This is a genomic window from uncultured Aliiroseovarius sp. (genome assembly GCF_947497285.1).
Taxonomy (GTDB): domain Bacteria; phylum Pseudomonadota; class Alphaproteobacteria; order Rhodobacterales; family Rhodobacteraceae; genus Aliiroseovarius.
In genome coordinates this window covers 629,564-686,258 of sequence record NZ_CANMFT010000001.1, presented here as the reverse complement: position 1 = coordinate 686,258, position 56,695 = coordinate 629,564, and the positions used below count along the sequence as shown (strand labels likewise).

Sequence of the window (56,695 nt, the reverse complement as noted above, 5' to 3'; positions counted from 1 at the left end):
AAGTTCGTTTCAACAAGCGGAAAAGTGCGGAAGTTTTCCTCCAAAAATGTCTCGCCTGCCCAAGCGGGTGACGTTCTGATTGTAATGAGTGATCTTCCTAACGGCCGTGCACTAGGTAAAGCTTATCTGGTCTCGCAAGGAGAAGAAATTGCGGTAAACCAGCGTGTTTGTGCCCTTCGCGCAAAGCATGGAGAACCAGCGTTCTACTTCTACTTTCTTGACCGGAACCGCTACTTTTTGGATTTCGATGACGGCATCAACCAAACACACCTCCTGAATCCTGTATTTGAAGAGTGCCCGATTGTTGTGCCCCCGCTCCCCGAACAGCGCAAGATCGCCGAGATCCTGCGGACCTGGGACGAAGCGCTCGATAAGCTCACTGCCCTCTGCGCGGCGAAGGAAAAGCGCTTGGGTGCTCTTCGCTATGCGATGCTCTTCGGCGAATTGCGGCTCGACGACACCCGCCGCAATTGGGCGCCGACGCGTCTTGCGGCAGTCACCCATGAGCTGACCTCGCGAAACGGGGCGAATGGGCTGGGCCGCGACTTCGTGATGGGCGTCACAAAAGCCCAAGGCGTTGTACCCATGCGCGAGCAGACCATCGCCGGTGACATCAGACGCTACAAGCGCCTTCCGCCGCGGGCCTTCGCCTACAACCCGATGCGTATCAACGTCGGCTCCATTGCGATGAATGAGCGCGATGAAGAGGTGCTGGTGAGCCCCGACTATGTCGTCTTCACCTGCAACGCCAATGACCTCGACCCCGATTACCTCGACCACCTGCGCAAGACGTCCTGGTGGGCCCATTACATCAACAGCGGCGGCTCCGGCAGTGTCCGCCAGCGGACCTACTACGACGACCTCGCCGCGCTGAAATTGCCATTGCCGGAATTGGGCGAACAGAAAGCCATCGCCGCCGTCCTCAACACGGCGCGCGATGACCTCGCCGCAACCGAGCGCGAAATCGAAGCCGTCACCCTGCAAAAACGCGGCCTCATGCAGAAGCTGCTGACGGGCGAATGGCGGGTGAATTCAGAAAAGGAATTGGCATGAAGGTTCTTGGATTTCGCGGCGACCCGAAGGCCCCCCGCTACGCAGTCGTGTCAGAGGTTGGCGGTGCCTATGTGTTGGAAAACGCCACCAGCGACAACAAGCTGTCCGTCCCCGCGTCGATCACCGAAGACGCGGATGCCGAGCGGCTGGACTGGATGTACCGCGAGCTTCTGGCGGTCTTCGATGCGCACCCGGGCATCGACAAAGTGATGATCAAGCAGAACGAATTCACCCGTCAGGACACAAAGGCAAAGCGCCGCTCTGCTTACAACGACGCGGCCGTTGTTCTCGCCTGCGCCCATCGCGACATCCCGGTCGAAATCAAGATCTACGGCTCGATGGGGACGACCAGCAAGGACACCAAGCGGCACGCAGAGAGCCGTGTCGGCAAGACCGACAAGTATTGGGACACCAAGATGGCAGACGCCGTGAACGCGGCATGGTGGGGGTTGCGTCACCCATGAACCAGCTTGTCCCCGTCACCCTCACCCCCGGCATGAACCTCTACAAGTACCATCTGGTCAGTAAGATCGGGGCGGGCAGCTTCGGCGAGGTCTGGCTCGCGCATGACGTAGCAGTGCAGCGTGAGTATGCCGTGAAAGTCCTCCAGCCGGGGGTGTCGGTCGACGAGCGGTTGCGCGAAGCCCAGATCGGAAATCGGCTGGAACACAACAACCTCGTGTACGTCCACCAGGCAGATGTCGTTCCCGTGGCCGGGGATCATGCTGTTATCCTCGCCATGGACTACCAACCTAACGGTTCGGTCGAGACGTTGGCGAACCCGGCAGGCTATTTGCCTCTCCCTGCCGTCCTGCGGATCGCGCGGGATATTCTGCAGGGACTGGAGTATCTCCACGCCCGCAGTTTCTATCACAACGACATCAAGCCGGGGAACATCCTGCTGGGGCCCCAGCAACAGGCCATGCTGTCCGACTACGGGATCACTGGCGTTTCGTCCAACGGCGCACCGGTCGCGGCCCCGAACGCCTATGTCCTGCACCGTGCACCAGAAGTCGTGGCCACGGGAAATATCGGCGTCAGCTCGGACATTTTCCAAGTCGGGATGACCCTGGCAAGGCTGCTGATACATCTGGACCACCTGCGAGCAGTCCGCGCCAGCATCGGCTCGGCGCAGTACGAACAGGACATCGCATCGGGGAAGCTGCTTCAGGCGAAGGACTTCGGGTGCCACATCCCGGCAGCCGTTCGTCGCGTCATCCTGAAGGCTGTCCATTCTGATCCAGCCAAACGGTACACCAGCGCTCTTGAGATGCGACGCGCGCTCGAAAAGCTGGACTACCCCGGGCACTGGACCGTCGATGGGGCCGGCAACGAGGTCGGCAAGTGCGGGACCTACGAGTACGCGCACTCGGTCTCGCCAGTGGCAGGCGGGAAGTTCGATGTGACCTGCAGCAAGCGCAATGTGGTCTCAGGAAATACTCAGCGCGTCACTCAGTTCTGCAAACGGGGTCTTACCCAGAAGCAGGCGGAAAAGCTCGTCGCGGGCTTCAAGCAATTCGTGGTGACTGGAAAATGACCTTCAACGCCGCCGAAAAACACCAATCCCAAGTTCCAGCGCTTCAGTTGCTCGTTGCGCTCGGGTTCACCCCGCTCTCACAAGAGGAGGCGTTTCGCCTGCGCGGCGGGCGCCTGCGGAACGTGGTGCTGGATGACGTGCTTGCCGACCAGCTGATGCGAATTAACCGCTTCACGCATCGGGGAAGAGAATACAGCTTTGACCTTGAGGACGCGCACGAGGCGATGCGGCGGCTCAAACCCACGCCGGACCGTCTGAAGGGGCTCCGTGGGACGAACCAGGACATCTACGACACGCTCGTCCTCGGGACGACGATCACAAAGTCCATCGACGGCGACTCAAAGAGCTACTCGTTCCGCTACATCGATTGGGACCAGCCTGAGAACAACGTCTTCCATGTGACTGCCGAGTTTTCGGTGGAGAGGACCGCGTCAAGCCAGACCAAGCGTTGCGACATCGTTGCCTTCGTGAATGGTATTCCAATCCTGGTGATCGAAAACAAGCGGCCGACCGAAAGCCTGAAGAAGGCGGACAGCCAGCTGATTGGCTACCAGAACGAAGACAACATCCCGCAGCTCTTCCACTTCGCCCAGCTGCTGGTCTCTATGAACCGCAACAGCGCGCGCTATGCGACGGTCGGGACCAAGTCTAAATTCTGGGCCGAATGGCGCGACGAGGAAGACACCGACGAGGCCATCGAGCCCTTCGCCAACCGCGTCCTTGCGGCGGCGGAAAAAGACTCGATCTTTTCTGGCGACTTCGTCGGCGCGCGCGTCTACTTCGACTCAATGGAGACAGAAGGAGACCGCGCGGTCACGGTTCAAGACCGGACGGTGTACGCGCTGTGCCGACCCGCGCGGCTGCTCGATCTCATCCGCCGCTTCACCGTATTCGATGGCGGCATTCGCAAGGTCGCGCGCCACCAGCAGTTCTTCGGAATCTGCCGCGCGGTCGAGACGGTCAAGCAGCACGATATCAGTGGCGCGCGCAAGGGCGGCGTGATCTGGCACACCCAAGGTTCAGGCAAGTCGCTGACAATGGTCATGCTGGGTAGATCGCTCGCCCTCGAACGCAGCATCGAGAACCCGCGCATCATCATCGTCACGGACCGCGACGATCTCGACAAGCAGATCAAGGACACCTTCAAGTCCTGCGATCTGGAGCCAGTCCGTGCGACGAGCGGGTCTCACCTACTGGAGCTTGTCCAGAACAAGGCTCCGCTGGTCACCACGATCATCAACAAGTTCGACACTGCGCTGAAGCATAGCAAACTGGCGGACGACGATCCGAACATCTTCGTGCTGGTCGACGAGAGCCACAGGACGCAGACAGGGCGCTACGGCGGCCACAGCCAGTTCGCCGCCAAGATGCAACGCCTCCTGCCAAAGGCCTGCTATCTCGGATTCACCGGAACGCCTCTCCTCAAGAAGGAGAAGAACACGCTCTCTACCTTTGGGCGGCTGATCCACCGATACGCCATCGACGAGGCTGTGGCTGACGGCGCAGTCGTGCCGTTGCTTTACGAGGGGCGGCTTGTCGAACAGCAGGTTTCGGGAGCCGTGATCGACCGCTGGTTCGACAAGATTAGCGAGGGGCTGACCGAAAATCAGAAGCGCGATCTGAAGCGTAAGTTCTCTCGGATGGACGCTCTGGCCAAGACCGACCAGGCCATTCGGGCAAAGGCCTTCGACATCTCCGAGCACTATCGCCAGCACTGGCAGGGAACCGGGTTCAAGGCTCAACTCGTTGCGCCATCGAAGGCGGCGGCGGTTCGCTTCAAGGAGGTCCTCGACGAGATCGGCCACGTCTCGAGTGCCATTGTTATCTCCCCGCCGGACGAAAACGAGGGCAACGAGGAGGTCGATCAGGAATCGAAGGATCTCGTGCGGAAATTTTGGTCGAAAATGATGGCGCAGTACAAAACCGAGGACGAGTACAACCGCCAGATTATCGATGCCTTCAAGGGCTCCGGCGATCCGGAGATCCTGATCGTCGTCTCAAAGCTCCTCACCGGGTTCGATGCACCTCGGAACACGGTGCTTTACGTCTGCAAGTCTTTGAAGGAGCACAACCTCCTGCAAGCAATTGCGCGCGTGAACAGGCTGTATGAGGACGGCGGCACAGAGAAGCAGTTCGGCTTCATCGTCGACTATGAGGGGCTGCTGGGCGAGCTGGACAGTGCGCTGACGACATACAGCGCCTTCGAAGGCTACGAGGCGGCCGACCTCGCCGGAACGGTTCATGACGTCCGCGAGGAGATCCGCAAGCTGCCCCAGCTGCACGACCAGCTCTGGGACCTTTTCAAGCCTGTCCGGAACAAGAAGGACATGGAGCAGTTCGAGCAGCACCTCGCCGATGAGGCGCTGCGGCACGAGTTCTACGCGCGCCTCAAAGCCTTCAGCCGGTGTCTGCATATTTCGCTCTCGTCGGACAAGCTGTTCGATGTCTTCGATGAGGCCAGGATCGATGCACTCAAGCGGGACTGGAAGCAGTTCTCTGAACTGAAGCGGTCTGTCCAGCTTCGATACCAGGAGACGGTGGACGTCCGCGAATTCGAACCGAAAATCCAGAAACTGCTGGATGACCATGTCGTTGCGATGCCGGCGGAAACCATCATCGAGGTGGTGAACATCAACGATCCCGACGCTCTGAAGGCAGTCGTCGAAGAGACCGGGGTCTCCGAGGCTTCAAAGGCCGATCGCATCGCCAGCGCGACCCGCCGGGCTATCACCGAGAAGATGGATGAGGACCCGACGTTCTACAAACAGTTCTCCGAGCTGCTCGAAGAAACCATCCGGGCCTACCGCGAAAAGCGGCTCTCGGAGCGCGAATACCTGAACAGTGTCGTAGATCTCGCGAGCAAGGTGGCCCGCAAGGATCGGGGGCGGGATGTTCCGGAGAGCATTAGGGGCGATGAGGATGCTCAGGCCTTCTTCGGCGTCCTGGATGGTCAGCTCAAGACCAAGGGCGATGAGCCCGTGACCGGCGTCGAGGTCGCAGCGATCGCACAACAGATCATCGACATCATCAAATCGCACCTGATCGTGGACATCTGGTCGAACGAGGTGGCCCAGAACAATCTGCGCAACGCCATTGATGACTACTTCTTCGATGTCCTGCGCGACGAGAAGGACATCGACCTTCCCGTAGAAGTGCTCGACGATCTCGAACTCAAGATTATGGATCTTGCCCGGGCCCGGTTCGCAGCATGACACGGGAGTTGCACTGCCTGCGGTACGGCGAGCAGGAGATCCAATACGAGATTGTCCGGCGCCCGAGGAAGACACTGGAGATCGCCGTCGAGCCGGATGCGTCGGTGGTGATCGCGGCCCCGGAGGACGCGACACTAGACGCCATCGAAGCCAAGCTGCGGAAGCGCGCGGCATGGGTGACAAGGCAGCAGCGGTACTTCTACCAGTTCCTGCCGCGCACGCCGGAGCGCAGGTTCGTCGCCGGGGAGACTCATCTCTACCTTGGGCGCCAATACCGGCTGAAGGTCGTCCCGCATGTTCAGGAAAGCGTGAAGCTGATCCGCGGCTTCATCGTCGTACAGACTCACCGGCCGACCAGGCCGGAGGTGACACGCGAGCTGGTCGAGGCATGGTACCGGGAGCGGGCCCACATCAAGTTTCCGGAACGGATCGAACTCTGTCTCGGTCTGTTCCCGGATCCCGAGGCATTCAGGCCGATGGGTCTCATCGTACGCCAGACCCGGCAGCGATGGGGGTCCATGTCACCGGCCGGACGTTTGCTACTCAATCGTCGTCTGGTTCAGGCCCCTGTCGACGCCATTGACTACGTGATCACCCATGAACTCTGCCATGTGGCCGAGCCTCATCACGGGGCGGCGTTCTTTGACCTTCTCGACAAGGTGATGCCCGATTGGGAGCGTCGGAAGCAAAGGCTCGAACGGGCCATGGCCTGAGAAATTCCGAAACCGGTCGCAACAAACGCAAACGCGACTTCAATCCAAGCAATTTTCGACGCTGGATTTTCTTTATATCTTACATGGACTTATAAGAAATTCACCAAATCGGCGTAGTCATGAGGTCCGGAGAATATCAGCCCGTAGAGAACGCTTTGGGCCCTCTTCGCACCGGGGCCGGTGAACAGCCCCTCGTGCATAACCCTCGAAAACAACGGAAAAATCCGGCCGCAGCCGGATCGGGAGAACGCTTTCTCAAGGGCAAGTGGCGGAGCGGAAGGGATTCGAACCCTCGAGACGGTTCCCCGCCTACACACTTTCCAGGCGTGCGCCTTCGACCACTCGGCCACCGCTCCGCCGCCGTTGCTACAGCAAAAGCCCAAGCGGGTTCAAGCGGTCATTGCAAATTTTGTGGTCGGCATTCTGAGGGGCTTTAGCGGTGTGCGAAAAGCGAGAACGACAGGGGCAACCAGCGCTTGTCGGGCCAGCCATACATCCCGTCGCCGGTGGGTGTCAGGCAGCTGAAAAGTGGCCATGGCACGCTGTCATGTTCGTTGAAGCATTCCAACGTAAGCCCAGCCCCGATGATCGCGTTCAGGATGTCCGAAAGCGTGTGATCAAACCAGTATTCGTGGCCCGCCTGAAGCGTGGGGAAATCGCCGGTATAGTCGCGCGGGGCGTCATCTTTCCATGTTTTGCGGTCGAAATATGGGGCCAGGTAGCCGGGGCGCCCGTCAGGTAACGCCATGGTTTCGTCGTCAAACACCATTGCCGCCGGGTGCCCTTCGGCCAGATAGAGCCGCCCACCGGGCTTCAGAAGCCCCGCGACAATCCCGGCCCAACGCGGCAGATCGGGCAGCCACCCAACAGCCCCCCACGTGATGAACACCAGGTCGAACTGGCCAAACCGGGCCAGCGCGTCTGGGGCGTCATACAGGTCAGCCTCTACGAATTGGGCGCGGGGTGACAGATCCAGCTCCTCTGCCAATGCCTTGGCCAGCTCTACGGCCTTGGGCGAGAAGTCCAACCCCACGACGTCGGCACCCTGTTGCGCCAAGGTTAAACTGTCACGCCCGAAATGGCATTGAAGGTGGGCGATCTTCAGACCCGCGACGTCGCCGATATCGGCACGTTCGATCGGGTGCAGGGTTGCACGACCTTCGCGCAGCGGCGTCAGGTCATAGGCGTCCGCCTTCAAATGAATCGCGACGCGCTCATCCCACGTGGCCTTGTTGGCGGTTGCCCAGTCGTCGGGGACGTTTCTACGATCTGCCATTGTTATCCCCTTGCGTCTGAGTTCCGTTTCAATCGTCAAGATGGATGCTGAACCGCCGGTTCAACCGGCTTTTCTTTTCCACCTTGCCAAAGCGAATGCGGCCAATCTCGGCGCTGCGGGCCACATGGGTGCCGCCACAGGGTTGCAGATCGACCTGTTCATCATCGGTGCCAATACGCACCAGTCGCACGCGCCCAGCCCCCTTGGGCGGCTGCACGGACATGGTTTTGACCAGGCCCGGATTGGCCGCAAGCTCGGCATCTGTGATCCATGTTTCGGATACCGTCAAATCGCGCGCAATCAAGGCGTTCAACGCGTCTTCCAGCGCCTGTTTGTCCTCGGGTGGTTCCTCCATCGCGAAATCAAGGCGCGACTTCTCCGCCCCGATCTGTCCCCCCGTGACCGGCAAGGGGATGACAACGGACAACAGGTGCAAGGCCGTGTGCATACGCATGTGGCGCAGGCGCAGATCCCAATCCAGCGCTTGCGTGACTGTGGCACCGACGGGCGGCAATTCGGCGCCGTCCTCCGGAACCAAGGCAATCGCGTCTCCGTCACCCTTCAAGGTGTTTACCACTGTGGTCGTGGTGCCTTCCCAGCTGATCTGCCCACGGTCGCCCGGCTGACCACCCCCGTTGGGATAGAACAGGCTGCGATCAACAACGATGCCGCGGTCCGTGTGGGCCAGCACCCTGCCCTGCGCCTCGCGCAGATAGGCGTCATCGCGAAAGAGCGGCTCAGTCATCGCCATCTCCGTCGTCGCTTTCGTGCATGTCTTCGACAGTCAATGCCGAAACCGCAGGGGGTTCATTGGTCGTGGCCGGAGGTGCGGCGGGCGCTGTTGGTGCGGCCAGAGGTGCGGCCGCGGCGGCTGTCAGAACCTCTGGGTTACGCAACCAGATGTCACGCTGCGCATAGGGAATTTCGATCCCCTCTTCCACAAAGCGGCGCGCGATTTCGTGGTTAATCTCACTTTTCACCGTCAGCATGTAGTTCACGTCGCTCAGGATCGCGCGGATCTCGAAATCAAGGCTGTCCGCCCCGAAACCCTGAAACACGACATTGGGTGGCGGGTTGACGGTGACCATCGGATGGTTCTCAGCAATCTCGCGCAGGATCTCTTCGATCCGGCGGGTGTCAGAGCCATAGGCAACCCCCACCGGCACGATCACCCGGCCGATGGAATTGCCGCGGGTGTAGTTGGTGACAACACCTGACACCAGATCGCTGTTGGGCAGGATCACATCGGTGCGGTCGAAGGTTTCGATCCGGGTCGCGCGCACGGAAATGTCACGCACATAGCCCATCTGTCCGCCCACTTCGATCCAGTCGCCTTCGGAAATGGGCCGTTCGATCAGAAGGATGATACCGGACACGAAGTTCGACACGATGGTTTGCAGACCGAAGCCGATCCCGACCGACAGCGCGCCGGCGATAATGGCAATCGAGCTCAGGTCAATCCCGGCCGATGTGATCGCGATCACTGCCGCCAGAAAAATGCCGACATAGCCGACACCGACGGAAATGGCGTTCTGCCCGCCCTTGTCCAGCTTGGTCTTAGGCAAAATCGAAGCCTTAAGCGCCGATTGTGTGGCCCGCGTCGCGGCATAGCCGACGCCGAATATCAACGCGAACACCACGAAGGTGCGCGGCGTGACACGCGCCTCGCCCAGCTGGAACCCTTGCAGGAACGTGGTCCACAGCTCGGTCAGGTCCGTAGGACGCGCGCCCCACACAAGCGCAAGAAGCGGGAGTGACAACAACACCAAAACGGTGGTCATCAAGACCGGCAGAAGCGCCTGACCCGCCTCTTCTTCACTAAGCTTGCGCACCACACCATAGAGGTTGGTCAAGAAGACGTGCAACAGTGCCAGCACCGCAATGATACCCATCGTTGTCACTGTGGGGAACATGGTCGATACGGCCAGACTGGTATACCCAATCGCCGCCAAAACAGGCGAGGCGATGCCCACCAGTTCGCAGCTGCGTCCGATCAGCACGACGATACGTTCGCGGAAGGTCTTTCCTTCAGTGCCGGTCTGTTCGTCGGCATGGCGGCGCAAAAGGCGGCCGATCCGCACGAGCAGATAGCCAGAGCCGACCAGGATCGGGAAAACCAAAACGGCGAGCGTCCCGTCAGAGTAGTTTTCGTTCTTGGCCAGCCGGGACAGCACCACCCAGACGCCAAGCAAAAGCCCTAGAAGCGCGACATTTACCCGGGCCTCGGCACGTTGTGCGACGCGCGGCAGTTCAATCAACGACCCGCCGCTTGTTTCGGCTGAGAACAACCGGGTTCCAATCCACAACCCGCCAAACAGCAGGAAGCCGAACCAAGGCAGCGCATCCACGATGACCTGCCCGCGAAGCCCAAGCACACCGGCAAGGTTCAATGCCTTGATCAGTGCGAAGATACCAATCAGTGGCGCGACCACCTGCCCCAGCGACATGGCAAACCCCACAACGCCGCGCGACGGCCCGCTGCGCTGGTTCCTGACGCGGCTGCCAAGGCGGATGATCCAGACACGGCTGAAGAAAATCAACACGAAGGCGATGATCAGCAGCAAAAGGGTCAGCGGCAAATCCGCGTTGAGGTCGGCGCGCTGCGCGTCACTGCCCCATGCTTTTCGCACTTCGTTGACCGCCAGGTCCAAAGAGGTCTTCAGATCCAAAAAAGCTTGTGGCCATATCGCCGGATTGACCGGGCTTGGACCCAGCTTCAGGATCTGATCCGCCTGACGCGCGCGCACCAGACTGTCTATTTCACGGATCAATACATCGGCGCGGGAAAACGCCTCTTCTGCCTCTTGCACCGGCAGTTGCGCAGAATTCAGCTTGTTGGTCAGTTCGCTGCGGCGCTGTGTCAGGACGGCAGGTTCCGACCCTGCGGTCTCGGGTTCTGGGCCAAGCGTCGAAAGCTGGGTCTTCAACGTATTGATACGGATAGAGTTTTCGGCCTGAGCATCCGCAAAAAGGTCACGCCAGTCGGACAGTTCCTGACGCAGATCCGCCAAGACCTGATCCGAAGCGCGCCCGACCTCGACCGCGCCTTCCACCCGCTCGGCCACGCGGTCCCATGCCGCATAGTCCGGCGCACCGCTGGTCGTCACCACATAAGACGGCGTGCGCTCCTCTTTCTCAAGGCGCGCGTCCTGCGCGAAGGCGAACGACGAAAGGGCCAGCCAGAAGGCGGCCAGAAAAAACGTAAGGCTGCGGGTCATTCGACCTCCTCGAACGCTTCCGGCAAAAAGGCGGGACCGCGATCAAGCCATTCAGGCACCGGCAGCTCTTTTTCACGCAGAAACTCGGGGTTGAACAGTTTTGACTGATAGCGCGTGCCATAATCGCACAAGACCGTCACAATGGTGTGGCCCGGTCCCATTTCCTGCGCCATGCGAAGGGCGCCTGCAACGTTGATGCCGGACGATCCGCCCAGACACAGACCTTCGTTTGCAAGCAGATCGAAGATGATCGGCAGGGCCTCTTCATCGGGCACCTGCCACGCCATGTCGGGGGTGAACCCTTCAAGGTTCTTGGTGATCCGCACTTGTCCGATGCCCTCGGCGATCGACCCGCCTTCCATCGCGATTTCGCCGGTGGTGTAGTAGCTGTAAAGGCCCGCCCCCATCGGATCGGCGATGCCGATCTTCACCCCCTTGGGCTGAAGCGCCATGCCGACACCCGCCAGCGTGCCGCCTGATCCGACCGCGCAGACGAACCCGTCCACCTTGCCGCCGGTCTGGTCCCAGATTTCGGGGCCGGTGGTTTCGACATGGGCCTGACGGTTGGCAACATTGTCAAACTGGTTGGCCCAGATCACGCCGTTGGGTTCAGTTTTCGCCAGCTTTTCGGCCAGACGGCGCGAATAGTGGATGAAATTGTTCGGGTTGCGATAGGGCGCGGCCGGAACCTGCACCAGTTCTGCCCCGGCCAGGCGCAACATGTCTTTCTTTTCCTCGGACTGGGTTTCCGGGATCACGATCACCGTTTTGAACCCCATCGAGGCACCAACCAGCGCCAGACCAATGCCCGTATTGCCCGCCGTGCCTTCCACAATCGTGCCGCCGGGTTTCAGGTCACCGCGTGCGACGGCATCTTTGATGATATACAGCGCCGCCCGGTCTTTGACGGACTGGCCGGGGTTCATAAATTCGGCCTTGCCAAGAATTTCGCACCCGGTCGCCTCCGAGGCGGCTTTCAGGCGGATCAGGGGCGTATTGCCCACTGTAGCCTCGAGGTCTTTCTTGATGTCCATTTTCTGCCCCTTGTTCGCGCGTTGTCCCTACAATCTGTAGGGGCTGACACCTAGGGGTTCAAGGGGGGGCAAGGGGCCGTTGACGGCGGAACCGTCAGCATCCGGCCCGAAGTCGATCACGGTTATGCGAGAGCCAAAGCGCGCTTAGAACCAATGGCCCGCAACCCGCCTCGCCGCTCTGCACCAGACCCATCAGCTTGTCGAACGCGATGACATGGGTTCGGATGTCTTCGGCTTCGTCCACGACACCGCCAAAACCGGCCACATCGTCGGGCAGGTCGCACAGGGCGACATAGGTGTAAAAGAATTCGGTGCTGGCACCGGGGCTGGGATAGTGGTGCGGCAAGGGCAGCAAGCGGTCTAGCGTCAGGCCGGCTTCCTCTTGCGCTTCACGGTGGGCGCAGGCCTCAGGCGTTTCGCCGGGGTCGATCCGACCTGCGATGGGTTCCAGCAGCCAAGGGGACGGATCGCCCCGCATATGCGGCCCCATGCGGAACTGTTCAATCACCATCACCCGATCGCGCACCGGGTCATAGGGCAAAACGATCACCGCATCCCCGCCGACAAAGGCGGATCGGGTCACTGTCTCGCTCATCTCGCCTGAATAGCGGCGAAAGGACAGGGTTTGCTCTTTCATGGCGAAAAAGCCGGTATAGGGCTGGGCTTCTGCAGTAACGCGCACATCCTGAGCGCCGTATGCCGCCCTGAGCGTGGTGGGCGAGGCATTGTTGCGCGCGCGCAACCGGCTGGCGGCACGCACACGGATCATCGCAAACCGCTCGGCGATCTGTTTGGGGGTCAGCGTGCCGAAGGTGCCCATGACCTCGCGCGCGGCCTCAAGCGTGAGATCACCCCACGCCGCAACCCAATCGTCCAACGACCATGGGTCACCGGCTGTCCAGAGGCCGGGATCGGGGAAATAGACCTGCGCCGATACGGGGGCTGCCTGCCCGTCAGGATGGACGGCAAGCGCCTGCAGCGTGTAGTCGAAACCACCTTCGTAGAAATCAAGCCGCGCTTTGGCTGTGTCCGACAGTTCTTCGACCAACAGCCCCTGCGCCACGGCGTCTGGATCGTTCGGACAAGCCTGGATCATCGGAAACGGCTGATCTTTGACCCAGCTGACCTTGTGCGCGGGCAAACAGGCCGGTTTCGCCTGATAGGACCGGCCTTGCAACACCAGCTCCAACAAGGGGCGGTAACACAAGGTTCCATAGAAAAACATGGCGCTCACGGGGTCAGCCCCACGCGCGCGCCGCCCGGAACGCACACCAAGCGCCGATCGCGCCGCCCAGAACGGCCGTGGCAATGACCTCGCCAGTGAAATATTCCAAAAACAGTTCGGTCCCGATGACAAAGATGTCCTGCACCGCTTCGACCGGCCCATCATAGGCTTTTCGCATGCTTTCCCCGATCATGTGGGCAAAGGCAAACACGAACAGCGTCACGCCGACCTGCACCAACGTCGTCGTCACCGCATTCGCGCCAACGCTGCCAAGGCGTCGATCTGCACGCGGGCCAAGGAACTTCCAGCCCACCGCCAACCCGATCGCGGCACAGATCGGCGAAAACTTGGACAGGTCGCGCCCCTCTTCCATCAGGGGTTTGATCATTTCGGCACAAAACCAGCCAGTGACGGCCAGGATAATCGCGGCAACAAGTTTCGCGGCTGTGGGCATGGGTCTCTCCTGCGCATGCGACGCTTTTTCAGGCACTTTTCTCAGGGGGGTATGGCCATTTTATGGCGCATTTGGCGCGAAGTTGCGCAATGTTGTCCTGACGCCACGCTTCCATGAGCCGTCTGACCGGCGTTCCCGTCAGGCCGGGTTCTTGAGCGTCACCTGCACCACATCGCAATTGCCCGAATGAAACGCCGCCGCGCAGGAGGTCAGATAAAAGTTCCACATGCGGCGGAAACGGTCGTCAAACCCCAGCGTGGCGACGCGCGCCCATTGGGCGTTGAAGACATCGTGCCACCGCCTGAGCGTCATCGAATAGCTTTCCCCGAACGTGATCTGATCACGGAAAGCCAACCCGGCCTTCTCGACCTCGGCGCGCAACGCGGTCTTTGACGGAAGCATCCCGCCAGGGAAGATGTATTTCTGTATGAAATCAACGCCTTTGCGGTAGGTCTCGAACCGCTTTTCCGTGATCGTGATGATCTGCAGGACCGCTTGGGCGCCGGGGCGCAGGCACTTTCGCAGGGTGCCAAAATAGACCGGCCAGTATTTCTCGCCCACCGCCTCGAACATCTCGATCGAGGCGATCCCGTCATAGCGTCCCGTCTCGTCGCGATAGTCCTGCATCTTGATGTCGACCAGATCCGACAGGCCGGCCTTGCGGATGCGTTCGACCGCGAAGTCATGTTGCTCCTGGCTTATTGTCAGACCCGTGACGCGGATGCCACGGCGCGCGGCATGTTCTGCAAATCCGCCCCAACCACAGCCGATTTCCAGCACATGATCGCCCGGACCCACGCCCATCTGGTCGATCATCGAGGCATATTTCTGCGCTTGCGCCGCCTCAAGACTGTCCTGTCCGCTTTTGAACAGGGCCGAGGAATAGGTCATCGTGTCATCCAGCCAAAGCGCATAAAAATCATTGCCCAGATCATAGTGGTAACTGATGTTTTTCTTGGCCCGCTTCTTGCTGTTGGAATTCATCAGATGGCGCATGCGTTCATAGGCGCGCAGGAATATCTGGCCGGGAAAGCCGTCATACAGCATGTCATTGTCATCTTGCAGCAGATCCAGAAACGCCTGCAAATCCGGTGTGGACCAGCCACCGTCGATATAGGCGTCGCAAAAGCCAAGATCGCCTTCGCGGATCAAGCGCGCAAAGACGTCGGGATCATGCACGCACAGTTCAGCCACATAGCCCGGATGCGCCCCGTCCGCACGAAAGCGGCGCCCGTCGGGCAAAACGAAATCAAGACGGCCGCGGTTCATCCGACACGCGGCGTCAAAAACGCTTGGGAAATAACGAGGCAGTCCATCCTGCCCCGATGTGCTTTTCAGGATCATCGCGCCCCCCATGGTCTGGCCCTGACAGGGAAAGGCTAGGCCCTCGTTGGCCGGGCTGGCAAGATGGTTGCCATGCAGATGCAGCGCATATGTGCTGCGGATGCGAAGGCGGCGGGCACACGCGCAACCGCGTTTCGCACCGTCTCAAGGCAAGCGATGTTGGCCTTTTCAAGCGCGCTATTCGCCCGCGCAGGGCCAGCGGGGCAACAGGCAATAGGGTGCAAAACGGTCCCTGCGCGTGCAGAAGATTGCCAGCATCTGGCGCAATAAATTGCCAGTCGCACCTGTTTCGGGGCGCCTAAAAAGTAGATCAAAAAGCGCCGCCAACTTCATGTTTTTAAGCCATTAACTTAAAGCACCTGATCCAGCGCAGTGATCAGTTTCGTCACTTCCGCCTCTGTCGTGTAATGCGTGAAGCTTACCCGCAGCACGCCGTTTGCAGGATCGACCCCTTGCGCGCGCAACGCGCGTTCAGCATAGAAATCTCCGCCGCCGGCCATGATGCCATGGGCCGCGAGTTTCTGTGCCAGCACAAGGCCCGGCACCTGCGCTGCCATTGCAACCGTCGGCGCGCGGTTTTCCGCCTGTGACGGCCCCAACACGCGCACCGAGTTTTTCGAAGACAGATAGTCCAGAAGGGGCTGCAACAGTCTCACCTCGTGCGCGCGTTGCAGATCATGGACCCCGGCGGTTCGCCCGGCCGTGTCCCCGCTTAGCCCGTGATGGTCGGCCAGAGCGTCGACATAATCTGCCATGCCGGCCGAGGCCGCGATTTGCGCATGGTCAGGTCCGGCAGGGGTGAACCGCTTGTAAAGCGCGCCCGCATTGAAGAAATGCCCCTGATTGGGCAGCACCTCCCCCAAGGCGCGGCGGATGACCATCAGCCCCTGATGCGGCCCATAGGTCTTGTAGGCTGAGAACAGATAGATATCCGCGCCCAGCGTGTCCACGTTAACAAACCCATGTGGGACATAACTGACGCCGTCGACGCAGCTATAGGCCCCTGCGGCCTTTGCCATGGCGCAGATGGTGGCGACGTCATTGATCTCTCCGACCACGTTGGAACAATGGGGAAAGCAGACCAGCTTGACCTTGGCGTCGCTCAGCAGGTCGGCAAGATCGGCAAGGGACAACTGGCCTGTTTCGGCGTCAAGCTGCCATTCGCGCACCTCGACCCCTTCGTCGGCCAGTCGCCGCCATGGGCCTGTGTTGGCCTCGTGGTCCTGATTGGTGACAATGATGGCATCGCCGGGCGCGAGGTGCTGCTGGAAGGCCTGTGCCAGAACATAGGTGTTCTGGGTGGTCGAGGGGCCAAAGCTCAACTCATCCGTGGCCACGCCCAACATGGCGGCCAGCTTGCTGCGGGCCTCGTCCATTTCCTCGCCTGCCAGCCGCGACGCTTCATACGGCCCATAGGGCTGCACCTTGCGTTGATGGTAAAAGCGGGTCAGCCGGTCAATTACGGGCTTGCATGTATATGACCCGCCCGCGTTTTCAAAGAACGCCTGCCCCTGCAGGCTTGGCTCGGCAAAGGCGGGAAACTGCGCCCGCACCCAGTTGATATCAAGTTCGGCCACGCCAAAGCTCCTTGCAATTTGAAACGCCCGCCCCTCGCAAGGGCGCGGCGACGGTTGACGTAACCCGCGCGCGGACCACATCGAAAAGCAGCCCCATCGCTAGGGGTCACCTTTGCCCTGGTCAAGAAAAAAGCCCCACCAGAGCGATCCGGCGGGGCTTTCGTTTGATCTTAGGTGGTTAGCGTTTCTCGGCCATCAGCCCGCGCAGGATTGACCAGCACATCAGCAACAGCACGAGTGTGAAGGGCAAACCCGTCGAAATCACCATCGCCTGCAAGGATCCAAGCCCCCCACCGATCAGCAATGCAATCGCCACAGCACCTTCGAAGATGCACCAGAAGACACGCTGCGGGACCGGGGCGTCAACTTTGCCGCCGGCTGTGATCGTATCAATCACCAGCGATCCGGAATCCGACGAGGTCACGAAGAACACGACGACAAGCACGATGCCGATGAAGCTGGTGATCTGTGCAAAGGGAAGCTCTTTGAGCATGGCAAACAGCTTCAGTTCCAGCGGGGCTTCGTTGACAGCCTGATACCCGTCCTGAACGAATTGGGTGATCGCGGTGCCACCAAAGACGGCCATCCACAGAACACAGACAAAAGTCGGGATCAGAAGCACGCAGATGATGAATTCACGCACCGTGCGGCCACGCGAAACGCGGGCGATAAACATGCCGACGAAGGGTGACCAGGAAATCCACCACGCCCAATAGAACGCGGTCCAGCCTTGCGAATAATTCGCGTCCTCGCGTCCGAAGGGTTGGGACAACGGAACGATGTTCGCGAAATAGCTGACGATTGAATCCCAAAACAGGGTCAGGATCGCGACGGTCGGTCCAACCAGAAGAACGAAGAACAGAAGCAAAAAGGCCAGCCCCATATTCAGTTCTGACAGCACCTTGACCCCGCCATCCAAGCCGCGGACGACCGACACAAGGGCTACCGCGGTGATCAACGTGATCAAGATGACTTGCGTTGTGGTGCCGATGGGCACGCCGAACAGCTCGTTCAAACCAGCATTCGCCTGTGTCGCGCCATAGCCAAGCGATGTGGCCAGACCGAACAACGTGGCAAACACGGCAAGCGTGTCGATGACATGGCCGGTCCAGCCCCAGACCCGCTCCCCGAAGATCGGGTAGAACGCCGAGCGAATGGTAAGCGGCAGCCCTTTGTTATAGGAAAACAGCGCCAGAGCGAGCGCGACAACAGCATACATCGCCCAAGGGTGTAGCCCCCAGTGATAGATCGTTGCGGCCATGCCCAGCTTGATTGCGGCCTCTTGATCGCCCGCAGCCGCCCCCAAGGGCGCCCAGTCGGTGCGCGCACCGCCTTCACTTGCCGTCCCGCCAAGTGAGGAAGAGAAATGGCTCATCGGTTCGGAAACGCCATAGAACATCAGCCCGATGCCCATGCCTGCGGCAAACAGCATGGCAAACCAGCCAGCATAGCCATAGTCGGGTGTCGCGTCCTCTCCGCCCAATCGCACGCCGCCCCACGGGCTTACGATCAGAAACAGGCAGAAAAGCACAAAGAAGTTGCCGGCACTGAAGAAGAACCAATCGAAATTCGACGTGAGCCACGGTCGCATCGCGCCAAAGATCGCTTCTGCCTGTTCCGGCAAGGCAAGCGCATAGAAAACGAATGCGACGATTGACAGACCCGAGATCAGAAAGACCGGGTTGTGAATATCAAGCCCGAACGGGCCCATTTGCGTTTGGATATTGTCCTGACCAATTTCGTAATCGGTATCGATGATGTCATACGCCCCTTCGGGCTCGGGTATGCCTTGTGGTTCGCTGGATTCAGCCATCACGGCCTCCTATATTCATTTCTGACATGTTTCTGATCGCATCGCGTTCAGCGGACCAGAAACACCGATGCCTTGGTGTGTGCGGCAAGCTTGGTGCCGTTGGATGGCCAAATGACATCCAACAAGCCCGGTGCATGGGTCGCCATGACCACAAGATCCGCGCCCGTTTCTTTGACCGCCTCGATCAAGGCATCATCGACATCTGTCACGACATCGTGGCTCAGCATGGATTTATGCACTGCGGCGTGGCCGCGTTTTGCGCTTTGCTCTGCAGCGAATGCCGCAAGTTTTTCATCGTATTCTTTGGGATTGTGCCCAAGAGGCGAAGGCGTTTCGGCGGTTACGCCGACGTAACACACTTCGATCCCATATTGCGCGGCAAGCTTCGCCGCACAGGTCAAGGATTTTTCAAGCTTGTCCGCATGGGCAAGATCGACGGGAACCATGATCCGATTAAACACATGTCCCTCCCTTTTTTCTTTGGTTGGGGTGTGCCCCAATCCATGGGCGTCAGTTCCCCCCCGGCCAAGGGCAACGAACTTTGATGACCCCGAAGTCGGGGCCACAACGAGGTTTTCACGAACCGGTTCGCAGGGCCACGCTACACCGAAAAGCTTCGAACTCGCAAACAGCCCCCTTCCGGACATCTCTGACACCGACCCAAAACCTTCGGGACTCTGGCCGGACAGGTGGCTTTTCGGATTTCCCAGCGCAGGGTTGCGGCGCGTCGCGCCTGCGACCTTGTCAGATCGCTTGGGCGACACCAGACCTGCAGCCGGAGCGCGTAGGTCTGACGCAGATCAAGGCGATTTCAGGCGAATTGATATACAATAATTGCATTGTCTGAAGATTAACCTGAAAGGAGGAAACAATGTCACAACGTGAATGGCTTCCGAAGATGTGGGGCGACTGGGGCGAAGACGAGGACAGCCCGTTTCATGCCTTACGCAAGCAGGTGGATACGCTGTTTGAGGATTTCGACAAGGGGTTCCCAGCCCGCGTGTCCGGGTTCTCTTTGCGCACAAATGTCAGCGAAACCGACAAGGAAATCTGCATCACTGCAGAGTTACCGGGCGTCGAAATGAAAGATGTCGATGTCGAGATCACGGGCGACAAGATTTCGATCAGGGGCGAGAAAAAGTCCGAGAAAGATGAGACGACCGAGAAAGACGGTCGGACATTTCATCGGATCGAACGAAGTTCTGGTGCATTCCAGCGGATGACTCGCCTGCCTTTCGAGATTGATCCTGAAACGGTGCAGGCAGGCGTCGCAAACGGCGTTTTGACCGTGACCATTCCGAAGCCCGCCAAAGAGCAGCAAAAAACCAAGAAGGTTGAAGTCAAGCAAGGTTGACGGGGCACTGGCCACTCCAAGAGGGCCAGCGCGCAACCAAAGGCGCCCGCGGAAGATCCCGCGGGCGCTGTTTCTTTGTTGTGCCCGATAAGCTTGACCTTTTGGCCTGTCTTACCCCGCCAGACACGCGGTCAAGGCGACGGGCGTTCTGGGTCTAGAAGCTCATCCGCGCGTCAGCGTCCAGCATCGCGGCAGCCATGGCGTCGGGCGCAGCGACGGTGACACCGTCAAGCAGCACCTCGGGCCCAGCGCCTTTGTTGGGCAGATAGATCGCGCAAACCTCAACCTTGGCGCCGGGCAGGCCCATGATCTTTTGCATCAATTGCTGGGGGCCAACGCCAAGCGGCTTTTGCGGGGCGGTCGCGCTTTCGGGTGCGTCTTTCAGCGCCAGATCAGCAGCGGGACCGCACAACATCACATGAGGCATGGCCCCTTGTTCGGCAGATTTCATGGTCAGCACCATGGCCATCATCTGGGTCTGGGCTTCGGGCGCGGTCAGGATCGTGACAAGCGTGTCCGCTTCATCGGCATGGGCCGTGCCAGCAAACGCTGCCAGCCCAAGGGCGGCGGCGGTCAGGGTGGTTTTGATCGAGAATTTGGTCATGTGATCTATCCTTGAAAACGGGTGAACCCGGCCCGGCGTCGAACAGACACGGAGCGGGCGAGGCTGTGCACCTCGCCTCATGACCTAGGCCTTACATTCCAAGAAAAGAATGCGTCATTTCGCACCGCGACCAACCGCCTCATGCAGAGGCACATGGCGGGTGGTCACAACAGCCGTCAGCCGTTCACATCGACAACCACGCGCCCCTTGACCTGACCTTTCAGGATATCCGCGCCAAGGCCCGGCAGGTCCGCCAGCGTTGCGGGTTGGACCATCGCTTCAAGCTTGTCCATCGGCAGATCACTCGCAATCCGTGTCCAGGCGCGCAAGCGGTTCTCGTAAGGCTGCATCACACTGTCGATGCCTAGCAGGTTCACACCACGCAACAGGAACGGGATGACGGTGGCAGGCAGCCCAGCGCCACCGGCCAGACCAACCGCCGACACGCTCGCCCCGTATTTCATCTGACCCAAGACGCGCGCCAGCATGTCGCCGCCCACGGCATCCACGCAACCAGCCCAAGTCTCGGCCTCAAGCGGGCGCTTGACGGTCTCGTTCAGCTCTTCGCGCGGCACGATAGTGGTGGCACCAAGGCCTTTCAGATAGTCCGCCTGATCGGGGCGCCCGGTGACGGCGGCGACCTCGTAACCCAGATTGGCCAGAATGGCGGTTGCAACCGAGCCGACGCCACCAGCAGCCCCGGTGACCAGCACCGGTCCCTGCCCCGGTTTCAACCCGTGATCTTCCAGCGCCATCACGGCCAGCATCGCCGTGAACCCCGCCGTGCCCACGGCCATCGCTTGGCGCGTGTCCAGCCCCTTGGGCAACGGCACCAGCTTGTCTGCCGCGATCCGGGCCTTCTGAGCATACCCGCCCCACGACACCTCGCCCACACGCCAGCCGGTTAGGACAACTTTGTCGCCGGGCTTGTAGCGGTCGTCATCTGAGGTCTCGACGGTGCCCGCATAGTCGATCCCCGGCACATGGGGATAATTGCGCACCAGCCCGCCGCCCTTGGGCGACATGCACAGCCCATCCTTATAGTTCACGGTCGAGTATTCGACGGCGACGGTCACGTTGCCTTCGGGCAGTTGATCCTCGCTGAGTTCCTTGATCTCTGCCGAGGCCAGCCCGTCGTCATTCTGCTCCATCACAAGTGCTTTAAACATCGTTGTTTCCCTATATCCAGAAAGTGTCATAGACGGTCGCGGCACGCGGCCCGTCAGGCGTCATCACATCCAGTTCGGTGCCCGTATCCCAATGGGTCATACGCACCATACCTATGGCGACACCGGTGTTGAAATCAGGCGAGTTCGCGGCCGAAGTCACCTGCCCCACCTGCTTATCCCCATCCATCAGGGGCCACGCCCGATCACAGGGGGGCACGCCACCCAAAATCTCGATCGCGCGTATTTGTTGCACCGGGCCTTCCTTGGCCACGCGCAAAAGTGCATCGCGCCCAACACAACCCAGCGCGCTTTGGGTCGAACAAAAGCGCCCAAGCCCGGCCTCGTGCGGGGTATTTTCGCGGGTCATGTCGTTACCATAGCTTAAAAGCCCGCCCTCGACCCGTTCGATCCCATTAGGGCAGCCGGCATGCACATCCATGCTTTTGCCCGCCTCCATCAGCGCGTTCCACAGCGGCATGGCGATGTCAGCGCCTTCGACGTAGATCTCGAACCCGCCCTGCTTGGAATAGCCCGAGCGCGCCACCACAAGGCTGCGACCTTGGAACGCCAGCCGCTTGTAGCGGAAGAACCGGATATCACGCACCGCGTCGCCAAAGACAGCCGCCGCCAGATCGTCGGACTTCGGCCCCTGAATAGCCAAAGGCGAGACGTCGGGTTCATCCACCAGCACATCCAGCCGAAACCCATAGGCCAGCCCCTTGACCCAAAACAGCAGATCACTGTCGGCAATCGAGATCCAGAACCGGTTGTCATCCAGCTTCACCGCCACAGGGTCATTCAGCAAGCCCCCGGTTTCATCCACCATAGGCACATAGAAACACTGCCCGTCCTGCATCTTTGACAGGTCGCGCGGGGTCAGCATCTGGATCAGGCGGGCGGCATCCGGGCCGCGCAGCTCGACCTGCCGTTCGCAGGCCACATCCCAGACCTGCACGGCGTCTTTTAGGTGGCGATAATCCTCTTCCACCGACCGAAAAACGGTCGGCAGCAGCATGTGATTGTAAACCGTATAGCCTTTCACCCCGGCAGCTTCGACACCGGGGCTGAAGGGCGTGCGCCGCAAACGGCGTGAGGGTGAGATCAGGGCCATGGGTCGCGCTTCCGTGCCAGAACTCCGGCCGCCTTAGCGACCGGGGCCTTTCCAGTCGATCTGGCAAATCTCGGCCGAGCGGCCATCGAAGTCCCACACCCGCCCATGCGCGCGCAGCTTGCCTTTGGTGGCTGTGGCGACGGTGATGTCCGGCCCCATCCAGTATTGGGTGTTACGGATGACTATATCCTCGTCGGGGTCCGCCCCGCCAACCGGATGCACCACACCGTCGATCTTGCGCCCCACCGTGATGTGGCGGGTCTTGCCCTCGGTCTCATACGTGACCGGTTGGCGTTCTGCGCCAAGGAATTCGCCCACCAGCATCTGGAACAGCCCTGTCGTGCCTTTGGCGGCACCCGAGAAGATCGTGACCAGCGCCTCATAGGCATCGTCACTGGCGCGCTCATCAACGAACAGCGCGACCTTCCAGTTGCCGCGCCCCATATTGCCGGGGATTTCGATCATCAGACCGAGGTTCAAGCCTGACAGGTCAATATCGCCGTATTGCCCGCTATCAATCCGCACCCCGCCCCAGGTCTGGCAATGCCCTTCGGTGGGCGGGTGTTTGCCAAGGCTCACCACGCAGGGGCAAAAGACCGTGCAATTGCAGTTGAGGATCAATTCCCCTTTGATGGTCCATTCGACCTGACCGACTTGTGTTCCGTCCATGTTATCCTCCTTGGACAAGCACCAAGACCCCGCCCGCAATCAGCGCCCAGCCCAAGGGGCGGGTCAGATAGCGGCCAAGATCGGGCAGTTTTTCAAAAATCATGATGAGCGTGGCCAGCCCCATAAAGGCAAGGTTCATCACCCCGCCGACAAAGCCCAAAAGCATCAGCGCCCAGCAGCAACCAAGGCAGAGCGCGCCAAGGCGCAAGCCCAGCACGGCGTCGTTCCACCGCGTCTCGCGCCAGTATTGCATGAAGAAACTCATCGGCTGGCGGCATTTCGACAGGCAGGCGTCTTTGAGGGTCGAGAACTGATAGGCCCCTGCCCCGATCAACAGCGCACCCGTGAGCCAAGGCGAGATGCTTTGCCCCAGAGGCGACAGAAGTCCAGCGTGGAAGAGCACCAATTGCCCGGCGGCCGCAAGCGCAGCGAACCCAAGCCAAATGACCAGATAGCCCGAGACCAACTCGGCAAATCCCCGGCGCGATCCTGCGCCCGAGGCGATCATGTCGTCATATGTGGCAAAGGTCGGCAATGCGGTCGGGGCCATCATCGCCGCCGACATCACCGCCCACATGGCGAAGAGCCCAAGGAACCCGGCCTTGTCAGGTTCAACCAGACAAAGCGACCGCCAGAAGTCCACCCCATAGATGCGCGACAATTCCAGCGCGCCCGGCGGAAGCGCCATCGCATAAAGCAGCCCCCACCCCACAAGGATCAACCCAAACAGCGCCAGCCAATGCGGCGCGCTCATGGTTCTTATCCTTGACGAAACGGACATGCTTCCCCCATCTTGCGAGTCGGAATGATAATGTCTGACAATTGCCGTTCGGGCAAATGAATTGTCAGACAATTAAGAGGCGACGTAGCGTGAAAACCGATCTGGACGACAATCAGGACCTCTCAAAGCAGATCGCCGAGGCCATTCGCGACGCAATTATCAACGGCAGCCTGCTGGTCGATCAGCGCCTGCCTTCTGAGGCAGAGCTGTGCGAGAAATTCAGCGTTGGAAGGTCCACAGTTCGCGAAGCGCTGAAACGTCTGGCCGCGCAGAACCTGATCCGCACCCAGCGCGGCGCCGCCGGCGGGGCCTTCGTCAACCGCATGTCGTTTGAAGAGGCGTATGGCCAGCAGATCACCACCTCGACCTTGCTTCTGTCGATGAACGAGGTCGATTTTGAGACCGCCTGCGAGGCCCGCTATGCGCTGGAACGTTCCTGCGCACCCCTGTCGGCCCAGCGGCGCACCCCCGACCACCTCGCGACCATGCGCGCTGAAATCCACCGCCAGTCACAGCCCGGCCTCACCGACGAGGCCTTCTGCGCCTCGGACGTGGCCTTTCACCGGGCCTTGGTCGATGGCGCGGGCAACCCGGTGCTGTCCTATCAACTGGCCGGTGCGGTTGAAGCCATGCAGCCCCTGATGAACATGATCACCTATACTCAAAGGGATCGGGAGCGGATCGTAGGGCTGCACACAAGGTTGGCGGATGCGATCGAGGCGCAGGTTGGCGATCAGGCCGCCACCATTCTGGGCGATCTGGCGGCGTATACTGCCGAATTGGGGCGCAGCCGCGCCTTGCAATCAAAGCGCGCGGATTAACGATCTGGCTGTGGCGCGCCGCCAATGCGGCGATAGATCTCGGTCAGCAGGGCGGCACCGATCAGGGTTTGTAGGACGACAGACACGGCCTCGATCAAGGCCGTCCACAGATCAAAGCGCGCAACACTGATCTTGTCGGCGTCATATGCCTGCATCAAAACCTCGCCCAGCCAGACTTGCACGCCAAACACCGCCGCCATCCCCGCCATCACGATCAGCGACGTCACCGCAAGCGGACCGGCCAGTGGGGCCGTTCGGCGATACCCGTCGCGCAAGGACATCGTTTCGCGCCGCAGGGCACCATGGGGCAGCACGTAACTGATCCGGTGCACCAGATAAGTTGCCACAAAGCCCAGCAATACGGCCAACGCGCCGACCAGAAGCGGCGCAAGCTGACCGTCGCGCAATGCCCCAAACGACAGGCCAAGCCAGGCGCCATCCAGAAAGGCCGCAAACCAGCCATCCACCCCCGGCATCATCGACATCGCCAACCCGAGCACGACAAGGCCCATGACGGCAATCAGCCCGACCAGAAAGGAAACGAGGAGCCATTTGAACGTATAGCGCCCGAGATCGCCAAAGGTCAGCCGCAGGTCAGGCGTGATCATCATCTCGGGCAGGACATGCCGATGCCACAACACAGCGATGACTGGGACCATAACGATATCCAGCAGTGGGATCAGCGGCGAACCAAAGGCTTCGGCGCGGTAGAGCCAAAAGCTGACGGCAGCCGAGATCACGACCCATGGCAGGCAAATCAGAACGGCGAACCGCGCGTGCTGCACAATGGCGCGCACCGCCCCGGTGAAAATCAAAACGCCGTCCGCAACCACATCCAACCCCTTACAAAAGCTCGCCACCCGCCCCTTTTCAAATACCGGCAGACCTCCTATATATGCAATGTCCTTTCGGGGACTATGGACATAAACGCGCTCGCAATAAGCGGATCGGACCCGGGGGCGGTACCCGGCGTCTCCACCAAACATCCTTCATTTGGGGATCATGGGGACGAAATAGGATCGACGGACGTCTAAAGGGGTTTGCTTTGTCTCGGTGAGTTACCACCGTTATCGGTACATTTAAGCTAGTTGCAAATGACAACAAAGCTCCGGCTATGGCTCTGGCTGCGTAAGCAGTTCGAGTTGCCGATTTAAGCCCTTGCGCCTAGCAGCGTAAGGCGGGGTTCGCAGGCACCTGGCAACAGAAGCCTGCACTTTCCAAACTGTCTTGCACCACCTGTCTGTCCCGTGATGGCGTCAGAAGAACAGAAGTTTTTCTCTCCTGCTCACACATCGTTAAGGGGTCGCACCCTAAACTGTGGCGATCGCAAAGAGCCCTTCAGGGCAACCGGAAGGCGACCTGCCTAAGGTGCCCACAACATCGCAAACGGACAGAGCATGACCCAGACATCCCTTGAGCTTTTGAATGAATGGTATGACCGCATCTGGGTGCGTCAGGATCTGGAAGCCATCAACCTGCTGTTCACCCCTGACACCGAAGCCATGGGGATGATGGATTTCGCCGTCGGGCCCGAGGATTTTCGCGTTCTGGCCGAAGCAATACTGGCCCAGATCGACGTAACCGGCGTGCAGTTTGAACGCGCCATTGAAATGGGCGACTGGGCTTGGGCGACTTTCACAGCGCAAGCGGTGGCCTTGCGCGACCGTAGCCCAATTGCGGTGTCCGGTCAGATCATGGCACGCGTCACCGATGGGCGGATCGTCGAAGCCTACAATCAGGTCGACTTTCTGTCGTTGTTCGAACAGTTGGGATATCTTCCGAAAGACAGCCTGGCGTTATGTCTTTCGGGTGAAGGGCTGGGGCTCTAACACCAAAAGACCCTTGCTTTCGGGTGTTCCACGCGGCCCTATCCGGCCATGAGACCGACAATTGCTGACCTTACCCGTGTTTTCGCCCGCATCGGACTGATGTCTTTTGGCGGTCCAGCCGCGCAAATCGCCGTCATGCACCGCGAACTGGTCGATAATCGACCATGGCTGAACGAGCGGCAGTTACTGAACGCCCTGTCGTTTTGCATGCTGTTGCCGGGGCCAGAAGCGATGCAGTTGTGCACTTATGCCGGATGGCGGTTGCGCGGTGTGCTTGGCGGGGTGATCGCGGGTCTTTTGTTTGTGCTGCCGGGGGCGGCGCTGATGCTGGCGCTTGCCTATGCCTATGCGACCTGGGGCCAGACCCCGATTGTCGAGGCAGTGTTCAACGGGATCAAAGCCGCGGTCATCATCGTGGTGATCCAGGCGCTTTACCGACTGGCACGCAAAACGCTGAAACATGCCGGCGACTGGTCCGTCGCCATCCTGTGCTTTGCCGCGCTCTTTCTCTTTGACATGCCCTTCCCCTTGGTGATCCTTGGGGCCGCCAGCTATGGCCTTGTGCGCAATCGAGGTGCTCGCTCCAAGCTGGCTGCAGACACGGTCGAGGCTCAGACGCAGCCCGCCTCCTTGCCGCGCAGCCTGATGCAGGTTGCGATCTGGCTTGCTCTGTGGTGGCTTCCCATTGCCGCGGCGGCTGCGTTCGGAGCGGACACGCTGGCCGAAATCGGGCTGTTCTTTTCAAAGCTCGCCGTGGTCAGTTTCGGCGGGGCCTACGCCGTTCTGGCCTATATGGCGCAAGAGGCCGTGACCACGCAGGGTTGGATCAGCCCCGCGCAGATGATGGATGGGCTTGGTCTTGCGGAAACCACCCCTGGCCCTCTGATCTTGGTGACCGAGTTCGTGGGCTACATGGCTGGTCACAGGGTCGGTGGCGTGGGGCTTGCCCTGGCGGCCGCATTCATGACGCTTTGGGCGACCTTCGTGCCGTGCTTTCTGTGGATCTTTGCCGCAGCCCCCCATGTCGAATGGTTGACCACGCGACCGCGCCTGACCTCGGCGCTGTCTGCGATCACCGCAGCTGTGGTCGGGGTGATCGCCAATTTGTCCTTGTGGTTTGCCCTGCATGTGTTTTTCAACCAAACGACCCCCGCTCCTGCGCCGTTCGCGACCTCGCTTCCGGTTCTGCACAGCGTGGATCTGGCGGCGCTGGCGTTGTCAGGGCTCGCGGCTGTGTTGCTTCTGTGGCGCGGTTTGGCTTTGCCGGTTACGCTTTTGATCATGGCCGCAGCGGGGGCTGGGTTGGGCGTCGTCTCGGGCTAAGTGCTTCTTGGCTTTTCTTCACGCCCGAATCCCCTATTCTGGACAAAACCGGCGGGAGATATTTTTGATGTCCGACAAGATCGACTATGGCAACCTGATGCATGACGCGATGCGCGACCTGATCCGCAAGGTGCTTGAGGACGTGTCAGAACACGGGCTGCCCGGACAACACCATTTCTTCATCAATTTTGACACCCGCCACGACGGCGTTGAACTTGCCGACTGGATGCAGGACCGCTTTCCCGAAGATATGACAATCGTGTTGCAGCACTGGTTTGAAAACCTGGCGGTTGATGCGAATGGCTTTGGCGTGACGCTGAATTTCGGCGATGCGCCAGAGACGCTTTATGTTCCGTATGATGCGATCAACACCTTTGTCGATCCCTCGGTCGAGTTTGGCCTGCGCTTTGAAATGCAAGACCCCCATCATCCGGACCTGCACATTGCAGGCGAAGAGGATCAGGCAGACCCAAGCGACATCGCAGAAGAAGCAGCCCCCGTTGAAGACCCCGAACGCGACGCTGGCGGGACTGCAGCTGAGGCGACCGCCAATGATGATGGCGAAGATGACAGCGAAGATCACCACGACGCCGAGATTGTGAGCCTGGACAGTTTCCGCAAGTAACCGCGCAAGCGGCGTCGGTTCGGGCGCTACCAGCATTGATCTTGGTGTACAATAGGGTACAACGGCGTCGGTTTATGCAGAAAAGGCGCCAAGATATGACCCAGACCCGCACCGAATCCGACAGCTTTGGCCCTCTTGAGGTTCCCGCAGACAAATATTGGGGCGCGCAGACGCAGCGCTCACTGATGAATTTCCCTATCGGCTGGGAGCGTCAGCCCGTCGCCATCGTGCGCGCCCTTGGCGTGATCAAACAGGCCTGTGCCGAAGCGAACAAGAAATCCGGTGCGATGGACGGCGCAATTGCCGACGCGGTTATTCAGGCGGCCTCGGAAGTGGTCGCCGGCAAGTTTGACGACAACTTCCCGTTGGTCGTCTGGCAGACCGGGTCCGGCACCCAGTCCAACATGAACGCCAACGAGGTTATCGCCAACCGTGCCATTGAAATCATGGGCGGCGTGATCGGGTCGAAAGACCCCGTCCACCCCAATGATCACTGCAATATGGGCCAGTCGTCAAACGACACCTTCCCCACCGCCATGCACATCGCCACCGCGATGTCTGTGCGCGACGTGCTGTTGCCCGGTCTGGAAAAACTGCTGGCGGGGCTTGAGGCCAAAGAGGCTGAGTTCAAAGACATCATCAAGATCGGGCGCACCCATACGCAGGACGCAACCCCCCTGACCTTGGGGCAGGAATTTTCGGGCTATGCCCACATGATCCGTCAAGGGATCGCGCGGGTGAAGCTTGCCCTGCCCGGCATCTATGAGCTTGCCCAAGGCGGCACCGCCGTCGGCACCGGGCTGAACACCAAGGTTGGTTGGGGCGAAGAGGTTGCCGCCAACATGGCGCGCATCACCGACCTGCCCTTCGTCACCGCCCCCAACAAGTTCGAGGCACTGGCCGCCCATGACGCGATGGTCTTCATGTCGGGCGCTTTGGCGACCGTGGCAGGCAGCTGCTATAAGATCGCCAACGACATCCGTTTCCTTGGCTCCGGCCCGCGCTCGGGTCTGGGCGAGCTGATCTTGCCGGAAAACGAACCCGGCTCGTCGATCATGCCGGGCAAAGTGAACCCCACACAGGCCGAGGCGCTGACCCAAGTCGCCGCGCATGTCATGGGCAACAACGCCGCAATGACTTTTGCCGGCTCGCAGGGGCATTTTGAGCTGAACGTCTATAATCCGATGATGAGCTATAATTTGCTTCAGTCGATCCAGCTTCTGGGCGACGCGACGGACAGCTTCACCGAACGGATGTTGAACGGCATTCAAGCCAACGAACCCCGCATCGACAAGCTGATGAAGGAAAGCCTGATGCTGGTCACGGCCCTGGCCCCGACGATCGGTTACGACAACGCAACGAAAGTGGCCAAGACCGCGCATAAGAACGGCACCACCCTGAAGGAAGAGGCCATCGCTCTGGGCTTCGTGGACGCGGAAACCTTCGACAAGGTCGTGCGCCCCGAGCAGATGATCGGCCCCAAGGCCTGATGGGGAAACCGGTCAGCCTGTCCAAACACCGCAAGGCGCAGGCGCGCTTGAAGAAGCGCGCCCAAGCCAATGAAAATGCAGTAAAGTTTGGGCGCACGCTGGCCGAGAAAAAGCTAAACCAAGCGCGGGCTGAGAAGTCGGCCCGCGACCTTGATGGCCACCAGAGCGACGGTGACACGCAGCCGGACAAGACATGAGCGCACGGCCGGAAAAACACTCCCTCACCCTGCACGGGCACCGCACATCGGTGTCTCTGGAGCCGGAGTTCTGGGACGCCTTCCGTCGCATCGCAAAGGCGCGCGGGATGCCGTTGAATGCACTGGCTGCAGAGGTGGACGAAGCCCGCGGGGTAGATGCTGGTCTTGCTTCGGCAATCCGGGTGTATGTTTTGACGCATTTTCAGGCCCAGCTGCGCTCGGATTAACCCCACGTTAATCTACGGCTGGCAGAGTGGCGGTATGACCGATATGACCCCCTTTCCGCGCCCCGAAACCTGGCTGATGCAGCTGTTCACCTCGCCAGCCGCGATGAAAGGCGGGATCGTGCGCCGCCAAACCTGTGATGTGGACAGCATCATCGGTCGCAAGCGCCTGTTGCAAGAAGTCGCGCGGCGTGGATTTCATGTGATCGAAAACGCAGGTCAGTATATCATTTTCTGCAATACTGATCCGGTGCGCGTATTGGCCTGACAGGCCCCCACGATCAGGCGCGCGGCGTCAGCCGCAGCCAGATACCGTCCTTGCCGCGCACCGTCAAATGCGCAACTGGAACGGCTGGACGATCATCGACCAGATCGAAATGGAAGGCGCGCACCAACATCGACAGGATCAGCGGCCCTTCGACCATCGCAAACCCGGCACCCGGGCAGACACGCTGCCCGGCGGAAAACGGCAGAAAGGCGTTGCGCAAACAGGCCTTGCCATTTTGGGTTTGAAACCGAGCAGGATCGAAAGCATCAGGGCGATCCCAAAGCCGTTCGTGACGGTGCAAATGCCAAGGACTTAGGACGATCTGGCTGGATTTTGGCACATCGCGCCCGCGAAACTGCTCAGGACATGCAGCTTGGCGCACCATCATTGGCACCGGTGGATACAGACGCAGGGCTTCGCGAAACACGTCGCGCGACAGGCGCAACTTGGACATGGTCGAGAAATAGATCTTTTCGGGATCAATCGCACCTTGCGCCTCTGCTGCGATGCGGTCCTGCCAATCAGGGTAAAGCGCCAACAGATACAACGCCCACGCCAGCGCCGAGGCACTGGTTTCGTGCCCCGCCAGGAAAAAGATCGCCACCTGGTCGACCATTTCTTCCATATCGAAACGATCGCCGGTTTCGGGATCTGTCGTGGTCATGATCTTGGTGGCCAGGTCGTCCGGCGCCCGACCGGCATTGATATCCGCCGTCCGTTCAGCCGTCAGTTGCGTGATCAACCCGCGGATCTGGCGCGCTGTGCGTTTGGTTTGCCGTTTGTGAAACCGCGGAAACCAGTGCGGCAGCGGCAAAACAGCCCCTAGGTTAAGAACCGGCTGCGCGCGCTGGTGGTCGCGGAACTTGTCAAAGACCTGTCCGGCCACCTCGTGTTCGATCGGGATCGAGAAAAGCGTGCGAAAGATGACGTCCGCCGCCGCATGGCTGGTCTGCGCTTCGATCTCGGTTGGCGAGCCATCTGCCAACGGGCGCAAACGCTCGACCGCAGCGGTCGCGGCATCCCACATGGCAGGGAAAACCTCTTTCAAGCGCCCCCCTTCAAAGGCTGGGTCAATGATGCGGCGTTGGCGTTTCCAGATCGCGCCATTGGTCACAAAAACCGAGTTGCCCAAAAGCGGTGCCAGCCCTTCGCGGATGCGATCGGATTTGGGAAAATCGTCAGGTCGTTCCTTCAGGACCAGATCAACCAGTGTCGGGTCGTTGCACAGATAGCTGCGGAAAAACGGCGTGCGAAACTCGGCCATCCATGCGCGGTAGAGCCGAGCGGGCTGCGCCGACAGGATATCGCGACGAAAAAGCCGCGCATATCGCCACAGCGACACGCGCCCCTCGCGGGCTTTTGGTTTGGGGGGCAGGAGGTCGGTCATGGGGCTGTGCTCGTGTATTTTGACATCGGCACCTCGATCCGGCTGTTCGAGGGGCGACGGTTTTGGTAGCGCTGGCCCAATGTCATCGGCCCGGCCGTGATGCGGAAATAGTCGTAGTCGCCGGGTTGGTCGAACGCACAAAGATATTGAAAATGAAGGCGAAAAAAGCGCCAGCGCAGCGTCTTCCAGCGTTCCGGGCTCAGCGTTTTTGTGAAAGCGGCCGACACCACCAGCGGCCAGCGCTTGCCCGTGACTGGCGCGACACCTGTCACCGAAACCGGATCGCACAACGCAAACGCACAGCCATCGCCAGGGGCGGTGATATCCACCCATGTAATTCCCGCCTGATCACTCAGATAGTGCAGATCGCGGCGCAGCCGATGCGCGTCCGGCAGAAAACTGACCATCGGCACCACCTGCCCAAGGGTCAGAAAGCCCAACGTTGGCCCCGAAGGCGCCACCTGCCCCTCGCGCAGCAAGTCCGCCAAAACCGACACACCGATATGAGCGCCTGAACTGTGTCCGACGACCAACACTTCGTCCACGTCAGATCGCAAGGCCTCGGCGATTTGATCGACAAACAGCGCCATGCGCGCCTCGAGCGCTGCTGAGTTTGCCCCCTTGGAGCGCGCCGAATAGGCATAGTCATGCATCAGATAGTAAACATAGAGCTTGTTATCGACCTTGCGAAACCAGCGCAGCACCACAACCAGCGTCGTCAGGAAGACAGCCCAATAGCTTAGCGCTGCCACCATCTGGCGGACCGCGAACCCGGTGCTTTCGCCTGACAGCGCCAGACGCCCGACCGCAAAGCTGATGACCCCACCCAGCACATGACCAAGCAGCAGCGCCAACACCAACTGCAAGATCAGCATGCCAACCGGGTAAAGCGCGGCGATCACTGGGCCTTTTCGAAGCTGCATGAGCCGCCAAAGCGTGCCAGACGCAATATAGGTCCACGCCGTGCGCATCATCAGAAGGTAGGTCTGCACGATGTTCAACTGCATGCTGTCGCGCACGATGTCAGACCAGACCAGAACGTCAAACTCGGCTTCGGTCTCGGTCCCGTCCATGCGACCTGTTACCTGCCAGCCATAGCTTCCCGGTCCCTGACGCCCAATCAGGCTGACCTCATAGCCTGACACGGCCGCCTGTGCAGCACCTTCCTTGCGGTAAAGTTCGCGGTATCTGCGGGGATGAATGGGGTCGTAGCCTGGAATGTAGAAAACCCGGCGGCGGCGCACCTGTTGGGTGGCAGAGGACTGAGGGGCGGCTTCATCTTCCATTGGCCCGACCTAGCTGTTTCGGACCAGACACTAGCCGGGTAACTCGGCAAAAATAAGTCCTTTTCTGAAAGATCAGCCCAAAGCCGCCAGCGCTGGGAAAGTTTCCAGCAGCCAATAGGAAAAGCGCGAAAACCCGCCCGTCAGCATCATCAGACCAATGGTCCACAACAGCAGCCCCATGATCCGCTCGATCCGCTCCATATGGCGCTTCATGAACGCCATGAGGCCCGTCATGCGCGGGAAAAAGGCGGCCACCAGCAAGAAGGGGATGCCCAGTCCGGCGGCATAGACCGCCAGAAGCGTCGTGCCGCGCGTCACCGATCCCTCAGAGGCAGCCAGTGACAGGATGGCGCCAAGCTGTGGGCCGATGCAGGGGGTCCAACCGAAGGCGAAGGCAAGGCCAAGCAGATAGGCACCGAACGCGCTACCGCCTTGGTCGCCCGCGTCGATCCGGGCCTCGCGGTTCAGAAACGGGATAGAGATCACGCCCAGAAAATGCGCGCCGAACACCATCACCAAAACGCCCGCAAAACTCGCGAATAAAGTTTGGTTTTGTAAAAAGAACGCCCCAAAGGCCGAGGCTGCGAACCCAAGAAACAAGAACACCGTGGACAGACCCATGACGAAGAACAAGGCGGCCACGGTCGCCTTGCGCGCAGCCCCTTTCCCTTCGCTCATTTCGCCCATGCTGACGCCAGACATATACGCCAGATAGGGGGGAACGATGGGAAGGACGCAGGGGCTGAGAAAACTCAGAATCCCCGCCGCAAAGGCGATAAACAGCGCAGGCAGAAGGCTTGCATCAATGAGATCAAATCCAAACATGCCTTCACATAGCGCGGGAATTGTCCGCCGTCACGTGCCGGTTTGTCACAACTGCGCGACAAATTAGTGCCTCGGGCCGGATAGACAGCGCCAAGCGAAAACCTTATGGGAAGATATGGAGTTCGACGACGACCTTGACGCAGTGGGGCTGCTTTGCCCCCTGCCCGTTCTGAAGGCGCGCAAGCGACTGAAATCGCTGGCTTCTGGTCAGGTTTTGCGTCTTCAAGCGACAGATCCGGCCGCCGTGATTGACGTGCCGCATTTCTGCGCGGAACAAGGCCACATTCTGGTCGGTCAGGAAGAGCACGAAGCAGTTACGCTGTATTTCATCCGCAAAGGCTAACAGGTAAGCCGCGTCGATATTGAACAAAAAAGGCCGGGCGCGATGCCCGGCCTCTTTGTTTCCGCTTCAGGGCACTACTTCCCCAAAGACCACCACCCCTTGCGCTTGGGCTTGGCCGGAGTGTCGGCCTTCGGCTCAGGCTGGGCCGTGGGCGCCGGGGCGCTGGCCATTGCTGGTTCTGGCGCCGGCGCGGGCTTCGCTTTGGCTTTCCCCTCGGCTGGCGCGCTGTCGGCAATGGCATCGGTGGTGTCGGCTGTGCCGTCCTCGGCCTTCTTCTTTCGGCTGGTCGGTGCCCGCTTGCGGGTGACCTTCTTGGGCTTCTCCACAGCGTCTTTGCTGTCCGGGGTTGCCTCCTCAGCCACTGCATCCGCCGCCTTGGCCGGTTTTGCCCGAGACTTGCGCGCAGGCTTCTTCTCTGCGTTTTCGGTCGTCGCATCGGCCGGCGCGCTTTCGTCAGCTTTGACTTTCGGTGTGCGCTTGCGCGGGGCCCGTTTGGGCTTGGCGGGCGCGTCCCCGTCTGCGTCGGGCGCTACGTCGGCAGTGACATCAGACTTTGCCGCATCCGCGGATGCTTCATCATCTTTCTTCTTCGATGTCCGCGTGCGCGACCGCTTGGGTTTCGGCGCATCTTCGCCCGCGTCCGCTGCATCCTTGCCACCACTGTCTTGCTTAACGTCGCCCGCTTCTGCAGGCTCTCCACCGGCATCATCATCCGAGCGGCTGTCGTCATCCTGACCGTTTTGACGATCGTCACCATTGCGCGATGAAGACCGGCGCCGACGCCGACGCCGACGGCGTTTTTTCGGCTTGTTTTCGTCGTCTGCATTCTCGTCGGAGACAACTTCGGCTTCGACGACCTCTTCGGCCTCGTCGATCTCATCCATCAGTGACGCATTCACCGACACGACCGGGGCTGTTGCCTCGGGCACCGAACGCGTCGCGGTCTTGAACTTCTCGATCGAATAGTCGGGCGAGATCAGGAACGGATCGGCTTCGATCCGAACCGCCATGCCATAGCGCGCTTCGATCTGCGCGATATGTTCGCGCTTGTTGTTCATCAGGAAGTTGACGATGCCAACCGGGGCCTTGACCAGAACCTCGCGTGACCGGCGGCGAACACCTTCTTCTTCCAGCTGGCGCAGGATATTCAGCGCAAGGTTGTCGTCCGAACGGATCAAGCCGGTGCCGTGACAGTGGTTGCACGGTTGGGTGGTGGCCTCGATCATGCCGGGGCGCAGGCGCTGGCGTGACATCTCGGCCAAGCCGAAGCCCGAGATACGACCCACTTGGATGCGCGCTCGGTCCGTTTTCAGCTTGTCTTTCAGACGCTTTTCAACCGCGTTGTTGTTGCGGCGTTCTTCCATGTCGATGAAGTCGATCACGATCAGACCGGCAAGGTCGCGCAGACGCAGTTGGCGGGCGACTTCTTCGGCGGCTTCAAGGTTGGTCTTCAGCGCCGTTTCTTCGATCGAGCCTTCTTTGGTGGCCCGACCGGAGTTCACGTCGATGGCAACCAGTGCCTCGGTGACGCCAATCACGATATAGCCGCCCGAACGCAGTTGAACCGTCGGGTTGAACATGGCCGACAGGTAGCTTTCGACCTGATAGCGGGCGAAAAGCGGCATCGGTTCGTTGTAAAGCTTCACGTTCTTGGCGTGGGACGGCATGATCATTTTCATGAAGTCCTTGGCGATGCGGTATCCGGCCTCGCCTTCCACGAAAACTTCGTCAATCTCGCGCGAATACAGATCGCGGATCGAGCGTTTGATCAGGTTGCCTTCTTCATAAATCTTGGCGGGCGCGGTGGAGTTCAACGTGAATTCCCGGATCTGCTCCCACAGGCGCTGCAAGTATTCATAGTCGCGCTTGATCTCTGACTTGGTGCGTTTGGCACCTGCGGTGCGCACGATCAACCCGGCCCCTTTGGGCACGTCGATCTCGGTGGCGATTTCCTTCAGTTTCTTGCGGTCAGCGGCATTGGTGATTTTGCGGCTGATCCCGCCGCCCCGTGCTGTGTTCGGCATCAGGACGCAATACCGGCCTGCCAGTGACAGATAGGTGGTCAGGGCCGCGCCCTTGTTGCCACGTTCTTCCTTAACGACCTGCACCAGAAGGATCTGGCGCACTTTGACGACTTCTTGGATCTTGTAGCGTTTGGCGCGTGGCTTGCGGCGCGGGCGAATTTCTTCGGCCACATCATCATCGGCGACGCTTTCGATCTGGTCGTCCTTTTCAGACGCGTCCAGCGGTTCGTCGTCGTCATCGTCGTCATCGTCGCCGTTGTCGTCGGTCTGGCTGTCCGCGTCACTGCCTTGGGCCACGGACTGCTTGTCCGCTTTGCCCTGCGCGTCTGTCGTGTCATCGTCCGACGGTTCTTCGACCGGCGTTTCATGGACCAGCTCCATCGGGGATTGCCCTTCAAGCGGGTCGCTCGCACCTTCATCAAGGTCGATCACGTCCAAAGCCGAGCTTGTGGCTTCGACGTCCTTGGTTGCAACCGCATCGTCCGTGCTTGCTTCTTCCGCCTTGGAGCGCGACCGGGGACGTGACCGGCGACGGCGCGATTTGGGCTTTTCATCCTCAGCGGCCATCGCTTCGGCATAGGCGCGTTCTTCTTCTAACAGCGCCTCGCGATCTGCGACGGGGATCTGATAATAGTCCGGGTGAATTTCCGAAAAGGCCAGGAAACCATGCCGGTTTCCGCCATAATCCACAAAGGCCGCTTGCAACGAGGGTTCAACCCGCGTGACCTTTGCCAGATAAATGTTACCAGCTAGCTGGCGTTTGTTTTCTGATTCAAAGTCAAATTCCTCGACCTTGTTTCCATCCACCACCACAACGCGCGTTTCTTCCGCGTGGGTGGCGTCGATTAGCATCTTCTTTGCCATTATGTCTTTCTGCACCCAAATCCGGCGCCCTTCCTGGTGGAAGCGCGCGGTTCATCGGGTGACTTGTCAGGGCGAAGCGATGCAGGGGAAGCGGCAACGCGGCAAGGGGCATGCGCCCCACCGTTCTAGATTGCTCGATCCTCACACGCATCATCGCGTTTCTTCTCCGGTCAAGTGGCGGGTTCCGAGTGATCGGAAGCCAGTGCTTGACCCATTCATTACCCTATCCCAGTCCGGGCATCGGGCGCATTATCCGACAAAGCTGGCTGGCGTTTCGGCCCGGTCCATCCTTGGTCTTCAATTTCCGGCTCCGGCAGCCAGCCCATCTTTTGGGTGCGTTCCGGGGCGCTCTCGGTCTGATTCATCCCGACCTGCGACTCTTTGGCCTGCAGTCGGTCGATAAAGCAGCGTAACTTTTCGGTGGCCGGGCGCGTCGGCGCGGATCACCTTCCTTGAACATAAGTGGTCCGGCCCCACAAATACAATGGGCAAAATGCGGTTGGCCGCACAAGAATAGTTAACAAAGCGCCGATCCCCCTGCCCGGCAGGGGTTTCGCGTGTCAACAATCTGGCGTTTTGGTGCGCCTTAATACAATCCGCCAGACGACAGCGAACCAAAATCGGCCTTACCGGGCACAACCACACTTTTGCCGGTCGATGTCGTAACCTCGCTGGCCCCGTCGTCCCCTTCGCCACGATTGAACATCGGCAAGTTCACCCCCATGGCAAACCCACCGTCAAACATCACCCCGAACAGAGGCTCTTCGCCGTCACGGAAATATTCAGCAACCACATGATCGCCCGAGGCGTTGTCCGGCAGGCGGGCGCCTGAGAAGCGGTCGATCTTAATGAAATGCCCCCCCGGCGGCACTTTGAATTCCCCGCCGCCATATTCTTTGACAGCTTCCGTCATGAAGCGTTGGAACACAGGCCCGCACATCCCCCCACCCGAGGCGCCGGGCATGGTGCGCGGACGATCATAGCCGATATAACAGCCTGCTACGATGTTCGACGTGAAGCCAATGAACCAGGCATCGCGTTCATCGTTGGTGGTGCCGGTCTTGCCCGCTGTTGGCACAGGCAGATTGACCGCCCGACGCGCGGTGCCGCGTTCCACGACCCCCCGCATCATCGAGGTCAGTTGATAGGCGGTGATCGCGTCCATCACCCGTTCGCGGTTGGACACGATGGTGGGCGCTTCGCCGGCCCCCAGCATCGGGTCGTCGCAATCCGCGCAATCGCGCCGGTCGTGGCGATACACGGTCTCGCCCCAGCGGTCCTGCACCCGGTCGACCAAGGTGGGTTCGACCCGCTCGCCCCCATTGGCAAACATTGCATAGGCGGCAACCATGCGAAACAGCGTCGTTTCCTCGGCCCCCAGAGAGTTCGCAAGGAACGGGTTCATGCGGTCGTAAACTCCGAACCGTTCGGCATAGCCTGCGACCGTATCCATCCCGATTTCCTGTGCCAGCCGCACCGTCATCAGGTTGCGCGATTGCTCGATCCCGGTGCGCAAAGGTGTCGGGCCATAAAACTTGTTCGAATAGTTCTTGGGGCGCCAGATCTTGCCTCCGGCCATAACCTCGATCGGCGCGTCGATGACGATGGTGGCGGGGGAAAACCCGCTGTCCAGAGCAGCCGCATAGACGAAGGGCTTGAAGCTTGATCCCGGCTGGCGCGTGGCCTGCGTGGCGCGGTTGAACACCGAATGCTGATAGCTAAACCCGCCCTGCATCGCCAGAACACGGCCGGTGTTCACATCCATCGCCATGAAACCGCCCTGCACTTCCGGCACCTGCCGCAGGGTCCAGCGAATGAAGCTGCCGTCCTCGTCGCTGGTCATTTGGCGCACGTGGACGACCTCGCCCACCTTCAGAAGATCGCCGGCGACCTGTGCGCGGCGGCCAAGGCTGCCGTCTTCATTGCGACGTCGCGCCCAGGTCACGTCCTTGGCGGGGATCCAGTGGCCGTCGTCATCTTCGTCGACGCCCTCGATGCCCACGCGCGCGTCATTGCCGCCGACCTCTAACACCACAGCCGGGTGCCAGCCAAGGATGTCGCGCGGAAACTTCGTGTCGCCCAAAGCGGCGCGCCATGCGGCCTCGTCGCCCAAAACGTCTTGCGGCAAGGTCACACCAGAGGGGCGATAGACGCCGCGCCCGCGGTCATATTGCTCCAACCCAATGCGAAGGCTTTGGGCTGCAACCTCTTGCAGGTCCGGATCCACAGTGGCGCGAACGGTCAGACCACCGGTGAAAAACTCCTCTTCCCCGAAATCGCGGCTCAACTGACGGCGAATTTCGTCCGAGAAGTAGTCGCGCGGCGGCAGCGCGTCGCGGAACGCCGGGAAATCGCCGTTCTGGACGGACCGCAACGGCAGTTCGATCTCGGCCTCATAGGTCGCCTTGTCGATATAGCCGTTCTGAAACATCTCGCGCAGAACATAGTTGCGGCGTTGGAACACCACGTCCTTGGCGCGCACCGGGTGATATTTGCCCGGCGCCTGCGGCATCGCCGCCAGTGTTGCGGCTTCGTGCGGCTGCAGGTCATCAAGCGTTTTGTTGAAATAGGTCTGTGCGGCAGCGGTCACGCCATATGAGTTCTGGCCCAGAAAGATCTCGTTCAGATACAGCGCAAGGATATCTTCTTTGGACAAGGTGCTTTCCAGCCGCACTGACAAGATCAGCTCTTTGATCTTGCGTTCCGCCGACCGTTCCGAGCTGAGCAGGAAGTTTTTCACCACCTGCTGCGGAATGGTCGAGGCGCCCCGCAACTTTCCCCCGCGCGCCGCTTCAAGGGCGGCGGCGGCAATGCCGCGCGGATCAAACCCGGCATGGGTGTAGAAGTTTTTATCCTCGGCCGAGATGAAGGCGTGCTTCACGAGGTCGGGAATCTCTGCCGCTGGGGTGAACAGTCGACGTTCGCGGGCGAACTCATCCATCATCTGGCCTTCACCGGAATAGACCCGGCTGATGGTCGCAGGCGTATAGGTGGCCAATTGCTCGTGGCTTGGCAAGTCCCTGGAATACATCCAGAAAATGCCACCAATCGCCAGCGCGCCCATAAAGACGGCCAAGGTGATGCCCGTAAAGACGGCACCGAATATGCCAAGGATAAATCTGATCACGCGCGCGCCCTCGTGGAAACTGTTGCCTACCTATAAAGGGCGCGCAAGGCCGGGTCAAAACCCCCAAGGGGGGAAAATCGGCTATTTTACGCCCGTGACATCATGCCCAAACATCTGGGCTGCGCCATGGCCGCGCAATGATTGCAACTGCCCTGCCCCCGTCCTATGTCTTGAGCCAGACAACAACCCGGAGGCCCGATGCTTACCACCCTTCCCTTCCCCGTCCGCGATGCCAATGCACAAACCGGTGATATCCCGCTTGAAGGGCTGCCCGAATGGGATCTGAGCGACCTTTATACCTCGCAGGATGCACCAGAACTGGATCGTGATCTGGCGTGGCTGGAAAAAGCCTGTGCGGACTTTGCGGCCACCTATGAAGGCAAACTGGCCGATCTGGACGCGGCGGGCATGTTGGGCTGTGTCGAGGCGTATGAAAAGATCGACCTGATCGGTGGGCGTATCATGTCCTTCGCAGGGCTGCGCTATTACCAGCAGACCACCGATGCCGACCGCGCGCAGTTTTTCCAGAACTGTCAGGAAAAGATCACCGTGTTCACCGCGCCGCTGGTGTTTTTCTCGCTTGAAGTGAACCGGATCGACGACACGGTGCTGGACGGTTGGTTTGCCGCAGACGCGGCCCTTGCGCGTTACAAACCCATCTTCGACCGCCTGCGCGCCATGCGCCCCTATCAACTCTCGGACGAGCTGGAGCGGTTCTTGCACGACAAGTCCTCGGTCGGGGCGTCGGCCTGGAACACGCTGTTTGACGAAACCGTCGCGGGTCTGATGTTTACCGTGAATGGCGAGGAACGCGGGCTGGAAGCCACGGCGAACCTTCTGACCGATCAGGACCGCGAAACCCGTGAAGCCGCATTGCGCGAAATCGCGCGTGTCTTGGGCGAGAACATCAAGGTTTTCGCACGCGTTCACAACACCTTGGTCAAGGAAAAGGATATCGAGGATACGTGGCGCAAGATGCCCAGCCCGCAGACCGGGCGGCACTTGTCCAACCACGTGGAACCCGAAGTGGTCGAGGCCCTGCGCAACGCCGTGGTCGCCGCCTATCCGCGCCTGAGCCACCGCTATTACGAGCTAAAGCGCAAATGGCTGGGGCTGGACGTAATGCAGGTCTGGGATCGCAACGCGCCCCTGCCAATGGAAGATGACAAGCTAGTCGACTGGCCTGCGGCCGAGAAAATCGTCATGGACGCCTATGCCGATTTTGATCCGCGCATGGCCGAGATTGCCGCGCCCTTCTTCTCAAAAGGTTGGATTGATGCAGGCGTTAAGCCCGGCAAGGCACCCGGCGCGTTCGCCCACCCCACCGTCACCAACGTGCACCCTTACGTCATGCTGAACTATCTGGGCAAACCGCGCGATGTGATGACGCTGGCCCATGAGCTGGGCCACGGCGTTCACCAGGTTCTGGCCGCGGATCAGGGCGAGATGCTGTCATCCACCCCGCTGACGCTGGCTGAAACCGCCTCTGTCTTCGGTGAAATGCTGACCTTCCGCAAGCTATTGAGCGAAGCCAAGACCAAGGCGGAAAAGAAGGTCATGCTGGCGGGCAAGGTCGAGGACATGATCAACACCGTCGTGCGCCAGATCGCCTTTTATGACTTCGAATGCAAACTGCACGAAGCCCGCGCGGGCGGCGAGTTGACCCCCGACCAGATCAACGCAATCTGGATGAGCGTTCAGGGCGAAAGCCTTGGCCCGGCATTCGAATTCATGGACGGGTATGAAACCTTCTGGTCCTACATCCCGCATTTCGTCCATTCGCCCTTCTATGTCTATGCCTATGCCTTCGGTGACGGGCTCGTGAACGCGCTTTATGCGGTCTACGAAGAAGGCGACGCGGATTTTCAGGACAAGTATTTCGAGATGCTGAAAGCGGGCGGTTCAAAACATCACAAAGAGCTACTGGCCCCGTTCGGCCTTGACGCCTCGGACCCGAAATTCTGGGACAAGGGGCTGGCGATGATCGAAGGCTTCATTGATGAGCTGGAAGCGATGGAGGATTGATGCTTAAGCAACAACGCAGCCTAATATTTTGGAATGACCGCTTAGCGGGACGGAGCTGCCGTTCGCATCTTTCGCGCCAATGGCTGGTCTAGGGCTCCGCGATCGATAACGACCACTTTGCTCTTGAGCTTATTCGCTGACCTTGCGCCAACTTTGATCGGCCTTTAGTTTTTTTGCTTCTTGGACGGAATTGGATGTGTAAGTGGACCGACCTTTGTCAATTTCCGTAAGCGCCACTAAGAGATCAATTGTTGCCAAAAAAGTTCTTTCAAGCATCTGCACACGGGCGTCGAATCTGTCCGCTCCTGAGATATCCAAACGGTCAAACACGCGGACCAATCTTGACATCCACCTTTGCGTCTCTTCTTCGTCGGAATGCAAGAGCGCCTCAAACTCCCTAAAACCGAGCACTTCGAACCTTCTGGATGCTCCGCTGATTTCGCGGATCATCATATCTCCGATCCCTGATTGAAAGTCTCTATAAAGCCATGCCTCGCGGATCGACAACGAGCTAACAGCTCGAGCGCGTGTTTCCGAAATGACTTCCGATGGTAGGTGATCAATGTTTGCCTCGTCACAGAGGTAATTTGCAATGCTCTGACATAGAGCGACCTGGGCCGCCTCGTCCAAGTTTATTAGCAGGTCTTGATCACCGCTGCTCGTTGAGCCGACCGACTTAATGATTTGCTCAACCTTCACAGCGATCCGAGATAAGTCCTTGTTCTCTTCAGGGAGCGGTATGTCCCAAAGCTGCGAAGCACTTTTTACCCGCTGAGTTTCCACGTGTGCTCCGTCCGCCAAAGCTCCTTCTAAAAGTGATAGCGCTGCCGTTAGCTGGCTGAGTTCTTCATCTCCACTCAGCGAGAGAAAAGTCAATTCGCGCCTATATGCGCGGACCCAGCCCACTAGCGCCGCCAATCTATATATCGTACTCTCAAACTTATACTTGTCGAATTGGCTCTCAAAACCGCTTGTCTTCAAATATGCGCCACGACCCGTATCGGTCAGTGTCTCGCGCAGTCGCCAAAATAGACTGACAGCTGCAGAAAGCATTGGGTCTGAGTAGCTTCTGTATACTGCCTTCGCTGTCTTCTTATCTGAATGAGCTTCCTTCCAGAAGTGAAGGGCCACGTCCTTTATCAAGATCGTGACTAGCGCAGACGCTACACCAATTAGCGCGACCTGAGTTTTTACATCCATGCAAGCACCTCGACCATCAAGATATTGGTTGATCACGAAAATTGTAAAGCAGACCTTCGTCGCGCTACGCAAACCTAGTAGGATTGGGCTCAAACCAGCCGTTGCCAGCAAGTCTCCCTCACTTCAACTGGCTGTCTTTCGAGCCGCGCCTGTTGAACCCCGGACGCGACTTGAAGGCTTCATCCCTGTCCTGCATGCAATCGATGCACAGCTTCACGCCGGGCAAGGCCATGCGCCGGGCCTCGGGGATTTCTTCCTCGCATTCTGCGCAGTGGGTGCGGCTTTCGCCCACAGGCGACTTTCGCGCGCGTATCCGCGCAAGCTCATCCTGAACCGACGCGTCAATTTGTTCCTGAACCGCGCCGTCGCGCGCCCAACCTCCTGCCATAGTGCCCTCCGTCTGTAGATAGACCCAGCGTTCAGTATAAATTGGTGCAAACAGGGTCTCGTTTCAATGGGACGGCTATGATCTTGGCGGTCTGGGCCAGCTTGCGCCTGTTCGCGACTTGCCCCTATCCAACCAGATGACATGAGAAAACCGACCCGGCGGACCGGGTCGGTCATGTTGTAATCTGCGAGGCGCGCGTGGGGTCAGGCGTCCTCGAACAGACCTTTTTCCGACGCGAGTTCCTGCATCCGCTTTTGCAGTTTTTCAAAAGCGCGCACTTCGATCTGGCGAATACGTTCGCGGCTGACATCGTAGACGCCCGACAGATCCTCAAGCGTGACAGGTTTGTCTTTCAGCCGACGCTGGGTCAGGATGTCTTTTTCGCGATCGTTCAAAACATCCATGGCTTGCGCCAAAAGCTCGCGGCGCACCGTAAGCTCGTCATGTTCGGCATAGTCGCCCGCCTGATCAGCGCTTTCATCTTCAAGCCAGTCCTGCCACTGCATCGCCCCTTCGCCATCGGCCGAGACGGTTGCATTCAAAGACGCGTCCCCGCCCGACAGGCGCCGGTTCATCGAGATCACCTCGTCTTCGGTGACATTCAGGTCATTTGCGATCCGGGCCACGTTCTCCGGGCGCAGATCGCCGTCTTCCAACGCACCAATGCGCGATTTCGCTTTGCGCAGGTTGAAAAACAGCTTCTTTTGCGCCGACGTCGTGCCCAGCTTGACCAGGGACCACGACCGCAGGATGTATTCCTGAATGGCCGCGCGAATCCACCACATGGCATAGGTCGCCAAACGGAAACCTTTTTCAGGGTCAAAGCGCTTTACGGCCTGCATCAGGCCGACATTCGCTTCGGAAATCACTTCGGCCTGTGGCAAGCCATAGCCGCGATATCCCATCGCAATTTTCGCCGCCAGACGAAGGTGCGAATTCACCATCTGGTGGGCCGCATCGCGGTCTTGGTGATCCACCCAGCGCTTGGCCAGCATGTATTCCTGCTCCGGTTCCAGCATCGGGAATTTCCGAATCTCCTGAAGATAGCGGTTCAATCCACCTTCTGGCGTCGGGGCCGGCAAGTTCTTATAGTTGCTCATCTTCGCATAACTCTCCCACTTGTCCCGTCAATGTTGCGGGGCTTAACATTGAAATAAGACCCCGCTCAAAGATTTCAAGTGCTGTGTCCGTCATTTTCATGAACAATACATGAACTTGTTTGTTGCGTTTTGGAAGGGTTTGACATGAATTCTCACGCGGTCGTGCAGAAAGTTGCAGCCCCTACAGAAGCGGCGCAAGCATCCCGATCGAGTTGATCAGAATCCGGCGCGGAACGGACCAGGCGATGACGTTTTCGCGCTGCACGCTGATCGACATCGACAAGAAGGCCTCTTGCTGCTGCCGGATCTCACCAACGACATCCGTGTCGACCAGCATGACACTGTTTTCATAGTTCAAATCGAAACTGCGCCGATCCAGATTGGCCGACCCGACCAAGGCGGCCCGCCCATCGACGCTGATGACTTTGGCATGCAGCAAGCCCGGCTGAAACTCGTGAATTTCCACCCCGGCGTTCAGCATTGCGCGGTAGAAACTACGCGAGGCAAAGGCAACCACGTGGCTGTCATTGTTGGCCGGTAGGTTGATCTGCACCCGCACACCGCGCAGGGCGGTGGCGCAGATCTGCTGATGCAACGCTTCCGAGGGCACATAGTAGGGCGTGGTGATCACCACCTCGTCCTGCGCTGAGGCCAAAAGCATCTGGATCATGTCGGGCACGGCCTGAATGCTTTCTGTCGGGCCGGACCCTGCCATCACGGCCGGGAACCCGCCCTCGTTCGTCAAGCTATCCCGATCCAGGATGGCCGAGATGTCGTCACCGCCATGCACCATCCAGTCCGACACGAAAAGCCGCTGCGCCTGCCACGCCACCGGGCCTTTGATGCGCATCATTAGATCGACCCAAGGGGCGAATTTTGCTTTCACCCGAAACGCCGCATCTGCGCAGTTCTGGCTGCCGACATATGTGATGTCGTGGTCGATCACCACAATCTTGCGGTGATTGCGGATGTCGAGCCTACGGAAGAACGCCGACACCAGCGGAAACCGAAAGGCGAAGGCCACGACCGTGTCCACGCCACCTTCTTTCAGGCGCGTCCAAAGCGGATCAGACAACAGGCGCCGTGACCCCAAGCCATCGACGATCACGCGCGCCTTGACGCCACGGGCGGCGGCACGGATCAGTGCCTCGGCCACGCGGGTGCCGTTGTTGTCGGCCAGCCAGATATAGAACAGCACATGCGCGTGATCCGTCGCCGCGTCGATGTCAGCGACCAGCCAATCGATGCTTTCGTCGCTGTTGCTGGTGACGGTCGCCCGGTTGCCGGGCACCGGCTTAAACCCGTTGACGGACGCCGCGCGCGCAAACGCCTGCCGATACAAAAGTGGCAATTGCGCGACCTGCGGCTCTCCTTTCGGAAGCTTAGGGAGTTCGTGATGGAGGTCTTTGAGTTTCTTGTCTGATCGTCGGTCTGCGCTGGTATCACCCAGAAAGAAATAGGCAATGACGCCAACCAGCGGCAAGGTCAGGATCACCACGCTCCACGCCAGTCTGGACGCCGCCGAGCGGTGTTCGCGTGTCACGGCGCGGGCAATGGTCGCAAGGTCCAGAAAGAACAGGACCACGGCCCAGATCGCGCCCCACGACCCCCAAGAAAGCTCTGTCATACCTGCCTTTGCCCCACCGATGCCGGTGCGCGATCAACCGTCGCGCAGGATTTCGATCAACTCTACCATATCTGCGGGGATGGGCGCTTCAAAGCTTAACTTCTCGGCGGTGATTGGATGTTCGAACCCCAACGTCGCGGCATGGAGCGCCTGACGTGGAAAGGTGCGTGCGGCCTCGATCGCGGCGGGTCCGATCGCCTTGGCGTTCAGTTTGCGGCGTCCGCCATAGGTTGGATCACCGATCAGGCCATGACCCGCATGGGCCATGTGGACACGAATTTGGTGGGTGCGTCCGGTTTCAAGCCAGCATTCGATCAGCGCAGCCTGCGCAGGCGCGCCGTAAGTTTGAAGAATGCGTGCACGGGTCACCGCATGACGCCCACCGGAAAACAGGACCGCCTGTTTTTGCCGGTCGGTCTTGTGGCGCGCCAACTGCGTGGTGATCTTCAGGATGTTGCCCTTCTCAAAGCTTGCCCCCTTGATCCCGCCCAAACGCGGGTCGGCCTGATCAGGGGCACCGTGCACGACCGCCAGATAGTGACGTTCGGCGGTGTGGGCCTCGAACTGTTTGGCCAACCCGTGATGGGCTGCGTCCGACTTGGCCACCACCAGAAGGCCTGATGTGTCCTTGTCGATCCGGTGCACGATACCGGGGCGTTTTTCGCCACCCACACCGGACAGTTCACCACCAAAATGGTGCAATAGCGCGTTGACCAGCGTGCCCGTGGGCGTGCCGGGCGCAGGGTGCACCACCATGCCAGCGGGTTTGTTGACCACAATCAGGTCGGCATCTTCATAGACAATGTTCAGCGGGATATCTTCGGGGCCGATATGGCTTTCTTCGGCCTCGGGCACGTGAATTTCAAACAGGTCACCTTCGGCCACCTTGGCGCGGGGGTCGTCGATGACGACGCCGTCGCGCATGACCGCCCCGTCTGCGATCAACCGTGCCAGCCGCGACCGCGACAGGCTTGCTGCCTCTGGCACATCGCGGGCAATCGCCTTATCAAGGCGCTTGGGTGGGTTTTCCGCGATGGTAACCCCGACGATACGGTGCGATGACGACATGAACGACACTCCTGAACAGGATCTGGACGCGGCGCTTGAGGCATCTGTGGGCCACGGCACCGTGCGGTATCTGAAAACTCTGGTGACGGCCATGACCCTCACCACGATTGTGGGCCTTGTAGTGCTGGTGGGCGTGGTTGTCATGCGTTTCTCGCAAACCACACCCGATCAGACAACGGCCCCCGCCCTGCCCGACCATATCACCCTGCCAGATGGGGTCACGGCGAACGCGGTCACGTTTGGCCCGGACTGGTATGCAATTGTGTCAGGCGACGAAATACTGGTTTTTGACCAAGGCTCAGGTGATCTGATCAAGCGCATACAGGTCCGCTGATCCTTTGCGATCTGACCAATATTTCCGGCTTTGGAAGATGGTACCGACACCCCGGCTCGAACGGGGGACCTCTTGATCCACAATCAAGCGCTCTAACCTACTGAGCTATGTCGGCACGCAGGACGCATTTACCCGCCACGCGCAGGCATTGCAAGAGGTCGCCGCTTGAAAAATGCATGAAAGGCCTCTAACCCCAAAGGGATAGTTTCAGGAGGCCAGACATGGGCATCAACGACGAAAGCGAAATCGACGCGAACCTTCAGATCGGACCAACTTCGCTTGGGATGGTGCGGCTTTACGTCGAAGGCGGCGGCGTCGAGCTGCCGATGGATTTTGAGCCGGAAGAGGCCGAAGAGATCGCCGAAGAACTGCGCGTGGCCGCCGCACAGGCGCGCGCGATGGCTGAGGGTGGAAAAGGCAAAAAGGGTAAGTAGGGGTCATAACCCCTTTCAGACATTGACCAATCCCGCCACGCCCGGATCGCGAAACCCCTGCAGGCGCCGCGCCGCGTGGGCCGCAAATTTCTGCACCATCACATTGCGGCGCGCCGGCGCCAGCTTGTCCTCAGGCCCCATGCGAATAATCTCGGCGTCATAGCTGTCGGCAATGATCAACCCGGTGCCGTCGGGCAGAAGCTCGGTCGGGAAATCGGCGTCCACCGCCCAGAAATACCTATCACACCAATCCAGATAGCCCTGCCATTTCTGATCCGATGTGAAGTCAACCCGCGAGGATTTGCATTCGATCACCCAGACCTCACCCTTCGGGCCAAGCGCCATTACATCGACGCGCAGCCCACGCGTCGGCACCAGCTCTTCGACTGTGACAAAGCCGTGGCCAAGCATGTGGCGACACACACCGCGCGCGAGCAACTGGCCAGGCATCAGGGATTGGTTTGGCATCTCCATGAGTCTAACATGAACAATTGGTGAACAAAATGTCAATGGGGCGCGCTGGCGTGCCAAATCTCTCCCCTTGTAACAGCCCGCTTTGCAGCCTATCTAGGCTGTGGCGGCTTCTGCCCTTCTCGTCCCATGCGGGTACAATTCCAGTGGCCTTAAGCAATTCCGAGGGAGCTGGCTCTGTCCGGACCCTGGTTCGGTTACCCGGCGCCCACCTGTATATACAGGTCCTCGGGAATTCAGACCCCGACGGATGCGTGCGGTTCCGCCACCTTCTATCTCTCTTTCGTGGGTCCCGGTTTGTGGGCCACCGCACTGCGTGACAGGACCCAACCGGCGCATCACTCCGCTTACAGAAGCAACACCGCCGTGCGCAGCTTAGCTTTGCGCGGCACAGGTATAGACGAACCTGTCACCCTTGTTGGTGAACCACGTGGCTTGCCCCGTGCGCCTGTCCAACGTGAACTTCCATTCGTAACTTAGGTTGCTGCCAATCCCCACACCGTGCTGTGCGTTGAAGCGAACGGCCTTGGGGCCGGCAATCGCTGTCACTTTGCTTGAAGCATGGGTGTGTGCGGTCTTCCAGTCGCTGGTAATCTCCACCAGCGTGGGTGGTGCGTCGCTGCCGTTCAGCCCCCATCCACCATTTGGAGCGCAGGCGACGGCATCCCCGAGATAGCTTGCCTGAATGCAATGCAGGGGTTCGTCAAATTGCGAAGGAGCCCAAAGCTCCAAGGTCACTGTGTCGCCCGCCTCTCCACTGCAAATGATCCGCTCTACTGCGGTTTGCGCCTGTGCGGCACATGGCAAAAACGCTGAAGCCAAACAATAGCCAGCCAATATGAACTGTCTCATGGGGTCGTGTCCTCGCAATTTAGTCTGCGTAGTCGCAATAAGCTTAGGCCCCGTCAGAACGCGCTACAATGAGGCAAATCATGGCACCAATTCGTGCGAGGCGCATAATGGGAGTGTTCACCTGAAAGGACTTAGATCTCGGTGACATCCTACGTTCCCAAATCGGTTCTTTCACATCAACCGCGCTTTGCGACGCCTCGCAAGCGCAGAGAAGGAGGAGCGTACCAATGTTTGTTTTTACACATTTCACCAAAGCAGCGAGCGCTATCGCAATGGTCAGTGGGCTTACCCTATTGGTGGGACTGGCCCCTGCAATCGCCGACGGACACGAGGTAGGTGCAAAAGAATACAGTATTTCCTGTCAATCGTGCCACGGAGCCAAAGGCCTTGGCGACGGGGAAATGGCGATGCACCTGAACGTCCGACCATCAAATCTGACGCTGATCTCAAAAGAGAACGATGGCGTCTTTCCGTTGCTCGAAGTGTTTCAGATCATCGACGGCCGCCAAGAGGTCAGGGGCCATGGTGCGGAAGCGATGCCAGTCTGGGGCGCGCGCTATTCCGAGGATATCGGCGACACCTACGGGCCATATGGTGGCGAACAGGTGATACGCGCCCGCGTTCTGGAGTTGGTGTTCTATCTCCAGTCGATCCAGAAAATGTGAACTTTGGGGCTTTCTTTAACCGGAAAGCCCTTCACCACGGCCGGGGTATTTACCGCGATCTGGCGTGCCCGTTCGCATCATCACACGGATAGCGCGCACCATCTGACAGCACGCATAGATCGTTCAGGAAGCTTTGTGGCAACGACTTGTAGCTCGGCAACAGGTGTGTTTCGTCTTGGCGATCCAGAAAATCGCTGCAACTGGCGACATAGTATGAACGCCAACGCAGATCCAGATCATACCATTGTGCGAATGCCTTCGTCACCGCGACCGTCGTGTTGCCTGTCGCTTTCATCTCCTGTGCAAATCGATCAGCAATATCGCTTTGCATGGACCAGGACGAAAGCGCCTCCCATGTCAGCGGGTGGCCCATAGCAGACAGCTCCCACGCGGCCAGCAAACTGATCGCACTGGCATCGGCCTCCATCGCCGCGACGGCCCGCGCGTTGGCTTCCATTGAGATGTCGTTTGATGGGCAAAATCCGCGCCGGAACTGGTCTGCGTGGCGCAGTTCATGAAGCAATATTCCTTGTTTTAGCGCGTTGGGCATATCACGCTGCAAAACAATGGTGTGTTCTGCACCAACATATTCCCCCAATGACGTATGAGCAAAATCGGTAAGGCAGATTTTCGGCATCTTGTCAGGCGACGCATCCAGACCGCGAAAAACCGTGTCGAGCACGGGTGCGATCGCCGCATGGAGCTGGGATATCTGTTCTTGATCAGCTGAAGTCGCAGGCTCGGTCGCCGGGACAAGACACGATGTCGTTGGCGGCACGGATGTTTGCCCGCTGCAAAGCGTTGGCAGGGCCGCCAGAAGTGGCGCGACAAGAAACCTCATTCTGCGCAGACTGCTAATCTTTCAAAGCGCATCCGCCTGAAAGACGATGGCCTTGTCGCAACACGGGGCTGACGAAAAGCGATATCACTGACGAGGCGCGTGCACTTCCACGCGCACGGGAATAGTCGTGGCAACGGGTTGGCGTTTGCCCCCTTTCGGGGTGTCGTCACGTTCCATTCGCATGATCACGATGGCAAACTGAACGCCGGCAAACACAATGCCGTTGAACATGAACAACATGGTCACGGCGATCCAGCCAATGTCGGACGTGGTCACAAGGTGCCAGAGATTGCCAACATTGGTATAAAGCAGAAGGCCCACGAAGCTCGCGGACAAGCCAAATCCGATGAGCACCTGCTTGATATATAGGCTGACGAGTTTTGGCATGACGCTCCCTTTCTTGGCTCACTCTTTCAACTTAGCGCAATCACGCAGGACTTAAAGAGGCAAGCCGTCGCAGGCGCGCGCTCGGCGGGCGGATGCTCAGAACGCTTCGGGCTTCGCCTCAAAGCGATAAACTGGTCGGACGTCGCCCGCTGCGTTAAAACGCTTCGGGCTTCGCCTCCCGGGCCATGTGATCCATCACAGCATTGGCGAACTTGCCCTCGTCGCTTTCCGGGAAGAAGGCTTTGGCAATGTCCACGAACTCGGTGATCACCACTTTGGGAGGCGCTTCGCCTTGGATTAACTCGGCGCCAGCCGCACGGAACAAGGCGCGCAGGGTCGGGTCGATACGCCCCAGCGGCCATTTCGCCACCAGTGCCCGGTCGGTCATCTGGTCGATTTTCGCCTGATGGGTCAGTGCATCTTCGACCAGTTTTCGAAACAGGCGGCTGTCGCCTTCGACCATCGCATAGTCGTCGAATTCCTCGCCGAAGCGGTGGTTTTCGAACTCAACCATCACCCGGTCGGCCGTTTGCCCGGAGGCTTCCATCTGGAACAGCGCCTGCACCGCGAAAAAGCGGGCGGCGGATTTCATCTGGCGTTTCTGGTTGCCGGAAAGCGTCATGCGGTCGGGGTATCCTTCGTGTCACCTGCAAGCTTGATCGAATCCGAGATCGACTTGAACCCGACACCTTTGCTTGCGCCGGCCCATTTGCGCGAAAGTGCGACCAGATGCAAGGCCGCAGCCGCCGCCCCACCGCCTTTATTTTGATCTTTGGTGTCCGCGCGCACCTCGGCCTGCTTTCGGTTCTCGACGGTCAGGATGCCATTGCCGATGCACAGCCCTTGCAGCCCCATCATCTGGATCGCGCGCGAGCTGTCATTGCAGACGGTCTCGTAATGGGTGGTTTCGCCCCGGATCACGCAACCCAGCGCCACGTAGCCATCGAAATTCGACAGGCGATCGGCCATCGCAATCGCTGTGGGCACTTCCAGTGCACCGGGCACCTCGACCAGATCCCAAGTGCAACCGGCGGCCTCGATCTCGGCCTTGGCGCCGGCCACCAGATCGTCGGCGATGTCCTTGTAGTAAGGCGCGACGACAATCAGGAGTTTCACCGGCTTGTCGAAGCTCGGACGGTCGAGCACGTAATGCTGTTCAGCTTTTGCCATGGGTCAATCCTTCTGAATAGGGCGAGTGCCCGTAATGGTCAGACCATAGGCATCCAACCCCACGTATCGGGTATCAGGGCTGTCGGTCAAAAGCACCATATCATGCAGGCCAAGTGCAGACAGGATCTGCGAGCCAAGCCCGATTTGGCGCACCGTGCGCGGGCCGTCATCATCGTCATTGGCATGCAGCGTCTTGCGGGGTTCACGGAACAGGCAGACCACGCCCCTGCCCTCGTCCGCGATGATCTGCATCGCGCGGGGCAACTCATCCGCAGGGCGCGGGCCAAGGCCCAGCACATCCTGCGCTTCCTGCAGCGCATGGGTCCGCACCAGAACCGGGTCCGGCGTGGTGATGTCGCCCTTGATCAGCACAACATGTTCGATGTCGTGGGTCAGGTCGGTGAAAATCCGCATCTCCCACTCGCCACCATATTGCGAGGTGACGTTCTCGCGCGAGGTCTCGCGCACCAGATTGTCGTGACGGCGGCGATAGGAGATCAGGTCCGAAATGGTGCCGATCTTCAAGCCGTGTTTGCGCGCAATCTCGACCAGTTCCGGCAGCCGCGCCATAGTGCCGTCTTCGTTCATGATTTCGCAGATCACGCCCGCAGGGGTGCGCCCGGCCAGGCGCGAGATATCCACCGCGGCCTCGGTATGGCCTGCCCGCACCAACACGCCACCATTGCGGGCGCGCAGGGGAAAGACGTGACCGGGGGTCGCGATCTCGGCAGGTCCGTTTTCGGGGTTGATGGCAACCGACACGGTCAACGCGCGGTCAGCGGCGGAAATGCCCGTGGTGACGCCTTCGCGGGCCTCGATCGAGGTGGTGAACGCGGTTTCATGGCGCGAGGAGTTGTGCATCGACATCATCGGCAGGCCCAGCGCTTCGATCCGCGCGGCCTCCATCGGCAGGCAGATCAGCCCGCGTCCGTAAGTGGCCATGAAATTGATGGCGTCGGCGGTGCAGGCATCGGCGGGAATGACGAAATCGCCCTCGTTCTCGCGATCTTCGTGATCGACAAGAATATACATCCGACCCGCCCGCGCGTCTTCGATGATCTCTTCTGCGGACGAGATGGCATCCGCCAAGCTGGCCTCGACCGGGCCGGGCGTTTCATATGTGCTACGATCAGACATGGCGCATTCCCCTCAGGTTCGCGCCCGTGACTAGCGCAGGCGGGATGCGTTTGCCAGTGGAAAGGCGGCGTCACGCGGTGCTAACGCGCCGTAATACGAGTCTGCTGCGCTTCACCGGTGATCTTGTATCTATCCAAACGGGCTTCGAAATACTTGCGCCAGTTTTTCTCGTCCAGATCAGTTAGCGTAATGCTCAGAGCCGTGCGGATGGTCGGACTAACGCGATTTATTAACAAACCGTCTTCCTGCTTTTTCATCTCCGCAAGAATGCGAGCATCCAGATCTTCGGGGGTCGTATTCAGCATCGTCCAGCTAGAGCACGATTTGCGGTAGTTGGCGGGCGCTTTTGCCTCGCCTATTCCCGACACTGCGTGCCCTCGTTCTCGCAAGAACGTTGCAAGATGCGAAAAATCACCATCGGAACTGACCAGCGCAAAGGTCTTGATCTTCTGGCCGAAGCTCAACTCAGCCGCACCCAACGCGAGCGCGATATCGGCCGCATTCTTACCAGTGCCTGTATGAACCAGTTTAATGCCGGGCGCTTCGTCCCATCCTTTGATCCGGGCAGCGTTCCCATAAACACGTCTCACAAGCAATTCGCCCAGCTTGCCGGACTCGACAATGATCTTGCCCGCCAAGGCGCTTGAAATATTTTCACCATCAATCAGCTACGCGACCTTTGGCAGGTCGGTTTTCGGCGCTAAACCATTCTCGAACATCAACAACTCTCCACTCAATCAAAGGGAGAGTTATGTGTGACGAGAGAAAAATCAAGCCGGAAGTTAAAACTGCCAAAGCGCCGGAACGAACTGGAACGCCTCGCCCACGCGGCGCACATGACCCACGCCAGGGAACGGGAAGTGATAGCCCAGCACGGCAATCCGGTCAGACGCCGCCATGTCGAGGATCTTGCGGCGGCTCGTCACCGTCATTTCGCCGTCCGTGTCGGTCTCGTTATACCAGTCGGGATGGGCGAAATTGGTATAGGCGTTGGTCAGCGCGTCGCCGGTGGCGATCAATTGCTGCCCGCCGCTGTCGATCATGACCGACAGATGGCCCGGCGTGTGGCCGGGGCTGTCAAGCAGTCGCACGCCCGGCACGACCTCGGTCCCGTCACCTGCCAAAGTCCATTCCACACCTTCCGCGTTGATCGAGTTGACCGCGCCCACCACGAATTGCTGGCGTTCGGCGCTGACCTGATCCACCAGACCGTCCTGCAGCCAATAGGCGCGTTCGGCCTCGCCGATGATGTATTCGGCGTCGGGGATAATTGGTTCGTCGAAGTCGTCGCGAATGCCCCAGATATGGTCCGGGTGCGCGTGCGTGATCACCACATGGGTGATCCCCATTGGGTCGATCCCTGCGGCTTCCAAGTTGCCCATCAACCGCCCGGTCGTGTCAAACCAACGGGTGCCAGAGCCGACATCGATCAGCACCCGCGCATCGCCTATTTCGATATAAAGGTGGTTGGTGTGGGAATAGCCACGTTCGGGGTCGAGGAAATGATCTTTCAGGAAGGCGATCTTTTCATCCTCGGGCGCGTTGATCGCAAGCCCGCTGCCGGGCAGCGAGAAATAGCCATCCGACACCACGGTCAGTCGCGCGTCGCCCAGCGTGAAGCTGAAATGTGCCGGGTTGCCAGCGGTCGGCGCCCCCAACATGGCGCGCGCGGTGGCGGGCATGGCGAAGGCGGGTGCGATGGCGGCTAAGCGCAGAAGGTCACGGCGGGTCGGGCGGATCAAGGTCATGGATGGCTCCGTCTTGGGTCAGGCGTTCAGCCGATCATATGCCCGCTTCCGAATATGTCAAAGAGAACCGCGTCCGGTTACCCGTAGTCCGCAAGCCGCGCCACGTAGCGCGCCAGCGTGTCGATCTCCAGGTTCACCCGGTCGCCGACCTTCGCCTGCCCCCAATTTGTCACCTCTTTCGTATGCGAAATTAGGTTCACGCCAAATTCGTCGCCTTCAACCTCGTTCACCGTCAGCGATGTGCCGTTCAGCGCGACCGAGCCCTTGGGCGCAATGAACCGCGCCAGATCGGACGGCGCGCGGAACCGCACACGGGTGCTGTCGCCTTCGTCAGTCATCGCAACGATCTCGGCCACGCCATCCACATGGCCCGACACGATATGCCCGCCAAGCTCGTCGCCCACCTTCAGCGCACGCTCAAGGTTTACCTTGTGCCCGACGGCCCAATCACCCAGGTTGGTTTTCGACACG

General features: G+C 59.7%; 55 protein-coding genes, 2 tRNA genes and 1 other RNA gene (2 of these 58 cut by a window edge). 20 read left to right on the top strand and 38 right to left on the bottom strand.

What is annotated here, in order from left to right:
• The 5 genes in view from Q0864_RS03280 to Q0864_RS03260 are tightly spaced (each overlapping or abutting the next) and all read left to right on the top strand, a layout consistent with a single transcriptional unit that may run on beyond the window.
• A protein-coding gene (locus Q0864_RS03280; protein ID WP_298566084.1) for a restriction endonuclease subunit S crosses the window boundary here: on the top strand, positions 1-1,053 show its 3' portion. The gene continues 129 nt to the left of window position 1, outside the view; only the last 1,053 of its 1,182 coding nucleotides appear in the window; its start codon lies off the left edge, out of view; the stop codon is at positions 1,051-1,053.
• Positions 1,050-1,517 carry a hypothetical protein gene (locus Q0864_RS03275; RefSeq protein WP_298566083.1) on the top strand — a complete coding sequence of 156 codons (468 nt, stop codon included), beginning with the start codon at positions 1,050-1,052 and terminating at the stop codon, positions 1,515-1,517. The genes Q0864_RS03280 and Q0864_RS03275 overlap by 4 nt, the downstream gene beginning before the upstream one ends.
• Positions 1,514-2,590, top strand: a complete 1,077-nt coding sequence (locus Q0864_RS03270) for a serine/threonine-protein kinase (RefSeq protein ID WP_298566082.1) — start codon at positions 1,514-1,516, stop codon at positions 2,588-2,590. The genes Q0864_RS03275 and Q0864_RS03270 overlap by 4 nt, the downstream gene beginning before the upstream one ends.
• Positions 2,587-5,802, top strand: a complete 3,216-nt coding sequence (locus Q0864_RS03265) for a type I restriction endonuclease subunit R (RefSeq protein ID WP_298566081.1) — start codon at positions 2,587-2,589, stop codon at positions 5,800-5,802. The genes Q0864_RS03270 and Q0864_RS03265 overlap by 4 nt, the downstream gene beginning before the upstream one ends.
• On the top strand, positions 5,799-6,515 hold the full coding sequence (locus tag Q0864_RS03260) for a SprT family zinc-dependent metalloprotease (protein ID WP_298566080.1): 717 nt from the start codon (positions 5,799-5,801) through the stop codon (positions 6,513-6,515). Before Q0864_RS03265 ends, Q0864_RS03260 begins: the two co-directional genes overlap by 4 nt.
• Positions 6,516-6,781: 266 nt before the next feature.
• On the opposite strand, the gene Q0864_RS03255 is transcribed toward Q0864_RS03260, so the two are convergent.
• The 11 genes from Q0864_RS03255 to Q0864_RS03205 all read right to left on the bottom strand — a co-directional run bounded on the left by Q0864_RS03255 (position 6,782) and on the right by Q0864_RS03205 (position 18,917).
• Positions 6,782-6,871: transfer RNA gene (locus Q0864_RS03255), tRNA-Ser, on the bottom strand.
• Positions 6,872-6,948: 77 nt separating this feature from the next.
• The gene (locus tag Q0864_RS03250) at positions 6,949-7,791 is read right to left on the bottom strand and encodes a class I SAM-dependent methyltransferase (RefSeq protein ID WP_298566079.1); all 843 of its coding nucleotides are present in this window, start codon (positions 7,789-7,791) and stop codon (positions 6,949-6,951) included.
• 28 nt (positions 7,792-7,819) lie between these two features.
• Complete coding sequence (locus tag Q0864_RS03245; protein WP_298566078.1) at positions 7,820-8,536, bottom strand: alanyl-tRNA editing protein; 717 nt, start codon at positions 8,534-8,536, stop codon at positions 7,820-7,822.
• Positions 8,529-11,009: a DUF3772 domain-containing protein gene (locus tag Q0864_RS03240; protein ID WP_298566077.1), complete on the bottom strand. Its 2,481-nt coding sequence runs from the start codon at positions 11,007-11,009 to the stop codon at positions 8,529-8,531. The genes Q0864_RS03245 and Q0864_RS03240 overlap by 8 nt, the downstream gene beginning before the upstream one ends.
• Positions 11,006-12,043, bottom strand: coding sequence for a cysteine synthase A (locus tag Q0864_RS03235; protein WP_298566076.1), 1,038 nt, complete (start codon positions 12,041-12,043; stop codon positions 11,006-11,008). The genes Q0864_RS03240 and Q0864_RS03235 overlap by 4 nt, the downstream gene beginning before the upstream one ends.
• A gap of 94 nt (positions 12,044-12,137) precedes the next feature.
• On the bottom strand, positions 12,138-13,268 hold the full coding sequence (locus Q0864_RS03230; RefSeq protein ID WP_298566181.1) for an NUDIX domain-containing protein: 1,131 nt from the start codon (positions 13,266-13,268) through the stop codon (positions 12,138-12,140).
• 13 nt (positions 13,269-13,281) lie between these two features.
• Positions 13,282-13,722 carry a TrgA family protein gene (locus Q0864_RS03225; protein WP_298566075.1) on the bottom strand — a complete coding sequence of 147 codons (441 nt, stop codon included), beginning with the start codon at positions 13,720-13,722 and terminating at the stop codon, positions 13,282-13,284.
• Positions 13,723-13,860: 138 nt separating this feature from the next.
• On the bottom strand, positions 13,861-15,066 hold the full coding sequence (locus Q0864_RS03220) for a cyclopropane-fatty-acyl-phospholipid synthase family protein (RefSeq protein WP_298566074.1): 1,206 nt from the start codon (positions 15,064-15,066) through the stop codon (positions 13,861-13,863).
• Positions 15,067-15,416: 350 nt separating this feature from the next.
• Positions 15,417-16,643 (bottom strand): aminotransferase class V-fold PLP-dependent enzyme, encoded by a 1,227-nt coding sequence (locus Q0864_RS03215; RefSeq protein WP_298566073.1) that lies wholly within the window; start codon positions 16,641-16,643, stop codon positions 15,417-15,419.
• A gap of 178 nt (positions 16,644-16,821) precedes the next feature.
• A complete protein-coding gene (locus Q0864_RS03210) occupies positions 16,822-18,456 on the bottom strand; it encodes a BCCT family transporter (RefSeq protein WP_298566072.1) in 1,635 nt (544 codons plus the stop codon).
• A gap of 47 nt (positions 18,457-18,503) precedes the next feature.
• The gene (locus tag Q0864_RS03205; protein WP_298566071.1) at positions 18,504-18,917 is read right to left on the bottom strand and encodes a universal stress protein; all 414 of its coding nucleotides are present in this window, start codon (positions 18,915-18,917) and stop codon (positions 18,504-18,506) included.
• Between the two features lie 410 nt (positions 18,918-19,327).
• On the opposite strand from Q0864_RS03205, the gene Q0864_RS03200 reads away from it, so the two are divergent.
• Positions 19,328-19,810, top strand: coding sequence for an Hsp20/alpha crystallin family protein (locus Q0864_RS03200; protein ID WP_298566070.1), 483 nt, complete (start codon positions 19,328-19,330; stop codon positions 19,808-19,810).
• Positions 19,811-19,964: 154 nt separating this feature from the next.
• Here the strand turns inward: Q0864_RS03200 and Q0864_RS03195 are convergent, their stop codons facing one another.
• From Q0864_RS03195 to Q0864_RS03175, 5 genes are all read right to left on the bottom strand, one after another.
• Positions 19,965-20,414 (bottom strand): hypothetical protein, encoded by a 450-nt coding sequence (locus tag Q0864_RS03195; protein WP_298566069.1) that lies wholly within the window; start codon positions 20,412-20,414, stop codon positions 19,965-19,967.
• Positions 20,415-20,590: 176 nt separating this feature from the next.
• Positions 20,591-21,583: an acryloyl-CoA reductase gene (acuI, locus tag Q0864_RS03190; RefSeq protein WP_298566068.1), complete on the bottom strand. Its 993-nt coding sequence runs from the start codon at positions 21,581-21,583 to the stop codon at positions 20,591-20,593.
• 10 nt (positions 21,584-21,593) lie between these two features.
• Complete coding sequence (locus tag Q0864_RS03185) at positions 21,594-22,694, bottom strand: dimethylsulfoniopropionate demethylase (protein WP_298566067.1); 1,101 nt, start codon at positions 22,692-22,694, stop codon at positions 21,594-21,596.
• A 33-nt stretch (positions 22,695-22,727) separates the two neighbouring features.
• Positions 22,728-23,363: a DUF1326 domain-containing protein gene (locus Q0864_RS03180; protein ID WP_248365620.1), complete on the bottom strand. Its 636-nt coding sequence runs from the start codon at positions 23,361-23,363 to the stop codon at positions 22,728-22,730.
• A 1-nt stretch (position 23,364) separates the two neighbouring features.
• On the bottom strand, positions 23,365-24,117 hold the full coding sequence (locus Q0864_RS03175; RefSeq protein ID WP_298566066.1) for a DUF2182 domain-containing protein: 753 nt from the start codon (positions 24,115-24,117) through the stop codon (positions 23,365-23,367).
• A 116-nt stretch (positions 24,118-24,233) separates the two neighbouring features.
• Here Q0864_RS03175 and Q0864_RS03170 point away from each other — a divergent pair, with 116 nt between their 5' ends.
• Entirely contained in the window at positions 24,234-24,965 is a 732-nt protein-coding gene (locus Q0864_RS03170) for an FCD domain-containing protein (RefSeq protein ID WP_298566065.1), read from the top strand.
• On the opposite strand, the gene Q0864_RS03165 is transcribed toward Q0864_RS03170, so the two are convergent.
• On the bottom strand, positions 24,962-25,798 hold the full coding sequence (locus Q0864_RS03165; protein WP_298566064.1) for a hypothetical protein: 837 nt from the start codon (positions 25,796-25,798) through the stop codon (positions 24,962-24,964). The two genes, Q0864_RS03170 and Q0864_RS03165, sit on opposite strands and share 4 nt — an antisense overlap.
• Before the next feature lie 30 nt (positions 25,799-25,828).
• On the opposite strand from Q0864_RS03165, the gene ssrA reads away from it, so the two are divergent.
• The 8 genes from ssrA to Q0864_RS03125 all read left to right on the top strand — a co-directional run bounded on the left by ssrA (position 25,829) and on the right by Q0864_RS03125 (position 30,921).
• Positions 25,829-26,180, top strand: a transfer-messenger RNA (tmRNA) gene (ssrA, locus tag Q0864_RS03160).
• A gap of 182 nt (positions 26,181-26,362) precedes the next feature.
• The gene (locus tag Q0864_RS03155; protein ID WP_298566063.1) at positions 26,363-26,794 is read left to right on the top strand and encodes a nuclear transport factor 2 family protein; all 432 of its coding nucleotides are present in this window, start codon (positions 26,363-26,365) and stop codon (positions 26,792-26,794) included.
• 48 nt (positions 26,795-26,842) lie between these two features.
• The gene (gene chrA, locus Q0864_RS03150; protein WP_298566062.1) at positions 26,843-28,117 is read left to right on the top strand and encodes a chromate efflux transporter; all 1,275 of its coding nucleotides are present in this window, start codon (positions 26,843-26,845) and stop codon (positions 28,115-28,117) included.
• A gap of 67 nt (positions 28,118-28,184) precedes the next feature.
• Entirely contained in the window at positions 28,185-28,742 is a 558-nt protein-coding gene (locus tag Q0864_RS03145; RefSeq protein ID WP_298566061.1) for a ClpXP protease specificity-enhancing factor SspB, read from the top strand.
• 95 nt (positions 28,743-28,837) lie between these two features.
• Positions 28,838-30,232 (top strand): class II fumarate hydratase, encoded by a 1,395-nt coding sequence (fumC, locus tag Q0864_RS03140; protein ID WP_298566060.1) that lies wholly within the window; start codon positions 28,838-28,840, stop codon positions 30,230-30,232.
• Positions 30,232-30,429, top strand: a complete 198-nt coding sequence (locus Q0864_RS03135; RefSeq protein WP_298566059.1) for a DUF4169 family protein — start codon at positions 30,232-30,234, stop codon at positions 30,427-30,429. The genes fumC and Q0864_RS03135 overlap by 1 nt, the downstream gene beginning before the upstream one ends.
• A complete protein-coding gene (locus tag Q0864_RS03130) occupies positions 30,426-30,656 on the top strand; it encodes a ribbon-helix-helix domain-containing protein (RefSeq protein ID WP_298566058.1) in 231 nt (76 codons plus the stop codon). The genes Q0864_RS03135 and Q0864_RS03130 overlap by 4 nt, the downstream gene beginning before the upstream one ends.
• Positions 30,657-30,690: 34 nt before the next feature.
• Positions 30,691-30,921: an N-(5'-phosphoribosyl)anthranilate isomerase gene (locus tag Q0864_RS03125; protein WP_298566057.1), complete on the top strand. Its 231-nt coding sequence runs from the start codon at positions 30,691-30,693 to the stop codon at positions 30,919-30,921.
• Positions 30,922-30,934: 13 nt separating this feature from the next.
• Here Q0864_RS03125 and Q0864_RS03120 read toward each other — a convergent pair whose 3' ends face one another.
• From Q0864_RS03120 to Q0864_RS03110, 3 genes are all read right to left on the bottom strand, one after another.
• Positions 30,935-32,308 carry a cytochrome P450 gene (locus tag Q0864_RS03120; protein WP_298566056.1) on the bottom strand — a complete coding sequence of 458 codons (1,374 nt, stop codon included), beginning with the start codon at positions 32,306-32,308 and terminating at the stop codon, positions 30,935-30,937.
• On the bottom strand, positions 32,305-33,594 hold the full coding sequence (locus Q0864_RS03115; protein ID WP_298566055.1) for a hypothetical protein: 1,290 nt from the start codon (positions 33,592-33,594) through the stop codon (positions 32,305-32,307). The genes Q0864_RS03120 and Q0864_RS03115 overlap by 4 nt, the downstream gene beginning before the upstream one ends.
• A 72-nt stretch (positions 33,595-33,666) precedes the next feature.
• Positions 33,667-34,419 carry a cytochrome c biogenesis protein CcdA gene (locus tag Q0864_RS03110; RefSeq protein WP_298566054.1) on the bottom strand — a complete coding sequence of 251 codons (753 nt, stop codon included), beginning with the start codon at positions 34,417-34,419 and terminating at the stop codon, positions 33,667-33,669.
• A 115-nt stretch (positions 34,420-34,534) separates the two neighbouring features.
• Here Q0864_RS03110 and Q0864_RS03105 point away from each other — a divergent pair, with 115 nt between their 5' ends.
• On the top strand, positions 34,535-34,762 hold the full coding sequence (locus Q0864_RS03105; protein ID WP_298566053.1) for a sulfurtransferase TusA family protein: 228 nt from the start codon (positions 34,535-34,537) through the stop codon (positions 34,760-34,762).
• Between the two features lie 74 nt (positions 34,763-34,836).
• Here Q0864_RS03105 and Q0864_RS03100 read toward each other — a convergent pair whose 3' ends face one another.
• Together Q0864_RS03100 and Q0864_RS03095 are read right to left on the bottom strand one after the other, a co-directional pair.
• Positions 34,837-37,650 (bottom strand): Rne/Rng family ribonuclease, encoded by a 2,814-nt coding sequence (locus Q0864_RS03100; protein ID WP_298566052.1) that lies wholly within the window; start codon positions 37,648-37,650, stop codon positions 34,837-34,839.
• A gap of 586 nt (positions 37,651-38,236) precedes the next feature.
• Positions 38,237-40,777: a PBP1A family penicillin-binding protein gene (locus Q0864_RS03095; protein ID WP_298566051.1), complete on the bottom strand. Its 2,541-nt coding sequence runs from the start codon at positions 40,775-40,777 to the stop codon at positions 38,237-38,239.
• 198 nt (positions 40,778-40,975) lie between these two features.
• Here Q0864_RS03095 and Q0864_RS03090 point away from each other — a divergent pair, with 198 nt between their 5' ends.
• Positions 40,976-42,802, top strand: coding sequence for a M3 family oligoendopeptidase (locus tag Q0864_RS03090; protein WP_298566050.1), 1,827 nt, complete (start codon positions 40,976-40,978; stop codon positions 42,800-42,802).
• 129 nt (positions 42,803-42,931) lie between these two features.
• On the opposite strand, the gene Q0864_RS03085 is transcribed toward Q0864_RS03090, so the two are convergent.
• From Q0864_RS03085 to Q0864_RS03065, 5 genes are all read right to left on the bottom strand, one after another.
• A complete protein-coding gene (locus Q0864_RS03085) occupies positions 42,932-44,002 on the bottom strand; it encodes a hypothetical protein (RefSeq protein ID WP_298566049.1) in 1,071 nt (356 codons plus the stop codon).
• A gap of 118 nt (positions 44,003-44,120) precedes the next feature.
• Positions 44,121-44,390 (bottom strand): DksA/TraR family C4-type zinc finger protein, encoded by a 270-nt coding sequence (locus Q0864_RS03080; protein WP_298566047.1) that lies wholly within the window; start codon positions 44,388-44,390, stop codon positions 44,121-44,123.
• Positions 44,391-44,593: 203 nt separating this feature from the next.
• Positions 44,594-45,490, bottom strand: a complete 897-nt coding sequence (rpoH, locus tag Q0864_RS03075) for an RNA polymerase sigma factor RpoH (RefSeq protein WP_298566045.1) — start codon at positions 45,488-45,490, stop codon at positions 44,594-44,596.
• Positions 45,491-45,671: 181 nt separating this feature from the next.
• Positions 45,672-47,117 (bottom strand): cardiolipin synthase, encoded by a 1,446-nt coding sequence (gene cls / locus Q0864_RS03070; RefSeq protein WP_298566044.1) that lies wholly within the window; start codon positions 47,115-47,117, stop codon positions 45,672-45,674.
• A gap of 33 nt (positions 47,118-47,150) precedes the next feature.
• Positions 47,151-48,185, bottom strand: a complete 1,035-nt coding sequence (locus tag Q0864_RS03065; RefSeq protein WP_298566043.1) for an RluA family pseudouridine synthase — start codon at positions 48,183-48,185, stop codon at positions 47,151-47,153.
• On the opposite strand from Q0864_RS03065, the gene Q0864_RS03060 reads away from it, so the two are divergent.
• Complete coding sequence (locus Q0864_RS03060) at positions 48,184-48,519, top strand: DUF6476 family protein (RefSeq protein WP_298566042.1); 336 nt, start codon at positions 48,184-48,186, stop codon at positions 48,517-48,519. The genes Q0864_RS03065 and Q0864_RS03060 overlap by 2 nt on opposite strands.
• Before the next feature lie 38 nt (positions 48,520-48,557).
• Here the strand turns inward: Q0864_RS03060 and Q0864_RS03055 are convergent.
• Positions 48,558-48,634: transfer RNA gene (locus tag Q0864_RS03055), tRNA-His, on the bottom strand.
• 106 nt (positions 48,635-48,740) lie between these two features.
• Between Q0864_RS03055 and Q0864_RS03050 the strand changes: the two genes are divergently transcribed.
• Complete coding sequence (locus tag Q0864_RS03050; protein WP_298566041.1) at positions 48,741-48,953, top strand: DUF6324 family protein; 213 nt, start codon at positions 48,741-48,743, stop codon at positions 48,951-48,953.
• A gap of 15 nt (positions 48,954-48,968) precedes the next feature.
• On the opposite strand, the gene Q0864_RS03045 is transcribed toward Q0864_RS03050, so the two are convergent.
• Both Q0864_RS03045 and Q0864_RS03040 read right to left on the bottom strand, forming a co-directional pair.
• On the bottom strand, positions 48,969-49,421 hold the full coding sequence (locus tag Q0864_RS03045; RefSeq protein WP_298566040.1) for an MmcB family DNA repair protein: 453 nt from the start codon (positions 49,419-49,421) through the stop codon (positions 48,969-48,971).
• 378 nt (positions 49,422-49,799) lie between these two features.
• Positions 49,800-50,276, bottom strand: coding sequence for a hypothetical protein (locus Q0864_RS03040; RefSeq protein ID WP_298566039.1), 477 nt, complete (start codon positions 50,274-50,276; stop codon positions 49,800-49,802).
• Positions 50,277-50,503: 227 nt separating this feature from the next.
• On the opposite strand from Q0864_RS03040, the gene Q0864_RS03035 reads away from it, so the two are divergent.
• A complete protein-coding gene (locus tag Q0864_RS03035) occupies positions 50,504-50,941 on the top strand; it encodes a cytochrome c (protein WP_298566038.1) in 438 nt (145 codons plus the stop codon).
• A gap of 49 nt (positions 50,942-50,990) precedes the next feature.
• Here the strand turns inward: Q0864_RS03035 and Q0864_RS03030 are convergent, their stop codons facing one another.
• The 8 genes from Q0864_RS03030 to Q0864_RS02995 all read right to left on the bottom strand — a co-directional run.
• A complete protein-coding gene (locus tag Q0864_RS03030; RefSeq protein ID WP_298566037.1) occupies positions 50,991-51,782 on the bottom strand; it encodes a DUF6782 family putative metallopeptidase in 792 nt (263 codons plus the stop codon).
• An 84-nt stretch (positions 51,783-51,866) separates the two neighbouring features.
• Positions 51,867-52,169, bottom strand: coding sequence for a hypothetical protein (locus tag Q0864_RS03025; RefSeq protein WP_298566036.1), 303 nt, complete (start codon positions 52,167-52,169; stop codon positions 51,867-51,869).
• Positions 52,170-52,323: 154 nt separating this feature from the next.
• On the bottom strand, positions 52,324-52,791 hold the full coding sequence (gene nusB, locus Q0864_RS03020) for a transcription antitermination factor NusB (RefSeq protein ID WP_298566035.1): 468 nt from the start codon (positions 52,789-52,791) through the stop codon (positions 52,324-52,326).
• On the bottom strand, positions 52,788-53,339 hold the full coding sequence (locus Q0864_RS03015) for a 6,7-dimethyl-8-ribityllumazine synthase (RefSeq protein ID WP_298566034.1): 552 nt from the start codon (positions 53,337-53,339) through the stop codon (positions 52,788-52,790). The genes nusB and Q0864_RS03015 overlap by 4 nt, the downstream gene beginning before the upstream one ends.
• A gap of 3 nt (positions 53,340-53,342) precedes the next feature.
• Entirely contained in the window at positions 53,343-54,476 is a 1,134-nt protein-coding gene (ribB, locus tag Q0864_RS03010; RefSeq protein ID WP_298566033.1) for a 3,4-dihydroxy-2-butanone-4-phosphate synthase, read from the bottom strand.
• An 80-nt stretch (positions 54,477-54,556) separates the two neighbouring features.
• The gene (locus tag Q0864_RS03005) at positions 54,557-55,141 is read right to left on the bottom strand and encodes an NYN domain-containing protein (RefSeq protein WP_298566180.1); all 585 of its coding nucleotides are present in this window, start codon (positions 55,139-55,141) and stop codon (positions 54,557-54,559) included.
• 117 nt (positions 55,142-55,258) lie between these two features.
• Complete coding sequence (locus tag Q0864_RS03000) at positions 55,259-56,224, bottom strand: MBL fold metallo-hydrolase (protein WP_298566031.1); 966 nt, start codon at positions 56,222-56,224, stop codon at positions 55,259-55,261.
• Between the two features lie 77 nt (positions 56,225-56,301).
• A protein-coding gene (locus Q0864_RS02995; protein ID WP_298566029.1) for a riboflavin synthase crosses the window boundary here: on the bottom strand, positions 56,302-56,695 show its 3' portion. It continues 194 nt past the right edge of the window; the window shows 394 of its 588 coding nt (coding positions 195-588); its start codon lies off the right edge, out of view — the gene reads right to left on this strand; it ends in the stop codon at positions 56,302-56,304.

Coding starts and splice junctions, on each gene's coding strand:
- Q0864_RS03230 (WP_298566181.1), bottom strand. CDS start 13,268: ATGTTTTTCTATGGAACCTTGTGTTACCGCCCCTTGTTGGAGCTGGTG.
- Q0864_RS03200 (WP_298566070.1), top strand. CDS start 19,328: ATGTCACAACGTGAATGGCTTCCGAAGATGTGGGGCGACTGGGGCGAA.
- Q0864_RS03180 (WP_248365620.1), bottom strand. CDS start 23,363: ATGGACGGAACACAAGTCGGTCAGGTCGAATGGACCATCAAAGGGGAA.
- Q0864_RS03035 (WP_298566038.1), top strand. CDS start 50,504: ATGTTTGTTTTTACACATTTCACCAAAGCAGCGAGCGCTATCGCAATG.
- Q0864_RS03080 (WP_298566047.1), bottom strand. CDS start 44,390: ATGGCAGGAGGTTGGGCGCGCGACGGCGCGGTTCAGGAACAAATTGAC.
- Q0864_RS03245 (WP_298566078.1), bottom strand. CDS start 8,536: ATGACTGAGCCGCTCTTTCGCGATGACGCCTATCTGCGCGAGGCGCAG.
- Q0864_RS03060 (WP_298566042.1), top strand. CDS start 48,184: ATGAACGACACTCCTGAACAGGATCTGGACGCGGCGCTTGAGGCATCT.
- Q0864_RS03025 (WP_298566036.1), bottom strand. CDS start 52,169: ATGCCAAAACTCGTCAGCCTATATATCAAGCAGGTGCTCATCGGATTT.
- Q0864_RS03220 (WP_298566074.1), bottom strand. CDS start 15,066: ATGATCCTGAAAAGCACATCGGGGCAGGATGGACTGCCTCGTTATTTC.
- Q0864_RS03115 (WP_298566055.1), bottom strand. CDS start 33,594: ATGGAAGATGAAGCCGCCCCTCAGTCCTCTGCCACCCAACAGGTGCGC.
- cls (WP_298566044.1), bottom strand. CDS start 47,117: ATGACAGAGCTTTCTTGGGGGTCGTGGGGCGCGATCTGGGCCGTGGTC.
- Q0864_RS03085 (WP_298566049.1), bottom strand. CDS start 44,002: ATGGATGTAAAAACTCAGGTCGCGCTAATTGGTGTAGCGTCTGCGCTA.
- Q0864_RS03270 (WP_298566082.1), top strand. CDS start 1,514: ATGAACCAGCTTGTCCCCGTCACCCTCACCCCCGGCATGAACCTCTAC.
- Q0864_RS03110 (WP_298566054.1), bottom strand. CDS start 34,419: ATGTTTGGATTTGATCTCATTGATGCAAGCCTTCTGCCTGCGCTGTTT.
- Q0864_RS03065 (WP_298566043.1), bottom strand. CDS start 48,185: ATGTCGTCATCGCACCGTATCGTCGGGGTTACCATCGCGGAAAACCCA.
- Q0864_RS03250 (WP_298566079.1), bottom strand. CDS start 7,791: ATGGCAGATCGTAGAAACGTCCCCGACGACTGGGCAACCGCCAACAAG.
- Q0864_RS03040 (WP_298566039.1), bottom strand. CDS start 50,276: ATGAGACAGTTCATATTGGCTGGCTATTGTTTGGCTTCAGCGTTTTTG.
- Q0864_RS03225 (WP_298566075.1), bottom strand. CDS start 13,722: ATGCCCACAGCCGCGAAACTTGTTGCCGCGATTATCCTGGCCGTCACT.
- Q0864_RS03185 (WP_298566067.1), bottom strand. CDS start 22,694: ATGGCCCTGATCTCACCCTCACGCCGTTTGCGGCGCACGCCCTTCAGC.
- Q0864_RS03100 (WP_298566052.1), bottom strand. CDS start 37,650: ATGGCAAAGAAGATGCTAATCGACGCCACCCACGCGGAAGAAACGCGC.
- Q0864_RS03240 (WP_298566077.1), bottom strand. CDS start 11,009: ATGACCCGCAGCCTTACGTTTTTTCTGGCCGCCTTCTGGCTGGCCCTT.
- Q0864_RS03265 (WP_298566081.1), top strand. CDS start 2,587: ATGACCTTCAACGCCGCCGAAAAACACCAATCCCAAGTTCCAGCGCTT.
- Q0864_RS03105 (WP_298566053.1), top strand. CDS start 34,535: ATGGAGTTCGACGACGACCTTGACGCAGTGGGGCTGCTTTGCCCCCTG.
- Q0864_RS03015 (WP_298566034.1), bottom strand. CDS start 53,339: ATGGCAAAAGCTGAACAGCATTACGTGCTCGACCGTCCGAGCTTCGAC.
- Q0864_RS03175 (WP_298566066.1), bottom strand. CDS start 24,117: ATGAGCGCGCCGCATTGGCTGGCGCTGTTTGGGTTGATCCTTGTGGGG.
- Q0864_RS03125 (WP_298566057.1), top strand. CDS start 30,691: ATGACCGATATGACCCCCTTTCCGCGCCCCGAAACCTGGCTGATGCAG.
- Q0864_RS03090 (WP_298566050.1), top strand. CDS start 40,976: ATGCTTACCACCCTTCCCTTCCCCGTCCGCGATGCCAATGCACAAACC.
- Q0864_RS03050 (WP_298566041.1), top strand. CDS start 48,741: ATGGGCATCAACGACGAAAGCGAAATCGACGCGAACCTTCAGATCGGA.
- Q0864_RS03275 (WP_298566083.1), top strand. CDS start 1,050: ATGAAGGTTCTTGGATTTCGCGGCGACCCGAAGGCCCCCCGCTACGCA.
- Q0864_RS03260 (WP_298566080.1), top strand. CDS start 5,799: ATGACACGGGAGTTGCACTGCCTGCGGTACGGCGAGCAGGAGATCCAA.
- Q0864_RS03045 (WP_298566040.1), bottom strand. CDS start 49,421: ATGCCAAACCAATCCCTGATGCCTGGCCAGTTGCTCGCGCGCGGTGTG.
- acuI (WP_298566068.1), bottom strand. CDS start 21,583: ATGTTTAAAGCACTTGTGATGGAGCAGAATGACGACGGGCTGGCCTCG.
- Q0864_RS03120 (WP_298566056.1), bottom strand. CDS start 32,308: ATGACCGACCTCCTGCCCCCCAAACCAAAAGCCCGCGAGGGGCGCGTG.
- Q0864_RS03130 (WP_298566058.1), top strand. CDS start 30,426: ATGAGCGCACGGCCGGAAAAACACTCCCTCACCCTGCACGGGCACCGC.
- nusB (WP_298566035.1), bottom strand. CDS start 52,791: ATGACGCTTTCCGGCAACCAGAAACGCCAGATGAAATCCGCCGCCCGC.
- rpoH (WP_298566045.1), bottom strand. CDS start 45,490: ATGAGCAACTATAAGAACTTGCCGGCCCCGACGCCAGAAGGTGGATTG.
- Q0864_RS03000 (WP_298566031.1), bottom strand. CDS start 56,224: ATGACCTTGATCCGCCCGACCCGCCGTGACCTTCTGCGCTTAGCCGCC.
- Q0864_RS03145 (WP_298566061.1), top strand. CDS start 28,185: ATGTCCGACAAGATCGACTATGGCAACCTGATGCATGACGCGATGCGC.
- ribB (WP_298566033.1), bottom strand. CDS start 54,476: ATGTCTGATCGTAGCACATATGAAACGCCCGGCCCGGTCGAGGCCAGC.
- Q0864_RS03235 (WP_298566076.1), bottom strand. CDS start 12,043: ATGGACATCAAGAAAGACCTCGAGGCTACAGTGGGCAATACGCCCCTG.
- Q0864_RS03210 (WP_298566072.1), bottom strand. CDS start 18,456: ATGGCTGAATCCAGCGAACCACAAGGCATACCCGAGCCCGAAGGGGCG.
- fumC (WP_298566060.1), top strand. CDS start 28,838: ATGACCCAGACCCGCACCGAATCCGACAGCTTTGGCCCTCTTGAGGTT.
- Q0864_RS03195 (WP_298566069.1), bottom strand. CDS start 20,414: ATGACCAAATTCTCGATCAAAACCACCCTGACCGCCGCCGCCCTTGGG.
- Q0864_RS03030 (WP_298566037.1), bottom strand. CDS start 51,782: ATGAGGTTTCTTGTCGCGCCACTTCTGGCGGCCCTGCCAACGCTTTGC.
- Q0864_RS03135 (WP_298566059.1), top strand. CDS start 30,232: ATGGGGAAACCGGTCAGCCTGTCCAAACACCGCAAGGCGCAGGCGCGC.
- chrA (WP_298566062.1), top strand. CDS start 26,843: ATGAGACCGACAATTGCTGACCTTACCCGTGTTTTCGCCCGCATCGGA.
- Q0864_RS03155 (WP_298566063.1), top strand. CDS start 26,363: ATGACCCAGACATCCCTTGAGCTTTTGAATGAATGGTATGACCGCATC.